Origin of the sequence: Nostoc sp. ChiQUE02, from assembly GCF_034531305.2 — a bacterium.
GTDB lineage: Bacteria > Cyanobacteriota > Cyanobacteriia > Cyanobacteriales > Nostocaceae > Nostoc.
The window spans coordinates 247,616-291,679 of sequence record NZ_JAVRBN020000007.1 but is presented as its reverse complement, the minus strand read 5'-3'; the positions used below and the strand labels follow the sequence as shown (position 1 = coordinate 291,679).

The following is a 44,064-nucleotide window of genomic DNA, read 5'->3' as shown; positions in this document are numbered from 1 at the left end:
GCCTGTCATCGTTTCCCTGTTGCCTATTTTTCTTCAGCAGTTATCATTCCAGTTTACCTAATTGGTGACACGCCCTAGTATTTTACATTGGTTGTACTGGAGTATTGCCAGATAATATGGAAGCAAAACCCATGACTGCTGAAGAAGCTGCTGCTAAATATCCAAATTTGCAATTCTCTAAAGATGAGCAACAAGGTACTTTGTTTGCAGTTGGTGATAGTATTATCAGTATCTATACCAAAACTGAATACTACAGCAAAAATGTAGCTATCCTAAATCATTTGTAAACAAAAAGATCCCCGACTTCTCAAAAAAGTCGGGGATTTGTGGCTTTCAATTCTCACAAATTAAATACGATTACTATATAAATAATCTATTTTTGCTTAAGAAACTGGTGATTCGCCCCCAAGTGCCGACTCGATAACTAAATTAGTAATAGCACTAAGTCCCATCCCAAATTCTGGAATTATAAATAGAAGCATCATTGCAAAAATTCCGAATTGGCTATATTGTAGTGGCTTTAGCTGAGGAAAAATTTCACTAAAAATACGAAAACCATCTAGTGGTGGAATTGGCAGCAGATTAAACAGAAATAAGGTTAAATTGATCCGAGCCGCTATGTAAAGAAATTCTCCACTCAAAAGTCCTGAAAGACTTGGATTAGAGATAAATTTCAGCATCATAATAAATAGAATGCCTAAAGCCAGATTTGATAATGGCCCAGCTGCGGATACCAAAATATTGCCTAGCTTGCCAGAGCGAAACTTAGATGGGTTGACGGGCATTTGTCCCCAAGCTATACCCATAAGACAGAGAAAGATGATTGATTCCTTACCCATGTGAACTACAGGATTTAGCGTCAGATGACCAGTTTGTTGTGGAGTGTTATCTCCCTGACTCATCGCAGCCAAGCCGTGAGCGAGTTCATGCAAGGTGATGGAGAATATGACAATTACAATGATTCTGAAAAAATAAATCGGCTCTGTGATTAGTGTTTGGATAAACATACTTTACTAAATTTTGGTAGTGCTCCATCTGTGTAATAACAAGCTCTTTATATAAATGTTATTAAAATATCTACTTAATTTGCTAGGGTGATTTTTGGTATATTTTATAAATCAAAATTTACTACTTTTATGAATATCAGTTGATTTGATAAGTTAAAAAAACATTTCATAACACTTGAAGGATTTTAAAGCCTGGTAGCAACTACGCATTTATTTTATTTTTTAGTATATAAAAATTTAATTCCTGAGCTAGCACCTGAAGGGATGAGTATAAAAAACTACTTTAGTTTTAGCGAAATTACAAATCACTGAATAGATCAGCCTGATTTGGATCTAACTGCATCTATAGTTTCTCTGACTCAAAACAGAGTTGCTATCGTCTTGTTATTTTGGTATATCGCTTTGCAAAGTTAATTTTATTACCTGATATAGCAATAGATTTACTAATATTTTTTAAGAAAATTACGCAGAAATCAGCTTCAATGAGACAATCTGACCTAATCTTCTCAACCTAAAGGAAGACATGAACGATCGCACAAAGGCTCTCCAGGCTCTCGCCGCTGAACGTTGGCGGGTATCCCTGATTCTCAGTGGAGCCATGATGTTTATTTACTTTGGCTTTATCCTATTAATCGCGTTCAATAAGCCCCTGTTGGGGTCATTAGTAGTTCCTGGTCTCAGTCTGGGAATTTTACTAGGGGCGCTGGTAATTGTCTCAGCATGGGTATTAATTTTTATCTACGTGCGTTGGGCAAATAGCAGTTACGACGACCAAATCGCCAGGCTGACACGCAAGTAAATTAGCTATTAGCAATTTCTAGTCCAAAATCCAAAATACTAAACCAAAAAAGCATGAATAGTGTGTGGTTCGGTCTGCCACTAGCGGCAGATATTACTAGTCTTGGTAAGTTTAACCCGTTGGCGATCGCTTTCTTCTTTCTGTTTGTTATAAGTTCTCTAGGCATTACCTATTGGGCGGCAAAGCTCACCAAAAATACGGCACAGTTCTATACAGCTGGCGGTAAGATCAGCGGTTTCCAAAACGGGCTGGCCCTAGCAGGAGACTTTATGAGTGCAGCCAGCTTTTTAGGTATCGCTGGGCTGGTGGCACTCAACGGCTTTGATGGCTTAATTTATTCCATCGGCTTCCTGGTGGGCTGGCCGATTGTCATGTTTCTAATTGCTGAACCACTACGTAACTTAGGTAAATATACTTTTGCCGATGTAGTGGCTTATCGCTTGCAGCAAAAACCTGTACGTATCGCCTCTGCGATTGGAACGCTCGTAGTGATTAGCTTTTACTTAATTGCCCAGATGGTAGGTGCTGGTGAGCTAATCAAACTATTGTTTGGCTTTGATTATGAATTAGCTGTGGTTATCGTCGGTTGCGTGATGATGGCTTATGTGATTTTTGGCGGGATGATTGCCACCACTTGGGTACAAATTATCAAAGCAGTTCTGTTGCTCGGCGGAACGATTTTGCTAGCTATCTTGGTACTGGCACGATTTGGCTTTAACCCGATCGCTCTTTTCGCCGCTGCATCTGAGAAGTATACAGGTGTATTAGCTCCGGGCAAACTGGTTTCTGATCCCTTGGATGCTATCTCTTTGGGGATGTCGTTGATGTTTGGCACTGCTGGACTACCCCACATCCTGATGCGTTTCTACACAGTACCCGACGCCAAAGCAGCGCGGCTTTCTGTTACTTATGCCACAGCTATTATTGGCGTTTTTTATCTCCTTACCTTCATCCTGGGCTTTGGAGCGATGGTGCTAGTAGGTCAAGATGCCATCAAGCAAATTGGTACTGGTGGTAATATGGCTGCGCCGATGTTGGCAGAATTTCTCGGTGGTGATGCTTTCTTAGGTTTTATTGCTGCCGTTTCTTTTGCGACGATTTTGGCGGTTGTCGCTGGGTTGACACTCTCAGGTGCAGCTGCATTGTCCCACGATTTGTGGGTGAACGTGGTGCGATCGGGTCATGCTGACGAGTCAGAACAGCTGAAGGTGGCTCGCGGTGCAACAATGCTTTTGGGGTTAGTGGCAATATTCCTGGGCATCTTGTTTAAAGGGCAAAACGTTGCTTATATGGTAGGTTTAGCATTTGCGATCGCTGCTAGTGCAAACTTCCCAGCGTTGCTCTTATCAATGCTTTGGCGACGCTTCACCACCAACGGTGCAGTTGCAAGTATGTTAGTCGGTACTATCTCCTCTTTAGTGCTGATTTATTTGTCACCTACTATTCAAGTAACGATTCTCAAGCACGCTTCTGCACCGTTTCCGCTGAAAAATCCTGGATTAATCAGTATCCCACTTGCGTTTATTGTGGCGATTGTCGTTTCACTATTGAGTACTGAACAGCAGGCACAGGACAAATTTGCGGAAGTTGAGGATCGCATCCACATTGGTTCTGGGCTGTGATTTTGTCAACGCACAAACAAGCGTAAACTTAAGCCCCAGCGAATGGAATTCGCGGCTACACAAACAAAGCCCACCTCCGTGGGCTAAGAGAAAATTCAGGTTTTTTAACCCACAGAAGTGGGTTTTGCCTACTGTCCAAGTTCTTTGATATTATTTGTCACTTGTTGGTATAAATCGTTGTTACCCTGACTTTGAAAAATGTTTGCTGCTTGTTCCAAGTCCTTAAGCGCTCCCTCTTTGTCTCCATTGGTGGCGCGGGCATTTCCCCGGTTATTGTAGGCAGGAGCAAAGTTACGATTGAGGCGAATGGCTTGATTGTAATCTGCGATCGCACCCTGTGGATCTCCATTGGCAGCACGAGCATTTCCTCGGTTATTGTAAGCGATCGCATATTTGGGGTTGAGGAGAATCGCTTGGTCAAGATCATCTAGTGCCCCTTTTTTGTCTCCATTGGTGGCGCGGGCGTTTCCTCGGTTATTGTAGGCTTCGGCATAGTTGGGATTTAGGCGAATCGCTTCACTGTAATCTTTAACTGCTTCTCTATTGTTTCCTAGTGAGGCGCGGGCATTCCCCAGGTTATTGTAGGCTTCGGCGTCGTTAGGGTTGATGCGAAGGGCTTGATTGTAATCTGCGATCGCTTTTTCCTTGTCTCCCAAATCAAAATAGGCTAGTCCCCGGCCGTTGTAGGCAGCGCCATATTGAGAATTTTGACTAATTGCCTTACTATAGGAAGCGATCGCAGCTTGTAAATCGCCGTTTAAATGCTGATTCTTTCCCTGAAGATAGAATTCCCCACCAATGGAAGCTGTAGCTGAACGACGGCTAGGTTGACTGACTCCTATTTCTGTCACCAACACATTGTCATTCTTACTACAAGAAACACTGCTAATTGCGGTCAATGTAGTAAAAATAGCTAGGGTAAATATTTGATTTACCCTTGTTCGCTTTTGCCCAAATAAACGCCGTCTCATAAGTTAGTATAAACTGCCATAACGCCTGAACGAAATTAGTATCAAAATCTAGATTTTAATTCTTTAACTCAATAGTTATTCTATCTTTTGATAAACATTTAAAGTTAATTGACAAATTTACCTGATATTAAATAAATTTATTTAATAGTTATCTTAAGGAAAAAATCTGATCCAGAAAGTATAAAAATTGTCAATTTGGCTCTTTGCTATTGTCATCTGTGTGCTTCTCGACAATGAATTTATGAGTAGTAAACTACTGTTGGTCATGTTTTTTAGGATACTTTTTGAAAAAATATATTTGAAATATTAAGATTTCTTCTTTAGAAGAAATCCATACATTCATTCTGGCATTTGTAGCTATATGGACAATTTACTCATCTTCTCTTTCGCTCTCTTTATTTTTGGGAGTTAGCCGCCAAGAGGTGGTTTTGTCAATATCTACAGACAGTTGTTCCAGATTTTGCCCTAAATCTTTTTGGAGTTTCTGAGTTAGTGCGATCGGAAAATCTAAATTAATACCTTCACTTTGTGCTAGCCTTGCCAATTCTGTAAAAGTAGCTTTGATTGTAGTACGCTCATAACTAGTCAGCTTGTAATTATAAGTTTCAGATATATTTTGAGCTTGCATAGCTTTTTTCATGCGTTCTTGCAAATGCTCAAATTCTGAATTCAACAACTTCCATTGCTGCTCAAGTTGCGAGTATCTGGTACTTAGTGATATTAAGTCTTCCGTTGCCGAGTCGGGGCTGGCTTGGGCTTGTAAACCTAACAAATTTGAGTGGATTTGAGCAAGATAAATACAGTCTAGGTAAGCATACTCTATCTGTTCTTCAGTCAAGGGGCGTTTTCCCCAATCGCTTTCTTGTTCTTGTTTGTCAATATTGTTAAAGCTACAAAGTGCAGTAGCTATGGTTTTAAGTTGATAGTTAGGTAATGGCAAAAGATAGTAGGGAATTTTTTTTGCCATTTCCAAGGTGCAAGTAATATTTTTGGCTTTCTTATTACCGAGAAGCTTTAGATCGTAACTGGCGTTGTGAAAAACTTTTTCAATGGCAGAATTTATCATAATTTCTTCAATAAATTCAGCTATAATATTAGGCTGATCTAAGACATCTAAAAGATAGACGCGATCGCCACTCATGTCTTTGGGATTATCTAATACCTGAATCAGCGATAGTCGGGGATTACGACTTTTATAGTCAGCCACTTCTGTATCTATCCACAGCGTTTTAGCATTGGTATATTCAGCGACAATGGCACTAATTTCGCGGGCGGAAGTAAGGTACGGCATTGGCTAATATTTCCTGATATTTAGGGCATTGTAAGCAAGCCATAGTTTTCTAAAGTAACATTTTGTTGGTAATTTTGCTGGCACAGGATTGCAAAAACGCTGAAGTTTTGAGTTGCATAGGCTTAGACATCGCCAAACTGACTTAAATCTGATAATATCGATTCACTACTAGTAAGGCTGCATAGTCTACCATTGAAAGAGCTACTCAGCATCTACAATTTCTAGAGAGCTACAGACTGTATGCAGAGGCATCGTGGTTAGCAACCGTAAAGAAAATTGAATTGGCGTTTGTCAGAAATGGCTGCAAAATCTTAGCCTCCAGAAATCGTCCAAGTTTCAATTTTCAGTAACCTGAGTATTTGCTTGGGAACTTTTGCTACTTCAAATTTAATTGCTTTTTAACATCTGCTCCTCACAATCACACACACCTTAATTAATCGCTTCCAGTATTCAATTCGGAGATAGATAATGAAAAAGCTAATTCTATTGCTAGTTAGTGGCATTTTGGTAGTTGGTACTTTTGGCTGCCAAGAAGCTCCTAAAACTGGTTCAGAAACTCCTAGTACTACTAATCAAGCCGCTCAAGCACCAGCAACACCAGCCTCTCAGATAAATCAAACTGCGGATAGAACTACTGCCAAAATTCCAGCAAAAGAAACGGCTCCTTTAGCAGCTAGCACAGGCACTAAAGTTAAAACCGATTCTGAAAAAACGGCAGCAACAAAAGCTAAGAGCAACTTAAAAACTGAAGTTAGCGAAAAGTTGAATAAAGGCTTACCAGGCAATAAGTTACAAGTTGAAAACAAAGAAGGTGAAATTATCCTCAAAGGCACAGCGGCTTCTGTTGAAGAACTCAAAAAAGCTGAAACCTTGGCGAAGGAAGTTCAAGGTGTGAAGACAGTGAAGGTAGAAGCAAAAGTTGAAGCTGTGAAAAAGCCATAGGGCAATAGCCGAGTTTCAGTTAACATTGGCATGAAAGCTAAACAGGATTTACATATACGTAAGTCCTGTTTTTTATTTGAGCAAATAGAGTTAAGGAATGTTCATACCACTCTATTGACTTTATAAACCTATGGCAAATAGTTGACTGAAAAATGGTTCCAGCCTACTTGATTGGACTTCAGCTATGAGAGATGAACTTCGAACTACATACTTGCAAAATGCTCTTGTAATAAATCGTGGATGAACTGATAGCGTCCGCCAACTTGTTGAATCAATCGCCGTTCAGCAGCGTAGCTTAAAAAATGGGCATAATTCCAAGGAATTGACCGATTGTGCCACAGAATTAGACGCATAGCAAAATGTTGAATACAGGCAATTCCGCCAAAAAAGATACCGAAAATTATTGCTATAAAAATTCCATATAATAGTGCCTCGAATGACTCAATCTTCAGACCCAATAACAGACTACGCATTGCATATATTAACATCCCAAAAGGTAAAAGTAGCACCATGAAAAAAATAGCATGTTTTGCAGATGAATAAATAGCTTTATTGGGGTAATCAATAATTTTTAGTTCATCGCCTATCAGCCCAAAAACTAGCCCAAAAATTAACCCGACAAGCAAGCCAACAAATAGTCCAACAAATAGTCCAATAAGCAGCCCATAAATTAATCCAATAAACAGCCAGGTAGTCAGCCAAACTATCGAACCTAAAAATATACCAAAACGTGTATTTCCCCAAGACCAACTAAGAGTTTCAATCGGTGCTATATCATTTTCTACTGAACTAAAAATAGGTGCAAAAAGTAGCCCAAACATCGCACCGACAAATAGCCCATAAATTCTTCCATCAATTAGCAAAACCATTAAACCACAAATTAGAGATATAATAATTTGAACTAGGATAAAATACCAGATTTCTTGACTAAATGAGTCTAAATAGTCTGGCTGTATTTTTTCAATAAAAAACTCTTTTTGTTTCTGCTTATTCAATGTTTTAGCTAGCCATTTTAACCAAGTTTTAATATCTTCATGTTTATAACCTTTGCTGTCATGAGATTCTTCCAATCGGTGTTTAATATAAGCATCAAACAACTCCTTACGGCATTGTTTTTGATATGCTTGGCGTTCATCAGCAGAATTAAAGTGTTTACCTTTTTTCACCAAACCTTCTGGATAAGCAACCGGAATAAGATGCAAAAATAGCGGTATCTTTGCCAACACACCTAAATCTTCAGGGTCGTCTTTAATGGGTTGCCATAAATGGGAATACCCAACCCGTCGCAGATAATTTTGGATATGGATTGGTGTCAGTGGTTGCAAATAGACTGCTCCCCGCAACTGCCCCAAAATTGCCTCACCCTTGATATACTCTTCTTGACGGCAGCAGACAACTAACGGCAATAGACTAGAGTTGTTTTGCAGAAAGTCATTTATCCGCTCAATACACTTTTTTTGACGGGGTAATCCCAATTCATCCAAACCATCCAGCAGCGGTAAAAGTTTATCTGTGTCCAACCAGTGACGAGAAATTGCTTCCGGGACGTTATAGCGAAATTTCAAATCTGATATCAACCAGCCGCCGAGCGCTTGTTTATCATCTTTCCAGCTAGAAAGCTCAAATAACACTGGAATGGGGCAATCTGGTTGCTGCACGGCACGTTCAATTAAATCTCTAGCCAATTCCAGCAACATCCTAGTTTTCCCTGAACCAGGATCGCCCAAAATTAGCAATCTCCCTGCAATATCTGTCTGCTCGAAAATTTCAATGATTCGTTTGCCTTGTTCTAACTCAGTGTCTGACTTGCTAAAGATTATGAGCCTTAGCTGCTGTCTTACCCACATCCACGGCGATGATGGATTACTTTTGATTGTCAACGATTGCGCCGATCGCCCTACCATATCTTGCCGATTTTCCATCTGCAACCGAATTATTTCCTCATTGTGCAGTGAGTCACGCAGCCTTGCTACCACATAAATTTTCATTGCCTTGAGCAACTCCCGCCGCCAATGATCTGGCGTTTTCAGTCCTGTTGTACCATTAACAGTCCCGCCACTTTCCCCCCGTGTCTGCCACAACATCACAAATAGCTGGAGTGTATGCCAAGCCAAAAACATTAAAGCCACACTGCCAATAGTCAGAAACAAAACCCTCAATACATCACTTTTATCGCCAACGTCTTTCCACCCGCCGATAATCCCAGTCAAGACTACAACCTCAATCGTCAGCTTGAAAATTAAAGTATTTCTACCGGGGAAATCTCGAATTGCTGGCCACTGGTTAATTAAGTAACCCGCAACTGCTGCTAATAAACCCGTCAACAGCAGCGTGATAAGAGGATTGTTGAGCATTTTTATAACTAAAATCAGATGGCTCACAGATGATTCAAACTATACCAACTGATTCCCCTTGGTGCCTAAACTCTCCTTATCTTGGGAAAACTCTGATGCTGCCAAACCAACTATTCAGACTCTTCGCTGTGCCTAGAGCGATCGCGTGCGATAAGCCGCTACGCACCTACGATAATCCCTAATTTTACCCCTACCCTCTTGCGGATTTTTAATTAGTTGATACACTTGTTCTTCATTAGCCCAGCGAACCAGCGCCTATGGTGCACATCAAGCGCGTGGAACTTACGAACTTCAAATCCTTCGGTGGCACTACCTCAGTCCCTTTGCTACCGGGGTGTACTGTCATATCTGGGCCAAATGGTTCGGGTAAATCGAATATTCTAGATGCGCTGCTATTTTGCCTGGGACTCTCCAGTTCTAAGGGAATGCGAGCCGATCGCTTGCCAGATTTGGTAAATAATACTCAAACGGCTAAAGGACGTGCTTCTATTGAGGCTAGCGTCACGGTGACGTTTGATTTGTCAGATGAAATCTCACACAAAGACGCAAAGGCGCAGAGTGAGGAAGCAGGGGAAGCAGAGGAGGCAGGGGAAGCAGGGGAAGAAAATCCAAAATCCAAAATCCAAAATCCAAAATCGGGAGAGTGGAGCGTTACTAGAAGGCTGCGAGTCACTCACCAAGGGACTTACACATCGAATTACTATATCAATGGTGAAGCTTGCACGTTGACAGAATTGCATGGGCAACTAAGTAACCTGCGGGTTTATCCTGAAGGCTACAACGTTGTGCTGCAAGGGGATGTCACCAGCATTATCTCGATGAATGCGCGGGAACGGCGGGAAATTATTGATGAATTGGCTGGGGTGGCGGCGTTCGATCGCAAAATCATCCAAGCCAAATCAACTTTAGATGAAGTGAAGGAAAAGGAAGATAGCTGTCGGATTATTGAGACGGAATTAACTGCACAGCGCGATCGCCTTTCCCAAGATCGTGCTAAAGCTGAGAAATATCAAAAACTCCGCACGGAATTTCTGGCTAAACAATCCTGGGAAGCTGTTTTATCATGGCGATCGCTACAAGCACAACAAGAAAAGTTAGTTCACGAAATTCAAACAGGCGATCGCAATTTTAGTGAACTCACTACCCAACTCACAAACCTAAATTCCGAAATCGTCCAAAAAACTGCTGAACTGGAACAACTCAATGCCCATGTGAAAGCATTGGGAGAAGAGGAACTTTTGGCGGTGCAATCTACCCTCGCCACCCAAGAAGCAGAACGGAAACAACTCCAGCGTCAGATCGCGGAATTAGAAACAGCTTCCCAAGAAACTGCTAAACGTCTCACTCAAACTCAGCAAGAAATTCAAAAACACCGACATTCCCTAGAAGAAATTGCCGAAACCCAAATTGTAGAGACGCGATTCATCGCGTCTTCCCAACACCAAAGGAATGAAGCCCACCAAGCTCTAGAAACCTCCCGCGAAGCAGCCGCAGAAATCGCCTCAGCTTCGGAAGCATGGGTGCAGCAACAAACGGCATTCAATCGTCAAATTGAAACTCTGTTGCATACTCTAGAACCGCAACGCACAGAAAAAGCACAACTCACAGAACGGAATAATCAGTTACAGCAATTAATTTCAGAACAAACCCAGTTAATTGAACGCGACGAACCGCTATTAGCTCAAAAACAAACTGACTGTAATCAAGTTGAAACGGAATTTAACGCCTCTAGCGAACCCATCCAGAATTTAGCCCAAAATCTCTCAGCCACAGAACAAGAACTGCAAATCCAACAGGAAACCCAAAAACGGTTACTTTCTGAACAACGAGAAAAACAACGCCAGTTGGATAAAATAGAGGCGCAAGCGCAAGCACAGCAAGAAGTCCAAGGAACCCAAGCGAGTAAAGTCATTTTACAATCGGGAATGCCTGGACTTTGTGGCTTAGTTGTGCAATTAGGAAAGGTGGAACCTCGCCATCAGCTAGCCTTGGAAATGGCTGCCGGTGGACGCTTGGGACATATTGTGGTGGAAGATGATGGTGTAGCAGCAGCGGGTATTGAATTGCTCAAACAGAAGCGTGCAGGGAGGGCTACTTTTTTACCGCTAAATAAAATTCATGCTCCCAAATTTACTCAAGATGCAACACTGCGTTTCGCTAGCGGCTTCGTTAACTATGCTGTTAACTTAGTCGATTGCGATCGCCGTTACAAAGATGTATTCAGCTATGTTTTCGGTAACACAGTAGTATTTGCCAGCCTTGAGGCGGCGCGGAAAAACTTAGGACTGTATCGCATTGTCACCTTAGACGGGGAATTGTTAGAAACCAGCGGTGCAATGACTGGTGGTAGTAACAGCAATCGTTCAGCCTTGCGGTTTGGCAATGCGGAAGCAGCAGAATCAGATGAAGCGATCGCTTTAAGAAGTCGCTTAGTGGACATTGAGCGAGTTTTAGAGCGTTGTACTGAAGCGATCGCCACTTTGTCAACCAGAACCAAAAAACTCACCCAGGAACTAACCGAAGCGCGTCAAGCGCGGCGCGAACAGCAGTTGCAATTGGAACAGTTGCAGAAAGATATTAAGAATTTAACAGGGCAATTAGAGGGGACGCGATCGCAACTCACCCAAAACAGCGAAAAGTTAGCCACTGCTCAATCTAGATTGGAAATTTTGGAGCGGGAATTACCTGGGCAAGAAACTCAATTGCAACAATTGCGACACGCTTTAGCCGAGTTAGAATCATCCCAAACCCCCAGTGAATGGCAACAAATCCAGGCAACAATTAAAATCCAAGAGCAACAATTGCAACAACGAGAGGCGGCGTTACGCGAAGCTGAACAAAGATTAAAAAATTTGGAAAATCAGCAACAACGTTTGCAAGAGAAAATCCAAGAAGCAGAGACACGCATCGCAGAATACGAAACCCAAAAAACCTCTTGTAGAGACGCGATTCATCGCGTCTCCACACAAATCACAACGATAGACGACCAAATCACCCAAACCCGTTTATCGTTGAGTCAAATGGAGCAAAATTTGGGAGAAGAGAAACAAAAACGCGACGCTACAGAACAAGAAGTGCGATCGCATCTTTTGCGCCAACAACAATTGGAATGGGAAATAGAAAAACTCAAAGAAACCCAAGAGAAACGGCGAGAAGAATTAGTCGCTTTGCAAAGTCAGTTGCGGGATGTGGGAGCAGAATTACCAAATCCCTTGCCGGAAGTTCCAGATAAGGTAGATCTGGAAGAATTGCAGAAAGAATTGCGATCGCTTACCAAACGCTTACAGGCAATGGAACCTGTTAATATGCTGGCGTTGGAAGAATACGAACGCACCCAAAACCGTCTCCAAGAACTGACGCAAAAATTAGAGACGCTAGAAGGGGAACGCACCGAACTACTTTTGCGGATCGAAAACTTTACCACATTGCGGCAACTTGCCTTTAAAGAAGCTTTCGATGCTGTCAACGAAAACTTTCAATCGATTTTTGCCATTCTTTCAGACGGCGACGGCTATTTGCAACTCGAAAATCCTGAAGATCCCTTTAGTAGCGGACTGAATTTAGTCGCGCACCCCAAAGGCAAACCCGTACAACGCCTAGCTTCCATGTCTGGGGGAGAAAAATCACTCACAGCATTGAGCTTTATCTTTGCCCTGCAACGCTACCGCCCATCGCCCTTTTACGCCTTTGACGAAGTAGATATGTTCTTAGATGGAGCAAACGTAGAGCGATTAGCTAGAATGATTAAGCAACAGTCACAACAAGCGCAATTTATAGTTGTGAGTTTGCGTCGTCCGATGATAGAATCAGCCGAACGCACAATTGGCGTTACTCAAGCACGAGGAGCTTACACTCAAGTTTTGGGGATTAAGTTACAATCATCCAATACATCTGCTTGAGTTTTTGTTAATAATAGTGTATAGATAAACCAAACCGGATTCGAGATCAGGACTCGGTATAGAATGACCTCTGAACAGATAATTAGGCGTTCCGACATATTAAATACCCAGGTGATTACCCGCGACAACGGCAAGCGGCTAGGCATCATCAGTCAAGTCTGGGTTGATATTGATCAACGAGAGGTTGTGGCTCTTGGTTTGCGAGACAGCCTGATCTCTATTTCGGGCATACCGCGCTATATGTACCTCAACAACATCAGCCAGATTGGTGATGTCATCCTAGTTGATAACGAAGATGTAATTGAAGATATCGAAGTTGAATCTCTCAGTAATCTGATTAACTGGGAAGTAATTACAGAAACAGGTGAAGTACTAGGTAAAGTTCGGGGCTTCAAGTTCAACGGCGAAACCGGGAAGCTTAACTCCATAGTTATCGCTTCTTTAGGATTACCCCAAATTCCCGATCAATTTGTGAGTACTTACGAGTTCTCAGTAGATGAAATTGTCAGCACTGGCCCCAATCGGTTGATTGTGTTTGAAGGAGCCGAAGAACGAGTAAACCAGTTGACAGTTGGTTTACTAGAGCGTTTGGGTATCGGTAAAGCGCCGTGGGAGAGGGATGCAGAAGAAGAATATGGCTATACTCCACCACGTACAATTGCACCACCCAGTCAACTGCCTAGTGGAGTGCCATTGCAGCCACCCAGGCAAAAAGTTCGCGCCCCCGAACCCGTAGCGCGGGAAGAGGAATGGAATGAAGACTATGTGGAAGAAGAAAGGCCACAGCGTCAGGTAATGAAGGCGCGGCAGTATGAATCTATTCAATACGAAGAAGATGAGGAAGAAGATAACTGGAGCGAAGCAACGGGCAGCGACAGGTATCAACAACCGCAACCGCTAAAGTATGAAGCCCAGCCCTATAACAAGCCTTATGTTGATGAATACGATGATTATGACGATGTAGACGGCGATGCTTGGGAAGATGCGCCGAAGCCCGTGAATATTCCTAAGAAAGTCAAAGAAAGACAGCCAGAATACGAAGAAGAAGGCGGATATTAAGTAATTCGTAATTTGTAATTGGTAATTTAAGCCGGAAATTACCAATTATTTCTCAGATAAGTTCAGCCCCCTCCTTGCTTGCAAGGAGGGGGCTAAATTTTTAGGATAAGTGAGGGGCAAAAGGGTGATGAGCGAGGTTGTGGAGAATGCGTTATTGGCTCAGGGTAGATAGATATTCAATTCGATCCTGGTATTCATCCTCAAACCAGGGTGAAATCACAGCTATGACAAACCAACCAGATATACAGGTTACAAACAGCGATCGCAGTAGTGTATAATGCTGACGCTTTCCCTGCACGGAGTGCATTCATGAACTACGGGATGAGTCGGTGACTTAAGGAAAGCAGATAATCGCAAGGACGTTAAATAAGGGTTGTTATGTAATTTTTCAATATACCAGGCAGTTCTTCCTTGCTGATTTCATGCGTAACTACCTGTACCGTTAATTTCTCAGCTTCTTCTTCTGTTATTTCAATATCGTAATCATTAGCATTTAAAAAAGTTACCATAGCAGCAAAAGCAGTGCGTTTGTTACCTTGCTCAAAAGCATGATTGCAGGCTATGTGAAATAGGTATGCAGATGCCTGTTCATAAATCGTGGGATGTAAATACTATCCCCAGTAAGTTGCTTGAGGCGAGTAAAGAGCAGAGTCCAGCAAGCCTTCATTAATTATGTTTGACGACTCGCCAGTTTCACTGACGAGTTCATCACGTATACGGATTACGTCTTCTTTCACAAGAAATTTAGGATGCTTTAAAGTCACTGATAGAAGAATACCGGGAAACTCTATGATGAACGCTAAAACAGTTTGTAACTAATTAGTTAAGTGTTCAGAAACTCACCAAAAACTGCTAGCGTCAAACAAAGGAAAATATCGTTGTGGATCTTCGAGCTTGAAAACGCGTTCTAATTACTGGCAACTGCTGCCTTATATCCGACTCCAGTGGCAAACTATCACCAAGGGACTTATTGGGATCTTGGGATACGTACTGGCGACATTAGTGTTGATCAATCTCGCCGGTAAATTGGCAACTCCCTTTGCAGAAGGTAATGTAGTAGCGATCGCTCAAATAACTGGCAGCTGTGCCTTAGTCTTTCTTGTCAGAGGATTGTTTCAGTCTATACAAGATATGTACATGGCGAAAGCTTCTTTGAGAGTTGCTTTTCATCTCCGTCAGCAAGTCTACGCCCATCTGCAAAAGCTAAATCTTAGCTATTTTGAAACGGCAAAAGCAGGTGATTTATCTTACCGTCTCACGGAAGATGTTGACCGGGTTGGTGAAGTGGTAAATAAAGTATTTCATGACTTTATCCCCTGCATTTTGCAGTTGCTGGCAATTCCGATTTACATGATTTATCTGAATTGGCAACTGACACTAGCAACGGTGATAGTTGCACCACTGATGGGTATTTTAGTCGGTTGGTTTGGTGAACGGTTACGCAAGTATTCCTTAAAAAGTCAAAATCGCGTGTCAGGGTTATCAGCCATCCTTGCGGAAGTTTTCAACGGTATTCGTTTGGTACAAGCTTTTGCTGCCGAAAATTACGAAATCGCCCGGTTTGGCTATGAAGCAGAACGCAGTCTGAAAGCAAAATACTCAGCCGAACGCCTCAAAGCAATTCAAATTCCCATTGTGGGATTTCTGGAAGCCTTAAGTGCATTATCGTTACTGATTGTGGGAGCGTGGCAAATTTCCCAAAATAACTTAACAGTGGCGAATTTTTTCAGTTATTTGGCGGCAGCGGCGCTATTAATTGATCCCATTGGTCACACTACTAATAATTACAACGAATTTAAGCAGGGTGAAGCATCTGTTGACCGTGTTTTTGAATTGACGGCAATTCAGCCGACGGTGACAGAAAAGATTAATGCGATCGCTCTTCCTCCAGTCAAGGGCAAAGTAGAATATTGTCATATTTCTTTTGCCTATAAACCAGGTGAACCTGTATTAAAAGATATCAGTTTATTGGTATCGCCAGGTGAAGCGATCGCACTTGTGGGTGCTTCTGGTGCTGGTAAAACCACATTTGTGAACCTTCTCCCCCGTTTTTACGACCCCGAAACTGGACAAATATTCATTGACAATGTTGATATTCGAGATGTCAAGCTGCACAGTCTGCGGCGACAAATTGGGATTGTTCCTCAAGAAACCATCATGTTTTCGGGGACAATTGCCCAAAATATCGCTTTTGGACAAGACGTTTTTGACATAAAAGCAGTTAAAGAAGCGGCGAAAATTGCTAATGCCCATCAGTTTATTAGCCAACTGCCAGAAGGTTATCAGACTTGGGTAGGTGAGCGTGGGGTAAACTTATCTGGTGGACAAAGACAAAGAATTGCGATCGCTCGTGCTGTTCTCCTCAATCCCCAAATTCTGATTCTTGATGAAGCGACATCAGCATTAGATTCTGAGTCAGAAGCGCTGGTACAGGAAGCGTTGGAAAGATTGATGGAAAAACGGACAGTATTTATTATTGCTCACCGTTTATCGACAGTTAGAAGGTGCGATCGTATTTTAGTTCTCGAACAGGGACAAATTGTCGAATCGGGAACCCATGAAGAATTATTAGCCTTAGAGCGTCGCTATGCGCGGTTTTATGCTCAACAGTTTAGTTAGCTACGAACTTTAGTCATACGGAAAAATTAGCGATTGACAAACCCTTAAAATGTCCTTTATGGATTTAGCATAATTTTTGCAAAAATAATTTCGTTCACAATATCCATGACATCATTTACTACATCTTCTGCTGTTGATGGGTCATTGATATATTGATTCAGTGACTTGAATTTTTCTGGTGATATATTTCCCATTAATTTACTATCCCAATTTGCCAGCATTTCGTCGAACACTTTTTTGGCATCACCATCAGTGCATACAATAGGAATCACCGGAATTTTTTCTTGTTTAGCATATAGATAAGTCTCATAAGTTCCGCCAGCACCTCCCAGAAGAATAACTAAATCTGAATGTTGCAAACAATCAAGCCATTCATTAATACCTGATTCGGTGTGTTCGACTTTTCCACCCTTAAATGCAGGTTCTTTTCCTCGCGGAACAACGTGGGTTAATTTATCGGTTAGGCGGATATTTTTTTGCGCGATTTTTTCAGCAAACTTATCAGCTACAACATAATCTACTCCCTGCCATCCACCTGTTATCAAGTTATAGTTATATTCTGCTATTTTTTCACCAAGCTTTTGAGCGCACCAATTGATTTCATTAGGAATATTAAAGTCTCCTGTTCCGGCAACTAAAATGCTCTTTTTGCTTCTGAGTTGAACAGCATCATTTCTAATAGCATCAGTAAGCTGATTGATAAATTCATTAAAGTTATTAGATGGATCAATGCTTAATTTATCCGAGATCAAAAACATGAATTCATCAATTTTTTGGGAAATTTCTATAATTTTTTCAGCAACATCATGCATTGCTGAATCTTCATGAAAAGATAGTTCTGAACCGATTAGTTGTTTTAGTTTTTCTTTCTGTTGCTTCCAGTATTTTATGTACTCGCTCTTACCTTCTTTGGTATATATATTGGCATCTTGTAAAACAACTGGAAAAACTTTTTGCTCATAATCCTTGTATTTCATGATTTTAACAGCTTCAAACATACAGTATTCCGATCGCAAATATTTGTCGCTGACAACAACAATCACATAGTTACCACGCCCGATTTCCTGCATGAAGTTATGTATACTCTTGCCTAGTGTTAAGTAGTTGCGATCGCGAATTAAGTTGTAACGTTCAGAAATAAGTACTGCACAAATTTTATCGACTAATTCTTCGCGTTGACTGCCTAATTCACTCTTGTTATCTTTCCATGCGTATGATATGTATATCTGATTCATTTTTTAAGATTTTCTTAGATGCTACAAAAGTTTGGAAACAATTGGGCGAATAGAATTTGCTACTACACAAACATAGACGCCTAAAGGCTTTCCGTAGGGTAGTCTACATAGTGGATTTAAAAATAACCCGTACAAAAACTTTGGAGTTTAGTCTGTGTAGCTGTAATTTATAATCGCCAAGGCTGAATAAAATTTTACTTTTAGATTTAACAAATAACCTACGTATTTTTTCGTAATTCAATTAGGATTGCTATATCTATATAATTAATTTCAAAATTATTTGTAGAGACGTTGCAATACAACGTCTCTTATTAGATTATTAATCGTGTCGAGCACAGGAGATTTAATCTCAATAAGTCTGTAGCTATGAAGAAAATAGTTGTAACTCGACTATTTTCTAGATTGAATTTGCTGGACTAAATCATAAAAAGGTTGCCAATTGTCTTCTTGAGCAATTGCTTCCCAAATAGATTCAATCACAGGTCTTAATAACGCCGTTTTGGGATTATGAACAGCTAGAGTTTGGGCAATTACGTCGATGCGTAAGTGTAGCCCGTCGTAGACATCGCTATCAAAATCATTCAAAATTTTATGGTATAGTATGCACCAATCATCAAAAATTCCTGACGCACCCGGTACTGGTACAATATCTGAATTATTCATTACAAAACCTGGTTCATCTCGCCATTTAGATGAAAAAGTGCGAGCCATCTCATAAAAGAATTGGTGATAACCAACTTGGCTCTCTTTTAAAAATTCAATCGTTAGATTCAAGAGTTCTTGAGCTTGTGGATGTTGCAACTCCACAAAACCCAACTTTTTCAACATCAAAGAACTGTATTCAGCTTGATAATACTCATCAAATTTGGCTAATCCAGTCTCCATATCACCTTTATCAATAATCGCCTTTAAAGGTTCCTGGAGCATTTGTAGATTCAACTGGCAAATACTTGGTTGGTGGCTGTAACAGTAGCGTCCAGAATAGTCAAAATATGCAGCTACAAAGTAGGGGTTATAAGTAGGAATAAATGCATAAGGCCCATAATCAAAACTCTCTCCCGTAATCGACATATTGTCAGTATTCAGGACTGCATGACAAAAGCCAGCCGCCATCCACTGTGCTACTAGTTCTGCAACCCGTTTAACTAATTCGGCGTAAAACAGGGCATATTTATCTTCTTCAGCATTTAAGTGTCGATAATACTGCTCAATTACGTGGTCTAATAACTTCTTAGTTAAATCTGGACGCTGGAAATAGTGCAGTCGCTCAAAAGTGCCAAACCGAATATGAGAACTGCTCATTCTAATCATCACAGATGAACGGGTAGGCGAAGGTTCATCGCCCCGCCAGAGGGGTAAACCTGTTTCAATCATGCTCAGACAGCGCGAGGTACGTACACCCAAGTAGTGCAGTGCTTCCGCAGCCAGAACTTCCCGCACCCCACCTTTAAGCGTGAGCATACCATCGCCACCACGGGAGTAGGGTGTCCTTCCAGAACCTTTAGTGCCAAAATCATACAATTCGCCATCATTGGCGCGTACTTGCCCGTAGAGAAAGCCTCTACCATCACCCAACTGTCCGTTATATTCACCAAATTGATAGCCGTGATAACGCAGTGCCAACAAGGGTTTGCGCCCCTGAAATTGGCCAAAGGCTGTGATGAAATCTTCGTCTTTGACTACTTGGGGGTCTAGACCGAAACGGGGTAATAGTTCATCGTTACGCCAACGCAAGATGTGTTGGGGAAATTCCGCCGCTGCAACCTCGTCGTAGTAGTCGCCGCCTAGAGATTCTAAGGCGCTTTCGTAGTTGAGGGTGAGAAAAGGATTGCTAGAATTCTTGTAGTTTGGAGTTTCAGCCAGAGTCATTACGAGCAAAGCTTAATTCATTCTTCCCTTAATACTACCTCTGGCTTCAGCATCAGCATAGACGCAAAAAGCGACCCATATCTAAAATATGGCAGCGCCATCATCAAAATCTAGAGCGGATAATGAATAAAGTTTTGCAATTAAAGAAAAAATTAACTCAATTAGCTATTTTAGACGCTACATTTGAGGTTTTTGGCTCAGAATCACACCAATATCAATTCAAACCTTGCTTGAGTAACCAAGATATTCAAGTGTTTGAATCCAGATACAATGTTACATTACCAAGTGAATATCGAAACTTTCTCTTAGAAATTGGTAATGGTGGTGCGGGGCCAGGATACGGCTTATCCGGATTGTTGGGAATTGAAAATGAAGATGTCATCCCAGAAAAACTATACCAAGAGAACTATGAAATTCTCTCTAAACCATTTCCTTTGACAGAAGCATGGAATGATTTAGATTTGATTGTCAAGAATAATACGGGTTTTGTTGCCAACAATGATGCCTACTTCGACGATAAATTTATCCAGGGCACTCTCACCATTACAAATTATGGTTGTGGAATTTATGCGATGTTAGTTATTACCGGGGAGCAGTCAGGAAATATCTGGATAGATGACCGTACTAATGATAATGGAATATATCCTGCTTCTTTGAGTTTTTGTCATGCTTTCCATGACACCAGCCCTGATGATTTTCATCCAGATAGTGATGAGGAGCAGCCTTTGAGTTTTTATGATTGGTATGAAGACTGGCTTAACCGAAGTTTGGATCAAATCCGCCAGTCTTCAGAAACTTAACCTTGATTAAATAAACCTGAGCTTTTTATTTTTTAATTGGTTGCGATGTTGGTGGAGTAACTGCTGTTGGATTTGATGTTGCTTGTGATACCTGTGAAGATAGAATTTTTTTCACTTGCAGGTTATAAGTTTGCAAAATTGATTGAACTTGTTGTTGTTGATCTTTATTTAGATCCAAAGTTTTTAATACTATTCTGATTCGCTGACGGGATTGCAGTGATGCCTTAAATTTAGCAGCTTGGGAGGGGTTTAATAGAGCCTCAATATCCTTATCTCTTTGCTGGCGAGCAACTTGGATTTGTAGGCGCTGTTGCTTTGTGAGTTTGATTGGTTGGTGTGATGTAGGACTAATCTGAGTTTTTAAGACTGGTGTAGTGGTGGAATTTGGACCTGGTGCTGCCAAGACAATTCCGTGTAAGATGGCAGTAAAAGCAAAGATAGTAGAAAAGATAGATAAATGCTTTGTAGAATTAATGGACATTTTGAAAAACTCCTCAAACATTTAATAAAATTGCACACATCGGCTCAAGTGAACCTTGATACATAAGCCAGATAGCGAACAACCATTACTATTGCATTTGCCTGTGGATTTGTTGTGTATTTATTATGAACTTTCTATGAATATATAAATATTTACAACTGAGATATTATGCTTATTTAGACTCATATATTGTACTGTTATCAATAGCTGTAGAGTAGGCAATCATCACAAAGTAAAAATAAGTTTGAGCGAAGTTTAAGTATTTATTCTCATCCACAAAATGCCTAAGTTGCGTTCAGTAATAGTATTTTTAATAAAGTTAAAAAGTAAAATAGTGGATAAATAAAATATTATTAAAATTTATTGTCAGCCATTTTTAAAATTTAGGTGCTCGCCAATTAGGATTAATGAGACTTGTCATAATATGATCTTCCCATTGCCCATTAATTAACAAATAGTCTCTAGCATATCCTTCAACGACAAAACCGAGTCTTTTGAGTACATTGCCACTGCGCCGATTGTGAGGCATATAATTAGCCATGATCCGGTGAAAATTTAACTCTTGAAATAGATATTGAGTCGCGACTTTTAGCCCTTCTGTCATATAGCCTTTACCTTGTTTTCTTTCAGCAAGACTATACCCCACATAGCAAAAATGAGCGGCTCCTCGAACAAAATTACTAAAATTGACTGTTCCAATAATTACATTTGGATTTTTTTTGGTAAAAATAAATAGTTTTAACGATTGCCCATTGATAAATTCCAGAAAACTATTCTCTATCTGATACTGCCAATATTCTTCAGTGAAAAAACCATCAGCCCAAAGAGGGTAAAATGGAGTGAGATAAGTTTTATTATCAGTGAAGTATTTGATAATTTGGGGTATATCTTCATGGATCGCTGCTCGTAATAATAGGCGATCGCTTGTAATTAGTGGCAGTTCTGATATCATAAACTACTTAATCGATGGGTTCTCTTCCCAGAACATTCTCTAGATTTTGTAAATTCTCTCATACCTGCGCTTTAACAGTAGTGAGATTAGCTGTATTATTATGTACCAATTTGGTTAATCAGTGTGTAAGTACGGGTGTTTTGCCAAAAACGCCATGCTTTCGCTTTACTTCCAGTAGATAGAGTGAGTATTTTTGCTGTGATTCTGCCATTTAACCAAAATCTTGATAAGCTGATGTCTAATATCTAGAGCGGAAGGATTGAGAGCCGATGGGTGATAAAGCACAGTGCGCGGCATAACTTCGATAAAATTGCTTTGCCCAAATGCTGTACCGCAGGAGATTCAACCAAAAGACAGCTCAAGATTTAACCCAGTCTACAAGAAGGATAGTGATGTGGTGGGAATACGCTACGATTGGCAGGAATTAGAGATTCGGGCGATATACAACACGCCATTGCTAGAGCTTATTTATCAAGCTGCTAGCGTGCATCGCCAATATCATGACCCAACAAAAATACAAGTTTGTAAGCTTATATCTATTAAAACGGGAGGTTGTCCAGAAGATTGTAGCTACTGTGCCCAATCTTCCCGCTATAAAACAGAGGTGAAGGCGCAAGCACTCCTCGAAAAGGAAACGGTAGTTAGCATTGCCCAGAAAGCTAAAGAAACTGGTGTTAGTCGCATCTGTATGGGTGCTGCTTGGCGGGAAGTGCGGGATAACTCACAATTTGAGGAAGTCCTGGAAATGGTCAAGGATGTAACCGCAATGGGTTTAGAAGTGTGCTGCACTCTGGGTATGTTGACGGCAAATCAGGCCAGGAAATTGTCAGAAGCGGGACTTTACGCCTACAACCATAACTTAGATACCTCGCAGGAATATTACAGCACAATTATTACCACGAGAACATATAGCGATCGCTTGAACACAATTGAGAATGTCCGTCAGACAAATGTTACTGTCTGTTCCGGCGGTATCCTGGGTTTGGGTGAAACTGTCGATGACCGGGTTGGGATGTTACAAACTCTGGCAAACTTACATCCGCATCCAGAGTCTGTGCCAATTAATATTCTCTCACAAGTACCGGGCACACCCTTAGAAAATCAGCCTGATGTCCCCATTTGGGATATTGTGCGGATGATTGCCACAGCCAGAATTTTAATGCCAGCTTCCGATGTGCGTCTTAGTGCTGGTAGGGCTAGACTTTCTCAAGTTGAACAAGCTTTCTGCTTTATGGCAGGAGCCAATTCTATCTTTTCCAGCGATGACAACAAGATGTTGACGGTGACAACTCCCTGTCCAGATTACGATACTGACCGAGAAATGCTGAATTTACTTGGTTTGGGAATGCGTCCGCCTTCCCAAAGACACGAGAAGGTTGCAAGTCCGGCTGTTGTAGGATAAATATCTGATTGTGGGATAGCCGAAAGGCTATCCCACAATAAATAATTGGATATTTTTTACTTGAATTCCCTAAGCAGGCGTCAATAAAATCAGCTGCTGTTGAAGCAGCGTTCTTACTCCATCTAATCCCAGTTCTACATTTGTCAAAATATCTGCAACTGTTGAATTAGCATCACATCTTTGCAGAAACTCAAACTCTGTTACTGACAAATTAACAATCTGGTAATCGTAATTAAAGAAACATTGACTGGGAAATCCCTCAAGACAAGGATTAAGTTCGGGAATTGCTACCAGTAGGGCGTTATCGTCTGACCAGTCGGCTTTGATGAGGGGAGGACCACCGAGGAAAAACTCGTAATGAGTTACTTCTGGGTCTAATAATTCTATCAGGCGATAAAGCTGGCGATCGCTCAATTCTTTTGCCCGTTCTACTAACTCTGGTGCTTTACCTAAAAGTCTCTCCAAATCCCAGAAACTCGGATTCGAGAAACCAATAAACTCCAATCCCGAAGCATCAATTAATTCAAACAGCGTCTCAATGTTGTAATCAATTTCTTGGGGATGAACATACATATCAGCAAAGTATTCATCCTTGTTGTTTTCTAGTGACCAACGCTGCTTATCGTATTTGACAATTCGGTTATTTTCTGGTAGAGAAGCAAATATTTGCCGCCCGACTTGGACACCATCGCGGTAATCGCCTTTTTTGTCACCTTGAATAAGTGCGATCGCTTTTTGCATCAGTTGAATTTCCCAGCGCCCCAACTCCCCGTACACAAAAATGTGCATTAAGCCGCCTGGAGCTAACTTCTTCGCCAAGGCTTGAATACCGCGAATTGGATCGGAGGTATGATGCAAAACGCCAACACAGTTAATTAAATCAAACTCACCCGGCAACTGTTCGACATCAAACAAGCTGAGGTGATGAAATTCAACACGGTTAGCCCCTGAACGCTGACAACGTTCTTTGGCCACAGCTAAAGCACCAGTACTGAGGTCAATTCCGACAACAGAAGCTTGAGGATTGAGGTGAACCAAGTACTCTGTACCCACACCAGTACCGCAACCTGCATCTAAAATCCGAATATTTTGTTTTTGGGGTTTTTGACCGGTGCAGAAGTTATGAGCAGCTAGCCAATTCCAGCGCCAGTTGTAGCCTGGTGGTGGTTCATCCAACAGGGCTTCCGGCGGAAAGGGGTAGGTATTGTAGAGTTTGGCAACAGCAGCACTAACGGTTTGGGAATCGGACATGATGAGGAATAACGCAGCATTTCTGAGTTTAGCGGATAGTGGCTGATTAGAGCAAAGATTACTATTGCTTATTTTCTACTACTTATCCAACAGCAAAGTCAGTAAATTCGCGTTTATAAGGAGCATGAAATCCTAATACAATATCTTCTTTCGACACCCCCGCAGCAATTAATTCATTAGCGATACCGATTTCTGTACCATCTCTTTGTATCCAAATTTTTTTGTCTTTGATATCAACATGAATGATCACTCCATAAATTCTCCGTTGTTCTTTCCAGCCAATATTTAAGACTTGATAATGATGGCGTTCTGCGTCAAATAACAATTGAACCTCCGTGCCATTAGCCACATCATTAGCAGAATGCTTACTTAAAATCTCTTGAATGATTTGAGAGTAATTTATTCCTTCCATAAAACAATGTCCTGACTTAAGGAATTAAATATTAAAAGTTTAATTTGATATTCTTTTAAAGAATCTTGAATAAATTGACGTGAGAAAAAGTCTTGGTATGTATCTTGGCTAATAGCTAGATATAAAATGCGTTCTGGTTGTTCTTTTTTTAATGCTAGTCGATAATTCAGGGTTTGACCTAAAGCGAGATGAAATTCAGTTACTTCCGACGCACCTATAAAGGATTTAACTTCTACAGCTATTTTTTGACCTTGTTTTTGTGCTGCTAATAGTCTTTCTGCTCCTAAATCCACAAAAAATTCAATGTCATCAACTTTCAGATGCAATGGATCGTGGGTAATCATCCAACCATCTTTTTCTAAAGCAGTGCGGACAGATTGATGGAATATATCTTTAGAAGGCATAGGTATCGTAAAGTCTGGCAACAGCAGCGCTAACGGTTTGGGAGTCTGACATTTCAGGAGCAATATTGCAGCAATTCTGAGTTTAGCGAATGCTGAACACTTTAGGTATACAGATAATTGCGATCGCTATCAGCCCATATATTTTAAGCAGGGAAGTCGTTTCAGTAAAAACACTAGTGTTTAAGTATTTATTAGCTAATAAGATTTAATTATAATTTTGTATAAAAATTTACTTATACAGGAGTATTAAATGGCTGTAGGAATGCCTGAATTCGTTGAAAATCCAGAAAATCGTTGCCCTGTGATTCTTTTACTCGATACTTCTGGCTCTATGTCAGGCCAGCCTATCCAAGAGTTAAATCGAGGACTTGCTGCTTTCAAAGCAGATGTACTCAAAGATTCCCAAGCATCGCTGAGTGTGGAAGTGGCTATGATTACATTTGGTCCCATAGTTAAACTCACGCAAGACTTTGTAACGATTGACCAATTTACACCGCCTATATTGGAAGTAGGTGGTTTAACCCCAATGGGTGCGGCGATTGAGTATGCTTTAGATTTTCTAGAAAACCGTAAACAGACTTATAAAGACAACGGTATTCTCTATTATCGCCCTTGGGTATTTTTGATTACAGACGGAGAGCCAAATGACTCCTGGAATTCAGCCGCGCAAAGGTTGAGAGAAGCAGAAGCACAAAGCCGACTGTCATTTTTTGCGGTTGGTGTACAGGGTGCTGATATGAATATCCTCAAACAAATTTCTCCTCCTGAACGTCCACCAGTTACGCTAAACGGCTTAGATTTTCGTGAGATGTTTGTCTGGCTTTCCGCTTCGATGAAACGGGTTTCTAGTGGCAAAGTGGGGCAAGCTGTAGCTTTACCAGCTATGGGATGGGGTCAAATTACTAGTTAGAGGAAATTTTGTGAATTGGAAAGCTGTTGCACGTTCCGAGATTGGAACGAGTCATCAAAAACAGGGGATAGGTTGTCAAGATTATGGGGATTATCGCATCTTGGATGATGTGATTGTAGGTGCTGTTGCTGATGGTGCTGGTATTGCTAAACATTCTGATGTTGGTTCTCGGTTGGCGGTAGAAACAGTACTCAAATGCTTTTCTGATATTAATGAATATCCTGAGAAACAAGAAGAATTAGAGCAAGGTTTTTCTCAACCACTGTCCCAAGAAGAAGCTCAGAAACTGTTTGCTAAGATTGTGAACCAAGTTCTTACAGAATTAGATAAGAAAGCAGCCAAAGAAGATTATTCTGTCAATGATTTAGCTTGTACGTTGTTGGTTTTTGTTGCAACTCCTGACTGCGTTGCAGCTATGCAAATCGGGGATGGATTTATTGTAATGCGTTCCCAAGGGTCAGAATATCAACTGTTGTTTCAGCCAGATAAAGGTGAGTTTGCTAATGAAACAACTTTTATCACCTCAACAAATGTACTAAAAGAAATGCAGGTAAAGGTCATTCCCGAAAAACAAGAGTTTATTTGTGCTTCCACTGATGGACTAGAAAAAGTAGCAATTCGCTTGAGCGACTGGCAACCATTCTCGCCTTTCTTTAAACCTTTAGAGGAATACTTGCACGAACCTGTTAATCCAGAGGAAGAAGATAAATATCTAACGGAATTCCTTAACTCTGAATACATTAAACATGAGTGCCAAAGATATCTCCAATTTAATAGGAGGTGAAGAGGGCACTGTAGTCAAGCTCCGGATTAATCGCCCGGGTAGCAGTGAGTTCAACTTAATACTTTTTAGGCAACAGATAATTAATCACAACATTGATAAAGACTACTTTAATAGGTGTTTAGCCCGTTTCCAATTGAAAGATTACGGTGATGCACTAGGTGACTGTAATGAATCAATTCAGATAAATCCCAATAATGATAAAGCTTATTTTTTATTGAGTGGTGTCCATTTCAAGCTGGGAAATAAGTATCAAGAAATCGAAAATTTACAAAAAGCTGCAAGGTTAGGAAATAAAAAAGCTAGGGAAATCCTTAAAAAGATTCAACAATTGCCAGGTAATCAGTAAATAAATAAGTCAATTTAGCTTTGAGACAAATTAGGAACTTTCTCAAAATCCTTCCGGTTGCGGGTTACTAAAATACCATTCATCGACAACGTAATTGCCGCAATGCGTAAATCTTGTGTACCAATGCGGATTCTTTGACGAATCAAGTCTTCGTAACAATTAATAGTATACTCGTCAAATCCTAGCGATCGCACATTTTTGAAAAACTCTAAAGTAGCCTGCAACTTGGCATAACCTAATAGCATTAACTGCATTGATATGCTGGGTGACAACTGGATGTTGCTGTTGAAAGAGTGAGACGTGATCCGTATCAAGTATTCATAAAGTCACTTAGTTTCATTCTCCACATCAAGTTGCCGATAATATTCCTCCATTTGTGCGTCAAGTTCACGACGATCAGCTTCTATATATGCCAGCATCTCGTCAAATTGCGGATCATCCTTGAACATACCCGCAAATTTCATCCAAGGATGTTCGGTTTGGAGAGGTTCAATTTCCAAAGTTACTATTTCTGGTTTTCGCTCTTGTAAAAGTTGAATTAGTTTCTCTAGTGCTTCTTCTTTAGTCACACCAGAGCCTTTAAAATCTGGCAAGCCTAGCACTGTCGCACTAACTCCGCCATCTTCTTGATTTTCAATCAGCACATCATAATTTAACTTGGGTGCAGTATTGTTAGGATAAGCTTTTACAGTTAAATTCATAATATTTTGAGCTTTTAAGTTTTATATTGATTATAACTGCTAACCTTTAGTTCTTAATGAAGGCTGAAGCCCTCAGATTAGCACTGAAGTGCTTACTACAAACCTTTAATTATTTACACTCGCTTGGTTAATCTATGTTTTGATTTTTATCATATTGTCTTTTGCGATCGCACCAATGATTTACAACCAATCAGAGTTTAATTTACGCTGTGAATGGGGGCCACAAGGAGTTGCTGAACTCGCTCCTATCAGTGATTTAGTTGTAATAGTTGACGTTCTCTCTTTTTCTACCTGCGTGGAAATTGCCACCAACAACGGCGCGATAATTTTTCCCTACGCATATAAAGATGAATCAGCCATAGATTATGCTAAGTCAGTGCAAGCAGAGTTGGCAAGCCATAGACAACGTTGGACTACAACTGGATATTCTCTCTCGCCAAAATCGGTGGCTCAGATTCCTGCTGGAACTAGACTAGTTTTACCCTCACCTAACGGTTCTTTTCTGACTTTACATACTGGAAATACACCAACTTTGGCTGGTTGCTTACGAAATTGTCAAGCTGTAGCGCAGTTTGCTCAAAAGTATGGCGATAAAATCGCTGTAATTCCTGCCGGTGAAAGGTGGAAAGAGGATGGTAGCCTACGGCCTGCATTTGAAGATTTAATTGGTGCTGGGGCAATTCTTAGTTATTTACATGGCAGTTTATCACCAGAAGCTGAAGTGGCTGTGGCAACATTTCAAGCTTTCCAGCAGGATTTACTAGGGTACTTAAAAAAATGTAGTTCTGGAAAAGAGTTGATTGAAAAAGGTTTTGAGGCAGATGTTGAATTATCAGCCGCCTTTAACATCAGTGATTGTGTGCCTTTATTTGGTGATAATGCTTATGTGAATTCCAGAGTACAAGGTTAATTAGCTGTCAGAGTTTTAATTTAATTATGCATACGCCATATTTAGATGCCTTTGCTTTGCCAAGTTACTCCTCTGTTTTTCCCAAGTAATAGTTGTGTCGATAATTTCGTCTAAATCATCGTGCTTCGGTTGCCAACCCAAAACCCTACGGATTTTATCTGCACAAGCTGCAACACAGGCAGGATCGCCCGGACGACGTGGTGCGGCAATCACGGGAAAATCTACACCAGAAATAGCCTTAACTCTTTCAATAACTTGTCGGACGCTATATCCTTGCCCATAACCGCAGTTAAAAATTTGGCTTTCACCTCTTTTTTCTAAGTAATCTAAAGCATCTAAATGAGCAGTCGCCAAATCCTCGACGTGGATATAGTCTCGGATTGCGGTTCCATCTGGCGTAGGAAAATCAGTACCAAAAATTCGTACTTCCGGCTTGCGCTTGAGTGCCGCATCACAAGCAGCCCGAATTAAGTGAGTGGCATTGGGTGACATTTGCCCTAATAGTCCACGTGGTTCAGAACCTGCTACATTGAAGTAACGTAGAATTACGTAGCGCATTGAAGATGCTGCCGCATAGTCCTGGATCAGCCATTCACTCATCAACTTGGAACGTCCGTAAGGATTGATGGGCTGTGTGGGATTCGACTCAGTAACAGGATTTTCTTTCACTTCCCCATAGACTGCGGCTGTGCTGGAAAAAATGAACTTGTTAACACCCATTACACTACAGCAGCGCAGCAAATTTAAAGTATTGCGGGTGTTGTTCGCATAGTAATCGAGTGGATGAGCTACTGATTCTGGAACAATCAGACTAGCAGCAAAGTGTAAGACTGCGCTGAATTCATGCTGGGCAAAAATTTGATAAAGATGCCCGGTGTCTACCAAATCGCCAATAATTAGTTTCCCGTGTAGTACGGATGCTGGTGAACTTGTAGAGCAGTTGTCGTAGACTACGACATCATAACCAGCTTCCCCCAGTTGACGAACTACATGGGAACCAATGTAACCAGCACCGCCAGTTACCAATATCTTCTTCTTCATTTCTTTTTCCTTATCTACCTTTACCTAACAAAACAACTCGAATGGTTTTGAAGGCGATCGCTAAATCCAACCAAATGGAATAATTTTTGATGTAGTACAGATCGTAAGAAAGCTTTTCGTAAGCATCTTCGATAGATGCTCCATAGGGATACATAACCTGTGCCCAGCCTGTAATTCCCGGTTTTACCAGATAGCGTATTTCATAGTAGGGAATCGCTTCTTTAAGTTTGACATCAAATTCTGGTCGTTCTGGACGCGGGCCAATCAGACTCATTTCACCCTGTAAGACGTTCCAGATTTGGGGTAATTCATCAATACGCAACAAACGTAGCCAGTATCCGACTCTCGTGATCCGTGGATCGCGTTGACTTGCCCACTGCGCCCCCCACTTTTCTGCATCCTGATACATGGAGCGAAATTTATAAACTCTAAATGGTTTACCGTACAAGCCACTTCGCCGCTGACTGTACAATACTGGGCCAGGACTATCTAATCTAATTAGTAATGCAACCAACAACAGAAGTGGTGCAACCAATACTAATAAAAACAGGATCAATATCAGATCGACAACCCGCTTCAGTTTCATACTGAAGTAACCAGGCATTAGGTTAAAACCATCGCTAAAAGCCAACCATTTATCTTGTAGCAGCGAGGAAGGTAGTTTATACCAAAATGTTTCGTAAACATCCGGCAATGTGTAAACTGGTATGCCTCGCAAGCGCATCTGCATTAACTGTTGGGCTTGAGATTTGGAAAAATTTATCTGGGCTGTAACTATGACCCCAGACCAGGATTTTTGACTCCATTGTGGCAAATCGCTCAGATTTCCCTGATAACTCAGATTGCTTTTTGGTAAGTCTATGGTTGTTTGATTTTCCTCTGCTAGAACAGTCAACTTTCCTAAAGGATTAAGTACCAACAATTTTTGTGCAAATTTAATGGTGTTATTCCCCGATCCTAGTATTAACCAATGACTTTTCAGGGCGTGCGATCGCACCCATTTCACTGCTACCACGCGCAATATTACTGCCCAAATGGTAAAGATCCCGACGCTAGGTAAGAAGACGCTCCGCCACGATATAGGATTCTGTTTGCCAATACCTGACAAGTAAATGAGGGCAGAAATGAAGAATGCGATCGCAATGTTACAAACAATGATTCGAGCAGGCGCTCTTAAACCTGCAATTTGCCGATCTGGATGGTACGCATCTGCTAAATAAAGTGCTGCAAGTGTCATGCAGACAAATCCGTAAGGCAATGGATTGAGCCAATGTAAGGGTTGATCTAAACGCAACCATTGTGCGATCGCTAAACAAATGAGCAACCCAAAAATATCCCCTAACAAGAGCAATATCGGTAGGCTGCGAACTATGTTTGGCAACCTAGTATTGGCAGGAGAACTGACATAACTTGTAAGAGTCATTGATTTTTCTGATTCTTCAGTATCCTGGTATTTATTGGTTTGTTAAAGGCAGCAAGAGATTCAAAGATGGTAGTAATAAAGATTAAATCTTTTGTATCAAAGCATACATAAATAACAACCTTTTGTGATGCTCTGTTTTTCAAAAGAATTGGGTATTGGGTATTATGGACTGGAAGGGCAGTTGTCAGTGTGTTTACGTGGCATGTATGTACTACATACATCTTACTTAGGTTAGCTGTCTAAGCTTTATATTTGCATGATGCCATGAATGTCGTCAATATAAACTTGAAATTTAATTAGCATAAATTTACTTGAAAATACGTATTGACATATAGATTTATTTTTGGTAAAAATTTGTTCAACATAGCAAAGTATTGTTAAAAAATCAGTATAAAATATTGTAAATATTAAGGATGCAGTAATCTAATATTCCCTGTTTACAAGGGTTTACGTTTTTCTCAAGGCGTAATTACTAGTTAAGTCAACAACACTAGAGCAAGCAAAATTTTTACGTACTAATACTTGATAAATAAAAATTTTTAAACCATATATACAATAAGATAGAAATTGTCTAATTTAGCTTGTGTAATTTTATATACTAGTGTTAAAAGGTTCTATGAAGGTTAAAGTTTTATTTAATTTAAATACTTGTCAAAGTAATATAAAATCTCAGAGAAAGAAGATTAAAAATACCTTGACATTTCAATAATGTTTCTGGGATAAAACTAAAAAGATGTAATAAGAAGGAAAGTAATCCAAAAATTACAGGAAGATTTCAGGCTTTTTATACAAGTTTTTTATAGATAATTATACTTAAGTATGTCTAAACAATTATCTTGCGCTACCAAATTGTGAAGCAGAATTAGTAAGTATTTCAGATATTCGCAATATATTCCATGCCCTCTAACCAAGAAGACCAATCCCCAGATTTGCAACAATACTCGCTGATTCTGAAAAGGCGTTGGCTAGTCATAGCTGCGGTGACTGCCTCTGTTTTTGGACTGTCAGCTTTAATTGCTATCAGACAAAAACCAATTTATGAAGCAGAAGGCAAGTTGCTCTTCAGCAAAACTGACCGGGTTTCTTCGCTGACAAGTCCCTCGGCACAAGTTGGAGAGTTGAGCAGTGTGACTCAACTCAGCAGCCCGTTGGATACAGAAGCAGAGGTAATTCGTTCTAACCCGATAGTTGAAAAAACTATCACTAGTCTCAACTTGGTAGGTAAGCAAGGAACACCCTTGGAAATAGATGAGTTCCTCAAAAAAATCAAAATTAAGAGTGTCCGGGGTACAGATATTTTGGCGATTTCCTACAGCAGTAGCAATCCCAAAGAAGCCGCAGATGTGGTGAATTTGCTGATGAGATATTACCTGGAAAACAATATTCGCATTAACCAAACCCAAGCGACAGTGGCGCAGAAGTTTTTGACCAAGCAATTGCCTGAAGTTGAAGCAAGGGTAGTCAAATCAGAGGCAGCTTTGCGTCGGTTTAAAGAAGAAAATCGGGTAATAGCCCTAGAGCAAGAAGCGGCAAAAGGAGTGGACAGACTTGCGGATTTATCAGACCAGATTACCCAAGCTCAGGCAAATTTAACGGATGCTGAAACTCGCTCACAACTTCTGGAACGTCAATTGAGATTGAATTCGCAGCAGGCTGTGGATATGGGAAATTTAACTCAATCAAAAGCTGTGCAGGAGGTATTAACAGAATACCAGCAGGTGCAAAATCAGTTAGCAGTAGAACAGACTCGTTATACAGACAAACATCCTGCGATCGCTAATTTATTAGCAAAAGAAGCAGCCCTGAAAAAGCAGCTAGAGACTCGAATTTTTGAGAATGCAGGCAGAGAAAAATCTGTACCAGTGCAGAATTTAGGGATGGGAGAACTCAAGCAGACCCTACTGGCCCAACTGGTACAGTCGGATGTAGAACGGTCAGCATTAGCTAACCGAGTTACAGTTTTGCAGAATGCATACGCACTTTCCCAAAGACGATTGAGTGTCTTACCCCAACTGCAAGAAAAACAGCAGCAGTTAGAGCGACAGTTGCAAGTAGCGAGGTCTACCTATGAAGAACTGCTGAAGCGATCGCAAGAAGTCGAGGTAGTAGTAAATCAGAATGTCGGTAATGCCAGGGTAGTATCTGCGGCTTTACTTCCTAAAAAAGCTGTTTCTCCCAAAATTGCCCTTTACCTGGCGCTAGGTGGATTTGTGGGAATTTTACTGGGTGTAGGGTTAGCTCTGATGTTAGAAGCTATGGATCAATCTCTCAAAACTCTTGAGCAAGCCCAGCAGTTATTAGGTTATCCTTTACTCGGTACGATTCCTCACTTGGGTCAAAAAGCTAAAAATGGTGGGGAAGCTTTAGTAGAACTGCCGGTGAGAGATAATCCATATTCGGGAGCAAGTTCAGCCTTTGAGATGCTTCAGACGAACCTGGATTTTACTATCTCTGATAAACCACTAAAAGTAATTGCCGTAGTTAGTTCAACTCCAGGTGAAGGCAGATCATTTGTAGCAGCAAATCTGGCAGTAGCCAAGGCACACATGGGACGCAGAATCCTATTAGTAGATGCGGATATGCGTCACTCCTGCCAACAAGAAATTTGGAAATTATCTAACCCAGCCGGACTAAGTAATGTTTTAGTTGGTCAAGCGGAGTTTCGCCACACTACTCAAGAAGTATTAGTTAATTTGGATATATTAACGGCTGGGACAATTCCACCGAACCCCGCAGCATTGCTAGATTCACAGCGTATGGCTTTGTTAATTCAAGAGGCAGCCAAAGACTATGATTGCGTTATTATTGATACTCCTGCCTTGAGTTTGTTTGGTGATGCACTGATGCTGGGCAAGATGGCAGATGGGATATTGCTAGTTGTACGTCCTGGAGTGCTTGATTGTGCTGTTGCTAAGAGTACGAAGATGATGCTTGAGCAAGCGCGATCGCGTGTTTTGGGAATGGTGATGAATGGAGTTACTGCTGATAGTGGTTTTATTTACTACAACCAGAAGGGTTATTACAACAAAAATAGCAGCGATGCCTACGGCGGCAAGCTACGGAATGGTAAGGGTGAACTGAAGTTTCCCAATATACGCATTTCCTAATCCCTTGATGGCGATTTAACTTAACTATTTTAGTATTTTTGCGGTAATACTTGTATTAAAAGAGAATATTTTTGGTGAAAAATAGCTTACTTAAGAACGGTTTTTACAACTCAATAACAGGATTAATCAAAATAGGGCTAGGCATACTAATTATCCCTATACTAATTCGCCTGTTGGGAATTGAAGAGTATGGACTATGGACTCTAGCTTCTGCTGTGGTGGTAATGGTTACTTTAGCTGAAGCAGGTCTTTCCACAGCCACAACTGTATTTGTTTCCCAAGACTTAGGAAAGAAAGATGTTGATGGACTATCGCAAACCTTGACTGTAACTATTGGGGCAATGCTAATATTGGCAACTTTAGCAGTAGTTGCTCTTTGGATGGGTGCTGAACCGATTATGAATTTATTTCCTAAATTGGGTCAGTTACAACAGTTAAAAGTTATACAGGCTATCAAAATTGGTGGGTTAGTAGTAGCGGCGCGATTGTTGCAACAAATTTTGATTGGTGTCGAACAAGCCCATCAGCGCTATGACTTAATGAATGTGCTGAATACAATACAGTCTGTGCTACTCAATGTCGGAATGTTGATTGTAGTTTGGCTAGGAGGTCGCACAGTTGAGTTAATGCAGTGGCAGGCTGGAATCGGTGTAGTGAGTTTGTTTAGTCATATCTGGGTAGTGCGATCGCTACTCCAAAATATGAACCTGCGTCTGAGTTGGAATCAACACAAAGCAGTAGCAGTAGGAGGCTACAGCTTAATGATGTGGTTAAATACATTGGGAAGTATGCTTTTTAGTAGAGGCGATCGGCTGATTGTCGGTAGCTTGTTAGGTAGTCAGGTGCTTGGAGTATATGCAGGAATTACTGATATCACGGCGCAAATCAACTCATTTTCTGCATTACCTGTACAGCCTTTGCTTCCAACTTTAAGCAATCTCATTGGACAGCAGAACATTAATCAGCGTCAACTAGAACAGCAACTTAAACAAGCTACCCAAATCAATGGATTAGTTGCTTTAGGAATGGGAGCAACTCTCATAACACTTTCCCCATTAATTCTCAAACTATTATTTTCTGAGCAAACTGCAAGTCAATACTTCATTACCTTTTGTATTGCAACAGGAATTTACGCACTTTATTCATGTCATGCTGTCGGCTACTATTCTTTGTTAGGAACAAATGCAGTTAAGGCTTGTGCATTGATTCAGTTGCTAGGCAGTTTTTCGTCACTAGGATTAATTGCTATTGGTGCTTATAACTTTGGTTTAACAGGAGCAATTATAGGTAATTTGGGATATCTCACAACCTTTTTGGTAACTGTATTTGGAATGAAACGTTTATCTGTTTCTTATACTCTCTGGTTTCAATGGTTATGGTTCCCATTAATTTGGTTTTTTATAGTTGTGTTATTAAACTTTCAGCTTCCAAACGATTATCTAGTAAGATGTATTATATGTTCGATACAAATAGCTATTTTAATGGCATGGTTCGCTATTAGTAATAACTACAGTTTTTCAGCTATCAAAAAATATATCGCCGCTAAAAATAAGCTTTAGAGTTATATTTTTCAAATAAGTTTCAATTAAAAAACTAATTTAGGGTTGGATTCATGGATATAATAATTTGTACTTATAATAACGCTAATTTGCTAGATCGTGTTCTTACAGCCCTTTCTTTATCAAAAGTATCTCCTAGCTATCAATGGACAGTTTTAGTTGTAGATAATAACTGTACAGATAATACTAGTGCTGTTGTTGAAAAACATATTAATTTACAAATAATACCCGGCTTGCGTAGGATAGTAGAGCAAAAACAAGGATTAACTCACGCCCGTTTATGTGGAATTAAAAATACAACTAGTAAATGGCTTGCTTTTGTTGATGATGATTGCCTTTTATCAGAAAACTGGATAGATAAAGCAATACAATTTGCTGTATCTCATCCAAATTGTGGTGCTTTTGGTGGCAAAGTAGTTCTCGATTGGGAAATAACTCCTTCCCCCATCCTTGTCAAACATTCAGGTAAATATGCTGCCTATGAGCGCGGCGAAACTTCAAAACAGTTAAATCGGCGTAATTACCAGATTCCAGGTGCAGGTTTAGTTCTTCGTAGAACTGCCCTTGAGGAAAGTGGCTGGTTAGATAAACAATTACTCAACGATAGAGAAGGAAAAAAGCTGAGTGCAGGAGGAGATTCTGAGATAGTTTTACGAATTCTGAATGCAGGTTATCAACTTTGGTATACGCCTGATTGTGTGCTGCACCATTTTATCCCCACAAAGCGCATATCAGAAACTTATCTTTTTAACTTAATGTATGGTTTTGGTGCCGCAGCTCCTTACATTGCTGCTATGCGTTGGAACCGTTCTTATTATATTTGGTTGCTTGTATCTATTCTCCGAATTTTTAAGGGATTTTTGCAAATAATTGTTTGCTATGTTAAAGCTTCAATTAATCCGAACAATAAAGCAGAAGCATTGATCATGTGGAATTGGACTAAAGGTCAAATTTATAGTTTATTTACTATTATCAGTATGGATAGAGAAGAACATATAATCTGGTTAGGTTTATTTCAAAAAACTTTGATTACCTAAATTACCTAAATATATAATTAGAGAATGGATTTTAATTTATCAAGTGTCCAAACCAACTATCAAAAGTATTTTTTATTATTTGTTGGAATAATTATATGGCTAAACATTCCGATAATTGGAGTTTTACCACTAGTTTTATTTGTATTTCTCAATAGAAACTCAAAATCTTATAGCATAGACAGCTTACTCAATAATTCTATACTTGTGCTAGTTGCAGTCACCATCGCTCTTTTCTGTTGTCTTATAGATATTCAAGCTGATACCGAGCAATATTTAATAGCGTATCGAGATTGTAATGGTGATAATCCTGTAGAATGTTTTCAATCAGCCAATTTCCCATTTGAACCAGGTTTTTATTTTCTTGCTTCTATATTATTTATTATTTGTAATGGTTCAGATACTGGCTTCTTATTATTTTGGTCTTTTATTATTAATTTTCTAACATTTTTCGTAATCTGTAAGGGATTTTCAAAAAACTATTATGCTTTACTGATATTTTTTGTTTTACTAAATCCGGCATTTTATCTTCAAGCATTTATAATGCGCCAATTCATGTCTAGTACTTTTTTTCTGTGTGCATTAGTTTCTACAAAAAATAAGGTTATTTGTATATTATTTTTGTTTTTGAGTATTATAAATCATTACTCGACAATCCTTTATTTACCTATAATAATTATGCAATTTCTTGATGTAAATAGCTTATTAAAAGATAAAAACTTTCATAAAATTAGTGTTTTACTTAAATATATCAGTATCACTTTATTTGTATTCGGATTAATATATTCTGTTAATCAAGCTACTATTGCATCTATCTTTGATAAAATTAGTAGTATTCCCCAACTTAGTTTCTTAGCCGCTAAAAGTGCATTTTTTGTAAAAAACCAATTAGCTAGTATAGGTTTTCTAGCTCATTTAGTGCTTATAGTATTTCTTGGTTATTTTTATATAAATCTCTCACGAGATAATTACATTGAGACAACTTTAAATTCTAGCCTTACTTCAGAAGAAAAACGTTTAGATTTAAGTATGTTATGTCTTTATGCGTTGCAGTCAATTTTATTCCTATTCACCCGTAATCTTGATTACCTTCCTTTGAGATTGAGTCTTATACTTCTATCCTTTTTAGGAATTTTCTTCTATTTACCTTTAGAAAGAAGGAGTAACCTTAAACCAACAATAAAGTTTTTGTCTATGCTTACTTTAGTTACGTTATTGTTTAGTTACTTTATTTATTTTTTACAAGCTAACTCTCGTGCAAATCCTACATTTAATTACTTAGAAGGTCATATATTTACATCATCTATTATAGATTATATTGATCTCGCTATTTCTCGATGGTAAATAGCTCACTATAAGTTTAAAAAATCATGAATAACCTAATTCAAGTTGACGTAATTACTCTCACAAAAAATTCTTCCAATTGTATACTTAAAACTTTAGATAGTGTTAGTATGCAAGATTACAAATATATAAACCACATTATTATTGATGGAAATTCTACAGACGAAACAGTTTTCATTATTAATCAATATAATCATGAAAAAAAAGTAAATATATTCCAGCAAAATGGTATTGGGATTGCTAATGCTTTTAACGTGGGATTAATGAAATCATCAGGTAATCTATTGATTTTTTTAAATTCTGGAGATACTTTAGTTAATAAAGGCGTAATTACTAAAATTGTAGATTCTTATATAAAACAAAAGTGGCTTTGGGCATTTGGAGAAACTATCTCTTTGAGCCGGAAACAATACTTAAAAAGACATATTAAGCAGTATAGCCATTGGGATCAAAACTTATTTTTATCTCGCAATCCTATCTGTCACCAGTCTACTATTTTCTCACAAAAACTTCTCCAGGAAGTCGGCTTATATGATGAGCGGCTAACTTTAGAAATGGATTATGATTTTAATATTAGAGCCTCTTTGATTGCTCAACCATACCTGCTCTATTTTCCAATTTCTTACTATGACACGACAGGTGTATCTTCTATAAAAGTCTTTAAACATTATAAGATACACAGAGAGTTACGTAAGAAATACTTTACACTATCTCCTATTAATAGCTTCAAAACTGATAGTTTGTGCTTTTTAAAAGCATGTATGCGCTTTATGATGATCCCTATGAAAATCTTCTTGTAATTTAATTTTTTATTTATCCAAAGTAAATTGAATATGATAGCTAAGTCTAATATGTTATTTGAACCCAGAGTCAAGACTTTTCCCTCTGTAACCGTAGCCATACCAACCTATAACGAGGTAAATTTTATAGAAAACCTGGTTTTAGGGTTTTTAAGAACAAATTATCCTAACCTAATCGAGATATTTGTAGCTGATGGTGGCAGCAATGATGGTACTCAAGAAATAGTCAAAAAACTCTCAGATAAAGATGCACGAGTTAAATTAATACACAATCCTGATAAAATTCAATCGGCTGGTCTTAATTTAATTTTGTCTGAATGTGTAGGTGATATTTTTATTAGAATTGATGCCCATTCAGATTATGCACCTGACTACATTGAAAGATGTATAGAGGCTTTGCTAGAATCAAAAGCTAGCAATGTTGGTGGAGCGCAGCGTTTTGTTGCACAAACTTCCTTCCAAGCTGGTGTTTCCCTTGCATCCAAAAGTTTTCTTGGTAATGGTGGAGCTAAATATAGAAATCCGAACTATACAGGCTATGCGGATACAGTTTATTTAGGGTGTTTCTGGAAAAAGAGTTTACTAGAGATACAAGGCTATAATTTAAAAACAAGTTCTAATGAAGATGCTGAATTGAATTTGAGATTAAAAAAAGCATTTGATACAACACAAATTACTAATCAAGATGCTGAATTAAATCAAAGATTAATTGCTCAAAATAAACAAGCAATATATATTGACTCCAAAATTCGTGCCTGGTACTATCCTCGAAAAAACTGGAAGTCTTTGTTGATTCAATATTTTAAATATGGCAGAGGTCGCTATTTAACGAGTACAAAACACCAAATCCAATCACAGTTGAGGGGTTTGATACCTTTTGTTTTTATATCTACTGTCATTTTACTGCTGATTGTTGATTTACTATTTCCCAAGCTAGGTTTACCTGTAGAAATATTAATTACAATAGGTTTATTTTTGCCTTTTTTAGAGAGTTTACGAGTTAATTTGGTATATTGGAAAAGCTTTCCTTCGGAAATTTGGAGAGGTGATGAAGATAAAATACCATCATTTTTTAGTCGTTGGTTTTTTTGTGGTACTACTTTATTAAGTATGCCGATTGCTCACTTTACTGGATATGCATATCAATTATTTCGCCAGAAGATTATGAGAGTAAAAACTTGGTAAATTAATATATTTATCGATTAATTAATATGCGAAATAAGTAAGCGTAGCGTAAGTAAGTTGGCACAATAAAACCAAACTATGGGAAGAAAGCTCAACAGAACTAAAACACCTTTTTCCCATACCTTATCCCAACTATAATTATTTTTATCAAAGCATATTTTACATTCCAATTTGATATAGCCTAACTTCGTAAGCCTTTAAAAGTGTACTAAAACCTCCCTCAGCAATTAGTTCTGTAATAGGCTTTTGATTAAAAGTAACTACTTTGCCAGCTAATTTTTGAGGAAGTTTTACAGTGAAATTGCTCTGAGTATTATTGTGATTAACAACTATCATCAAAAAATTTTTAGTATTAGGAATAGAGAATAATTTAACTTCTATGTTTGAGTGATTTACTTGTACTGAATTCTTTGAATCTTCGCCTCTAACAATTGCAGGAATGTAATCTCGAAATTCCTGAATAGTAGGATACAAAACTAACTCATTCCAGGAATGTGAAGAGAGGTAGTGCGTCCAAAATAGCAGTCCATCAGCCCCTGCAAGGACTGATAAATAAAATATATAGCGAAATTCTTCCTTTGTTGGTAGTCGTTTTTTGAACTGATTCTTGCCATAAGCTTGTAGTACGTTCCAAAATTTTTTCTTTTTAAGATCAGCTAGATAAATGACTTTATAGAGTGCTTTTCGGTAAGATAATACCCATTCAAATTCTGGAACTCCCTCCTCGCAAGGATAACGATCCCACATCAGTATATCCATTGCATCAGCATAAAATTCAATTTTTTTTATGTCAGCAAAAACTAAAGCAACTGGCTTAGTTTTATCTTCTTCTTTAATAGCTTGATATACTTTTTTTAATAAATTAGGAGAGAGTGGTGTAGGTTTTTTAATCTCTGGCTCATCATAAAGATACCAACCATAAACGGAAGGATGATTTTTATAAGTACGTATAAAGTCTTTTACTTTTAAGATATGTTCTGATTCGACTAGGGGACGATAAATCTCTAATAAAACTTTTATTCCTGCTTTCATAGAAGCATCCAGAAATGCTTGAATTTTTACCTTGTCTGCTTTTCCTACATAAGGTATTAATAGATCAATTCCTTTAGAAGATACTTGAGTTGAAACATCAATATTGTAAATGTTGTCATACCAGCCTAAAAAGAAGGGTAAATTTCGTTTTCGATTAACTGTTAAATATTTTGTCGTATTTAAACTCAAAAGTATGCTGCCAGTACTAGCTACTACGAAACCAGGAATCAAGCCTAGAAATTTACGTCGCTTTATCAGCATAAAATATCAAGTTTAAGAGTTGATTTATAAAGTAAATCTTAAGTAGGGTGTGTTATGGCTTTAGCCTAAGGCACCTCCACATTATACGGTGCGTTAGGCGCTTGACCAAAGTTTTTTGTGACAAACCATATTGAAATATGCGCCTAACACAGCCTACAGTAATTTTATTTTTACTTTATAAATGGTCTTTAAGCTCGACTTTATCCAAAATTAAGAACTTGGTTTTCTTTATCCGGCAAAAATCCTGGCTTTTTGGCAAATACTTTTTCCACCTCACAGATTATCGATGAAATTAAAAAAGTAAAACTACCATCCCATTGAGGTTTCAGCGATAGTAATCGCGTTGCAAAAAAATGGATAAAGTCCAGCTAAGAATAGGTTTAATTAAATATCGCATTGATTGGTTTGGCAATATTTGGCATTATCTATAAATTCTTGCAAATTTTTCAAAGGAATTATCTGTAATGCTGATCCACCTTGTACCTCAGCAGCAATGTAAGCAAACTTTTGCCCGCGATAAAACTGGTCACGTCCAACTTTGGTGACATACCGAGACTTCTGGAAGTCATTGGCAATATTAGAATTATAAATATTTTGTAACAATTTCACTGCATTGGCATTTTTTGTGGTGAATTTAAGGCGATTGCTACCACTAACAGTTATTCCTTCTTTAGTGACTGTCCCATTTTGAGAAGTGACATCAGCATAAAAATATAAATTTCCCTTTGTACCGTCGTAGCCGTGGGCTTCGCTGTTGTATCTCAGAGTTGGTAGTAGAGTTCTGGTCTTTGCCCACTTAACAACAGTGTTGATGTTTTGCTCTGGAAGCGCATTTGCAGGAGTGACAGCTAAAATAACTGCGATCGCAGACAGAGTAGCATTGAATAAATAGTTAAATTTGCAACTTTTGTACATGGTATTTTCCGGTTAGAGATGCTGATAGCTAATGCTTAAACCACCCACTTTTGAGAGTTATTTCCAGAGTGATGTTATTTATTAATATTCCTTTATCAGTAACAAAAATAACTTAACATCGACTCATGACTACTGTCCACCGATATTGCTGAAGGCAATTTGGTTTTAACTAAAATTTTGTACAAGTTGTAATAATCGTAGGGTGGACACTACCGCAAAAGAGGTTTTCGGCATCAGTAGACCATGCTGACCCTATTACTTAGTTACAAAACTTAGATTTTGTCTCAGCCAAATAAGAGTATGTACTCTTAAGACTGGATACATTCTAGATACAGGTTCTACACACTTCTTAATAAACCAGCCTTGAGAACGCAAAACGTTCTAATCTAAAAGCTAACTGGGTTAATTTACTGGCAGTTTTGCAGGCAGTACTCTCAAGCTCATAAAGCACAGACACACCGATGTGTCAAGCCTCAAAGCGACCCAGACTTAACACATAAATGATTATGATGGGAGTTTTACAAATCCGATGAGTGTTAAGGCAAGTGGTGGAAGCTCAGTTGCGCGTCCGCAACTATATCAAACCCTAGCTGTAGCGACAATTACCCAAGCCGAGCAGCAAGACCGCTTTTTGGGAAGTGGTGAATTAAATGAACTGGCAAGCTATTTTGCATCTGGTGCAAAGCGTCTAGAAATTTCCCAGACGCTGACGGATAATGCCGAGATTATTGTATCTCGCGCTGCCAACCGGATTTTTGTCGGTGGTTCGCCAATGGCTTTTTTAGAAAAGCCCAGAGAAATAGAAATAGTACCTGTTAGTGCTGGTGCTAATGTTCAGCAAGGAATGCAACTGGGAACTGTAACCTACGTTGAAAGCCGTGGTGGGTTCCTAGAAAATTTACGCTCAATATTTAACTCATCCCCCAGTGGCCCGACACCTCCAGGTTTCAGACCAATTAACATTGCCCGTTATGGTCCGAGCAACATGGCCAAGAGCTTGCGGGATTTATCCTGGTTCTTGCGCTACGCTACTTATGCGATCGTTGCTGGCGACCCCAACATCATAGCGGTGAATACACGGGGTTTGCGGGAAATAATTGAAAATGCCTGCTCTGGTGAAGCAACGCTAGTAGCTTTGCAGGAAATCAAAGCTGGGTCACTTTCCTTTTTCCGCAAAGATGCTGAGGCTACAGAAATTGTGTCTCAGTACATGGATGTTTTGCTAACAGAATTCAAAGCAGCCACACCTTCAAATAAACTACGCCAACGCCCCTCTAGCGACCAGCAAGGGTTGCAACTGCCCCAAATTTACTTTAATGCGGCAGAACGGCGTCCCAAGTTTG

The 44,064-nt window shown here is 39.5% G+C and carries 38 protein-coding genes and 1 pseudogene (1 of these 39 running past the window's edge); 20 read left to right on the top strand and 19 right to left on the bottom strand.

Translation table 11 applies throughout. From position 1 onward, the window contains the following. Positions 1 to 131 precede the first annotated feature (131 nt). Positions 132 to 287 carry a hypothetical protein gene (locus tag RM347_RS10530; RefSeq protein WP_322716375.1) on the top strand — a complete coding sequence of 52 codons (156 nt, stop codon included), beginning with the start codon at positions 132 to 134 and terminating at the stop codon, positions 285 to 287. Positions 288 to 383: 96 nt separating this feature from the next. On the opposite strand, the gene RM347_RS10525 is transcribed toward RM347_RS10530, so the two are convergent. Next, positions 384 to 1,007, bottom strand: a complete 624-nt coding sequence (locus RM347_RS10525) for a site-2 protease family protein (protein ID WP_322716374.1) — start codon at positions 1,005 to 1,007, stop codon at positions 384 to 386. Between the two features lie 523 nt (positions 1,008 to 1,530). On the opposite strand from RM347_RS10525, the gene RM347_RS10520 reads away from it, so the two are divergent. Together RM347_RS10520 and RM347_RS10515 are read left to right on the top strand one after the other, a co-directional pair. Then, positions 1,531 to 1,806, top strand: a complete 276-nt coding sequence (locus tag RM347_RS10520) for a DUF485 domain-containing protein (protein WP_096536625.1) — start codon at positions 1,531 to 1,533, stop codon at positions 1,804 to 1,806. Positions 1,807 to 1,859: 53 nt separating this feature from the next. Then, the gene (locus tag RM347_RS10515) at positions 1,860 to 3,428 is read left to right on the top strand and encodes a sodium:solute symporter family transporter (protein WP_322716373.1); all 1,569 of its coding nucleotides are present in this window, start codon (positions 1,860 to 1,862) and stop codon (positions 3,426 to 3,428) included. A gap of 128 nt (positions 3,429 to 3,556) precedes the next feature. On the opposite strand, the gene RM347_RS10510 is transcribed toward RM347_RS10515, so the two are convergent. Continuing rightward, the gene (locus RM347_RS10510) at positions 3,557 to 4,399 is read right to left on the bottom strand and encodes a tetratricopeptide repeat protein (protein WP_322716372.1); all 843 of its coding nucleotides are present in this window, start codon (positions 4,397 to 4,399) and stop codon (positions 3,557 to 3,559) included. A 370-nt stretch (positions 4,400 to 4,769) separates the two neighbouring features. Continuing rightward, positions 4,770 to 5,690, bottom strand: a complete 921-nt coding sequence (locus RM347_RS10505) for a ribonuclease D (RefSeq protein ID WP_322716371.1) — start codon at positions 5,688 to 5,690, stop codon at positions 4,770 to 4,772. Between the two features lie 468 nt (positions 5,691 to 6,158). Here RM347_RS10505 and RM347_RS10500 point away from each other — a divergent pair, with 468 nt between their 5' ends. Next, positions 6,159 to 6,632: a BON domain-containing protein gene (locus RM347_RS10500; protein WP_322716370.1), complete on the top strand. Its 474-nt coding sequence runs from the start codon at positions 6,159 to 6,161 to the stop codon at positions 6,630 to 6,632. 203 nt (positions 6,633 to 6,835) lie between these two features. On the opposite strand, the gene RM347_RS10495 is transcribed toward RM347_RS10500, so the two are convergent. Continuing rightward, a complete protein-coding gene (locus RM347_RS10495; protein WP_428850541.1) occupies positions 6,836 to 9,013 on the bottom strand; it encodes an NACHT domain-containing protein in 2,178 nt (725 codons plus the stop codon). A gap of 230 nt (positions 9,014 to 9,243) precedes the next feature. On the opposite strand from RM347_RS10495, the gene smc reads away from it, so the two are divergent. Both smc and RM347_RS10485 read left to right on the top strand, forming a co-directional pair. Beyond that, a complete protein-coding gene (smc, locus tag RM347_RS10490; protein ID WP_322716367.1) occupies positions 9,244 to 12,885 on the top strand; it encodes a chromosome segregation protein SMC in 3,642 nt (1,213 codons plus the stop codon). A gap of 63 nt (positions 12,886 to 12,948) precedes the next feature. Continuing rightward, positions 12,949 to 13,944: a PRC-barrel domain-containing protein gene (locus RM347_RS10485; RefSeq protein ID WP_322716366.1), complete on the top strand. Its 996-nt coding sequence runs from the start codon at positions 12,949 to 12,951 to the stop codon at positions 13,942 to 13,944. 151 nt (positions 13,945 to 14,095) lie between these two features. Here RM347_RS10485 and RM347_RS10480 read toward each other — a convergent pair whose 3' ends face one another. Both RM347_RS10480 and RM347_RS10475 read right to left on the bottom strand, forming a co-directional pair. Continuing rightward, positions 14,096 to 14,251 (bottom strand): hypothetical protein, encoded by a 156-nt coding sequence (locus RM347_RS10480; RefSeq protein ID WP_322716365.1) that lies wholly within the window; start codon positions 14,249 to 14,251, stop codon positions 14,096 to 14,098. Between the two features lie 55 nt (positions 14,252 to 14,306). Further along, entirely contained in the window at positions 14,307 to 14,540 is a 234-nt protein-coding gene (locus RM347_RS10475) for a type II toxin-antitoxin system death-on-curing family toxin (RefSeq protein ID WP_322716378.1), read from the bottom strand. A gap of 298 nt (positions 14,541 to 14,838) precedes the next feature. On the opposite strand from RM347_RS10475, the gene RM347_RS10470 reads away from it, so the two are divergent. Continuing rightward, positions 14,839 to 16,563: an ABC transporter ATP-binding protein gene (locus RM347_RS10470; RefSeq protein ID WP_322716363.1), complete on the top strand. Its 1,725-nt coding sequence runs from the start codon at positions 14,839 to 14,841 to the stop codon at positions 16,561 to 16,563. A 56-nt stretch (positions 16,564 to 16,619) separates the two neighbouring features. Here RM347_RS10470 and RM347_RS10465 read toward each other — a convergent pair whose 3' ends face one another. Both RM347_RS10465 and RM347_RS10460 read right to left on the bottom strand, forming a co-directional pair. Further along, complete coding sequence (locus RM347_RS10465) at positions 16,620 to 17,798, bottom strand: toll/interleukin-1 receptor domain-containing protein (protein WP_322716362.1); 1,179 nt, start codon at positions 17,796 to 17,798, stop codon at positions 16,620 to 16,622. A gap of 390 nt (positions 17,799 to 18,188) precedes the next feature. Then, entirely contained in the window at positions 18,189 to 19,667 is a 1,479-nt protein-coding gene (locus tag RM347_RS10460; RefSeq protein ID WP_322716361.1) for a protein adenylyltransferase SelO, read from the bottom strand. A 122-nt stretch (positions 19,668 to 19,789) separates the two neighbouring features. Here RM347_RS10460 and RM347_RS10455 point away from each other — a divergent pair, with 122 nt between their 5' ends. After that, positions 19,790 to 20,467: an SMI1/KNR4 family protein gene (locus tag RM347_RS10455; protein WP_322716360.1), complete on the top strand. Its 678-nt coding sequence runs from the start codon at positions 19,790 to 19,792 to the stop codon at positions 20,465 to 20,467. Positions 20,468 to 20,492: 25 nt separating this feature from the next. Here the strand turns inward: RM347_RS10455 and RM347_RS10450 are convergent, their stop codons facing one another. Both RM347_RS10450 and RM347_RS10445 read right to left on the bottom strand, forming a co-directional pair. Beyond that, on the bottom strand, positions 20,493 to 20,948 hold the full coding sequence (locus RM347_RS10450) for a hypothetical protein (protein ID WP_322716359.1): 456 nt from the start codon (positions 20,946 to 20,948) through the stop codon (positions 20,493 to 20,495). 376 nt (positions 20,949 to 21,324) lie between these two features. Further along, entirely contained in the window at positions 21,325 to 21,900 is a 576-nt protein-coding gene (locus tag RM347_RS10445) for a GNAT family N-acetyltransferase (protein ID WP_322716358.1), read from the bottom strand. A 394-nt stretch (positions 21,901 to 22,294) separates the two neighbouring features. Here RM347_RS10445 and bioB point away from each other — a divergent pair, with 394 nt between their 5' ends. Further along, positions 22,295 to 23,302: a biotin synthase BioB gene (gene bioB, locus RM347_RS10440; RefSeq protein WP_322716357.1), complete on the top strand. Its 1,008-nt coding sequence runs from the start codon at positions 22,295 to 22,297 to the stop codon at positions 23,300 to 23,302. A gap of 69 nt (positions 23,303 to 23,371) precedes the next feature. On the opposite strand, the gene RM347_RS10435 is transcribed toward bioB, so the two are convergent. The 3 genes from RM347_RS10435 to RM347_RS10425 all read right to left on the bottom strand — a co-directional run bounded on the left by RM347_RS10435 (position 23,372) and on the right by RM347_RS10425 (position 25,369). Further along, positions 23,372 to 24,553 (bottom strand): class I SAM-dependent methyltransferase, encoded by a 1,182-nt coding sequence (locus tag RM347_RS10435; RefSeq protein WP_322716356.1) that lies wholly within the window; start codon positions 24,551 to 24,553, stop codon positions 23,372 to 23,374. Between the two features lie 82 nt (positions 24,554 to 24,635). Beyond that, positions 24,636 to 24,965 carry a XisI protein gene (locus tag RM347_RS10430; protein WP_322716355.1) on the bottom strand — a complete coding sequence of 110 codons (330 nt, stop codon included), beginning with the start codon at positions 24,963 to 24,965 and terminating at the stop codon, positions 24,636 to 24,638. Beyond that, on the bottom strand, positions 24,953 to 25,369 hold the full coding sequence (locus RM347_RS10425) for a XisH family protein (protein WP_322716354.1): 417 nt from the start codon (positions 25,367 to 25,369) through the stop codon (positions 24,953 to 24,955). Before RM347_RS10425 ends, RM347_RS10430 begins: the two co-directional genes overlap by 13 nt. Positions 25,370 to 25,619: 250 nt before the next feature. Between RM347_RS10425 and RM347_RS10420 the strand changes: the two genes are divergently transcribed. The 3 genes from RM347_RS10420 to RM347_RS10410 all read left to right on the top strand — a co-directional run bounded on the left by RM347_RS10420 (position 25,620) and on the right by RM347_RS10410 (position 27,409). Next, positions 25,620 to 26,279, top strand: a complete 660-nt coding sequence (locus RM347_RS10420; RefSeq protein WP_322716353.1) for a vWA domain-containing protein — start codon at positions 25,620 to 25,622, stop codon at positions 26,277 to 26,279. Positions 26,280 to 26,289: 10 nt separating this feature from the next. Next, complete coding sequence (locus RM347_RS10415; protein ID WP_322716352.1) at positions 26,290 to 27,063, top strand: PP2C family serine/threonine-protein phosphatase; 774 nt, start codon at positions 26,290 to 26,292, stop codon at positions 27,061 to 27,063. A 133-nt stretch (positions 27,064 to 27,196) separates the two neighbouring features. After that, a complete protein-coding gene (locus RM347_RS10410; RefSeq protein ID WP_428850540.1) occupies positions 27,197 to 27,409 on the top strand; it encodes a hypothetical protein in 213 nt (70 codons plus the stop codon). Between the two features lie 14 nt (positions 27,410 to 27,423). On the opposite strand, the gene RM347_RS10405 is transcribed toward RM347_RS10410, so the two are convergent. Both RM347_RS10405 and RM347_RS10400 read right to left on the bottom strand, forming a co-directional pair. Then, positions 27,424 to 27,663, bottom strand: coding sequence for a type II toxin-antitoxin system VapC family toxin (locus tag RM347_RS10405; RefSeq protein ID WP_322716351.1), 240 nt, complete (start codon positions 27,661 to 27,663; stop codon positions 27,424 to 27,426). A gap of 72 nt (positions 27,664 to 27,735) precedes the next feature. Next, positions 27,736 to 28,110, bottom strand: coding sequence for a type II toxin-antitoxin system HicB family antitoxin (locus RM347_RS10400; protein ID WP_322716350.1), 375 nt, complete (start codon positions 28,108 to 28,110; stop codon positions 27,736 to 27,738). A gap of 139 nt (positions 28,111 to 28,249) precedes the next feature. On the opposite strand from RM347_RS10400, the gene RM347_RS10395 reads away from it, so the two are divergent. After that, positions 28,250 to 29,020 (top strand): 2-phosphosulfolactate phosphatase, encoded by a 771-nt coding sequence (locus RM347_RS10395; protein WP_322716349.1) that lies wholly within the window; start codon positions 28,250 to 28,252, stop codon positions 29,018 to 29,020. Between the two features lie 24 nt (positions 29,021 to 29,044). Here RM347_RS10395 and galE read toward each other — a convergent pair whose 3' ends face one another. Both galE and RM347_RS10385 read right to left on the bottom strand, forming a co-directional pair. Beyond that, positions 29,045 to 30,061: a UDP-glucose 4-epimerase GalE gene (gene galE, locus RM347_RS10390; protein ID WP_322716348.1), complete on the bottom strand. Its 1,017-nt coding sequence runs from the start codon at positions 30,059 to 30,061 to the stop codon at positions 29,045 to 29,047. 10 nt (positions 30,062 to 30,071) lie between these two features. Further along, complete coding sequence (locus RM347_RS10385; RefSeq protein WP_322716347.1) at positions 30,072 to 31,484, bottom strand: sugar transferase; 1,413 nt, start codon at positions 31,482 to 31,484, stop codon at positions 30,072 to 30,074. A gap of 896 nt (positions 31,485 to 32,380) precedes the next feature. Between RM347_RS10385 and RM347_RS10380 the strand changes: the two genes are divergently transcribed. The 6 genes from RM347_RS10380 (at position 32,381) to RM347_RS10355 (ending at position 40,513) form a co-directional block, all read left to right on the top strand. Continuing rightward, positions 32,381 to 34,591: a GumC family protein gene (locus RM347_RS10380; RefSeq protein ID WP_322716346.1), complete on the top strand. Its 2,211-nt coding sequence runs from the start codon at positions 32,381 to 32,383 to the stop codon at positions 34,589 to 34,591. 74 nt (positions 34,592 to 34,665) lie between these two features. After that, positions 34,666 to 36,150 (top strand): lipopolysaccharide biosynthesis protein, encoded by a 1,485-nt coding sequence (locus RM347_RS10375; RefSeq protein ID WP_322716377.1) that lies wholly within the window; start codon positions 34,666 to 34,668, stop codon positions 36,148 to 36,150. Positions 36,151 to 36,203: 53 nt separating this feature from the next. Continuing rightward, positions 36,204 to 37,187 (top strand): glycosyltransferase, encoded by a 984-nt coding sequence (locus RM347_RS10370; protein ID WP_322716345.1) that lies wholly within the window; start codon positions 36,204 to 36,206, stop codon positions 37,185 to 37,187. Between the two features lie 24 nt (positions 37,188 to 37,211). Then, the gene (locus RM347_RS10365; RefSeq protein WP_322716344.1) at positions 37,212 to 38,528 is read left to right on the top strand and encodes an EpsG family protein; all 1,317 of its coding nucleotides are present in this window, start codon (positions 37,212 to 37,214) and stop codon (positions 38,526 to 38,528) included. Positions 38,529 to 38,554: 26 nt separating this feature from the next. Then, entirely contained in the window at positions 38,555 to 39,328 is a 774-nt protein-coding gene (locus RM347_RS10360; RefSeq protein ID WP_322716343.1) for a glycosyltransferase, read from the top strand. 33 nt (positions 39,329 to 39,361) lie between these two features. Next, positions 39,362 to 40,513, top strand: a complete 1,152-nt coding sequence (locus RM347_RS10355; RefSeq protein WP_322716342.1) for a glycosyltransferase family 2 protein — start codon at positions 39,362 to 39,364, stop codon at positions 40,511 to 40,513. A gap of 159 nt (positions 40,514 to 40,672) precedes the next feature. On the opposite strand, the gene RM347_RS10350 is transcribed toward RM347_RS10355, so the two are convergent. Both RM347_RS10350 and RM347_RS10345 read right to left on the bottom strand, forming a co-directional pair. Then, positions 40,673 to 41,806, bottom strand: coding sequence for a glycoside hydrolase family 2 TIM barrel-domain containing protein (locus RM347_RS10350; RefSeq protein ID WP_322716341.1), 1,134 nt, complete (start codon positions 41,804 to 41,806; stop codon positions 40,673 to 40,675). Positions 41,807 to 42,190: 384 nt separating this feature from the next. Beyond that, on the bottom strand, positions 42,191 to 42,721 hold the full coding sequence (locus tag RM347_RS10345; RefSeq protein ID WP_322716340.1) for a hypothetical protein: 531 nt from the start codon (positions 42,719 to 42,721) through the stop codon (positions 42,191 to 42,193). A 529-nt stretch (positions 42,722 to 43,250) separates the two neighbouring features. Between RM347_RS10345 and RM347_RS10340 the strand changes: the two are divergent. After that, positions 43,251 to 44,064 (top strand): annotated as a pseudogene (locus RM347_RS10340) (phycobilisome rod-core linker polypeptide); its annotated part runs 2,495 nt beyond the window's last position; the annotation flags it as partial.

Excerpts from the sequence above, each read along its gene's own strand:
- RM347_RS10435 (WP_322716356.1), bottom strand. The coding sequence starts at position 24,553 with ATGTCCGATTCCCAAACCGTTAGTGCTGCTGTTGCCAAACTCTACAAT.
- RM347_RS10500 (WP_322716370.1), top strand. The coding sequence starts at position 6,159 with ATGAAAAAGCTAATTCTATTGCTAGTTAGTGGCATTTTGGTAGTTGGT.
- RM347_RS10520 (WP_096536625.1), top strand. The coding sequence starts at position 1,531 with ATGAACGATCGCACAAAGGCTCTCCAGGCTCTCGCCGCTGAACGTTGG.
- RM347_RS10510 (WP_322716372.1), bottom strand. The coding sequence starts at position 4,399 with ATGAGACGGCGTTTATTTGGGCAAAAGCGAACAAGGGTAAATCAAATA.
- RM347_RS10465 (WP_322716362.1), bottom strand. The coding sequence starts at position 17,798 with ATGAATCAGATATACATATCATACGCATGGAAAGATAACAAGAGTGAA.
- RM347_RS10425 (WP_322716354.1), bottom strand. The coding sequence starts at position 25,369 with ATGCCTTCTAAAGATATATTCCATCAATCTGTCCGCACTGCTTTAGAA.
- smc (WP_322716367.1), top strand. The coding sequence starts at position 9,244 with ATGGTGCACATCAAGCGCGTGGAACTTACGAACTTCAAATCCTTCGGT.
- RM347_RS10460 (WP_322716361.1), bottom strand. The coding sequence starts at position 19,667 with ATGACTCTGGCTGAAACTCCAAACTACAAGAATTCTAGCAATCCTTTT.
- RM347_RS10505 (WP_322716371.1), bottom strand. The coding sequence starts at position 5,690 with ATGCCGTACCTTACTTCCGCCCGCGAAATTAGTGCCATTGTCGCTGAA.
- RM347_RS10430 (WP_322716355.1), bottom strand. The coding sequence starts at position 24,965 with ATGGAAGGAATAAATTACTCTCAAATCATTCAAGAGATTTTAAGTAAG.
- RM347_RS10445 (WP_322716358.1), bottom strand. The coding sequence starts at position 21,900 with ATGATATCAGAACTGCCACTAATTACAAGCGATCGCCTATTATTACGA.
- RM347_RS10400 (WP_322716350.1), bottom strand. The coding sequence starts at position 28,110 with ATGAATTTAACTGTAAAAGCTTATCCTAACAATACTGCACCCAAGTTA.
- RM347_RS10480 (WP_322716365.1), bottom strand. The coding sequence starts at position 14,251 with ATGCACTCCGTGCAGGGAAAGCGTCAGCATTATACACTACTGCGATCG.
- RM347_RS10455 (WP_322716360.1), top strand. The coding sequence starts at position 19,790 with ATGAATAAAGTTTTGCAATTAAAGAAAAAATTAACTCAATTAGCTATT.
- RM347_RS10360 (WP_322716343.1), top strand. The coding sequence starts at position 38,555 with ATGAATAACCTAATTCAAGTTGACGTAATTACTCTCACAAAAAATTCT.
- RM347_RS10530 (WP_322716375.1), top strand. The coding sequence starts at position 132 with ATGACTGCTGAAGAAGCTGCTGCTAAATATCCAAATTTGCAATTCTCT.
- RM347_RS10525 (WP_322716374.1), bottom strand. The coding sequence starts at position 1,007 with ATGTTTATCCAAACACTAATCACAGAGCCGATTTATTTTTTCAGAATC.
- RM347_RS10355 (WP_322716342.1), top strand. The coding sequence starts at position 39,362 with ATGATAGCTAAGTCTAATATGTTATTTGAACCCAGAGTCAAGACTTTT.
- RM347_RS10405 (WP_322716351.1), bottom strand. The coding sequence starts at position 27,663 with ATGCAGTTAATGCTATTAGGTTATGCCAAGTTGCAGGCTACTTTAGAG.
- RM347_RS10380 (WP_322716346.1), top strand. The coding sequence starts at position 32,381 with ATGCCCTCTAACCAAGAAGACCAATCCCCAGATTTGCAACAATACTCG.
- RM347_RS10370 (WP_322716345.1), top strand. The coding sequence starts at position 36,204 with ATGGATATAATAATTTGTACTTATAATAACGCTAATTTGCTAGATCGT.
- galE (WP_322716348.1), bottom strand. The coding sequence starts at position 30,061 with ATGAAGAAGAAGATATTGGTAACTGGCGGTGCTGGTTACATTGGTTCC.
- RM347_RS10345 (WP_322716340.1), bottom strand. The coding sequence starts at position 42,721 with ATGTACAAAAGTTGCAAATTTAACTATTTATTCAATGCTACTCTGTCT.
- RM347_RS10420 (WP_322716353.1), top strand. The coding sequence starts at position 25,620 with ATGGCTGTAGGAATGCCTGAATTCGTTGAAAATCCAGAAAATCGTTGC.
- RM347_RS10350 (WP_322716341.1), bottom strand. The coding sequence starts at position 41,806 with ATGCTGATAAAGCGACGTAAATTTCTAGGCTTGATTCCTGGTTTCGTA.
- RM347_RS10385 (WP_322716347.1), bottom strand. The coding sequence starts at position 31,484 with ATGACTCTTACAAGTTATGTCAGTTCTCCTGCCAATACTAGGTTGCCA.
- RM347_RS10365 (WP_322716344.1), top strand. The coding sequence starts at position 37,212 with ATGGATTTTAATTTATCAAGTGTCCAAACCAACTATCAAAAGTATTTT.
- RM347_RS10450 (WP_322716359.1), bottom strand. The coding sequence starts at position 20,948 with ATGTCCATTAATTCTACAAAGCATTTATCTATCTTTTCTACTATCTTT.
- RM347_RS10515 (WP_322716373.1), top strand. The coding sequence starts at position 1,860 with ATGAATAGTGTGTGGTTCGGTCTGCCACTAGCGGCAGATATTACTAGT.
- RM347_RS10485 (WP_322716366.1), top strand. The coding sequence starts at position 12,949 with ATGACCTCTGAACAGATAATTAGGCGTTCCGACATATTAAATACCCAG.